Source organism: Sphingobium sp. 22B, assembly GCF_001580035.1.
GTDB lineage: Bacteria > Pseudomonadota > Alphaproteobacteria > Sphingomonadales > Sphingomonadaceae > Sphingobium > Sphingobium fuliginis.
Genome location: NZ_LTAB01000022.1, coordinates 1 through 53,616 on the forward strand (window position 1 = coordinate 1; position 53,616 = coordinate 53,616).

At 63.1% G+C, this 53,616-nt stretch carries 63 protein-coding genes, 1 tRNA gene and 1 pseudogene (1 of these 65 only partly in view); 32 read left to right on the forward strand and 33 right to left on the reverse strand.

All coding sequences use genetic code 11. The features are described 5' to 3' along the window. The 5 genes from A0J57_RS17935 to A0J57_RS17955 all read right to left on the reverse strand — a co-directional run. The coding region (locus A0J57_RS17935) for a transposase (RefSeq protein WP_153023174.1) at positions 1-206 on the reverse strand (206 nt) is incomplete at its 3' end. Between the two features lie 259 nt (positions 207-465). Continuing rightward, positions 466-1,131 carry a guanylate kinase gene (gmk, locus tag A0J57_RS17940; protein WP_025551753.1) on the reverse strand — a complete coding sequence of 222 codons (666 nt, stop codon included), beginning with the start codon at positions 1,129-1,131 and terminating at the stop codon, positions 466-468. A 51-nt stretch (positions 1,132-1,182) separates the two neighbouring features. Beyond that, positions 1,183-1,524 (reverse strand): hypothetical protein, encoded by a 342-nt coding sequence (locus A0J57_RS17945; protein ID WP_048575357.1) that lies wholly within the window; start codon positions 1,522-1,524, stop codon positions 1,183-1,185. Positions 1,525-1,573: 49 nt separating this feature from the next. Next, positions 1,574-2,959, reverse strand: coding sequence for a class II fumarate hydratase (fumC, locus tag A0J57_RS17950; protein ID WP_044663085.1), 1,386 nt, complete (start codon positions 2,957-2,959; stop codon positions 1,574-1,576). Positions 2,960-3,026: 67 nt separating this feature from the next. After that, positions 3,027-3,503, reverse strand: a complete 477-nt coding sequence (locus tag A0J57_RS17955) for an SspB family protein (protein WP_044661853.1) — start codon at positions 3,501-3,503, stop codon at positions 3,027-3,029. A 98-nt stretch (positions 3,504-3,601) separates the two neighbouring features. On the opposite strand from A0J57_RS17955, the gene hisB reads away from it, so the two are divergent. The 7 genes from hisB to A0J57_RS17990 all read left to right on the forward strand — a co-directional run bounded on the left by hisB (position 3,602) and on the right by A0J57_RS17990 (position 7,718). Continuing rightward, entirely contained in the window at positions 3,602-4,189 is a 588-nt protein-coding gene (gene hisB / locus A0J57_RS17960; RefSeq protein WP_025551758.1) for an imidazoleglycerol-phosphate dehydratase HisB, read from the forward strand. Then, positions 4,186-4,803 carry an imidazole glycerol phosphate synthase subunit HisH gene (gene hisH, locus A0J57_RS17965; RefSeq protein WP_025551759.1) on the forward strand — a complete coding sequence of 206 codons (618 nt, stop codon included), beginning with the start codon at positions 4,186-4,188 and terminating at the stop codon, positions 4,801-4,803. The genes hisB and hisH overlap by 4 nt, the downstream gene beginning before the upstream one ends. After that, the gene (gene hisA / locus A0J57_RS17970) at positions 4,800-5,537 is read left to right on the forward strand and encodes a 1-(5-phosphoribosyl)-5-[(5-phosphoribosylamino)methylideneamino]imidazole-4-carboxamide isomerase (protein ID WP_025551761.1); all 738 of its coding nucleotides are present in this window, start codon (positions 4,800-4,802) and stop codon (positions 5,535-5,537) included. The genes hisH and hisA overlap by 4 nt, the downstream gene beginning before the upstream one ends. After that, positions 5,534-6,298 carry an imidazole glycerol phosphate synthase subunit HisF gene (gene hisF, locus A0J57_RS17975; RefSeq protein WP_061940922.1) on the forward strand — a complete coding sequence of 255 codons (765 nt, stop codon included), beginning with the start codon at positions 5,534-5,536 and terminating at the stop codon, positions 6,296-6,298. The genes hisA and hisF overlap by 4 nt, the downstream gene beginning before the upstream one ends. A gap of 161 nt (positions 6,299-6,459) precedes the next feature. Continuing rightward, positions 6,460-6,696: a PEP-CTERM sorting domain-containing protein gene (locus tag A0J57_RS17980; RefSeq protein ID WP_025551763.1), complete on the forward strand. Its 237-nt coding sequence runs from the start codon at positions 6,460-6,462 to the stop codon at positions 6,694-6,696. A gap of 42 nt (positions 6,697-6,738) precedes the next feature. Further along, entirely contained in the window at positions 6,739-7,059 is a 321-nt protein-coding gene (locus A0J57_RS17985; RefSeq protein WP_061940924.1) for a phosphoribosyl-ATP diphosphatase, read from the forward strand. Between the two features lie 77 nt (positions 7,060-7,136). Further along, on the forward strand, positions 7,137-7,718 hold the full coding sequence (locus A0J57_RS17990) for a hypothetical protein (protein WP_048575361.1): 582 nt from the start codon (positions 7,137-7,139) through the stop codon (positions 7,716-7,718). A 95-nt stretch (positions 7,719-7,813) separates the two neighbouring features. Here the strand turns inward: A0J57_RS17990 and A0J57_RS17995 are convergent, their stop codons facing one another. Continuing rightward, positions 7,814-8,719: a histone deacetylase gene (locus A0J57_RS17995; RefSeq protein ID WP_061940928.1), complete on the reverse strand. Its 906-nt coding sequence runs from the start codon at positions 8,717-8,719 to the stop codon at positions 7,814-7,816. 73 nt (positions 8,720-8,792) lie between these two features. Between A0J57_RS17995 and A0J57_RS18000 the strand changes: the two genes are divergently transcribed. The 3 genes from A0J57_RS18000 to A0J57_RS18010 all read left to right on the forward strand — a co-directional run bounded on the left by A0J57_RS18000 (position 8,793) and on the right by A0J57_RS18010 (position 11,340). Further along, positions 8,793-10,247 (forward strand): L,D-transpeptidase family protein, encoded by a 1,455-nt coding sequence (locus A0J57_RS18000; RefSeq protein ID WP_025551770.1) that lies wholly within the window; start codon positions 8,793-8,795, stop codon positions 10,245-10,247. 5 nt (positions 10,248-10,252) lie between these two features. Next, entirely contained in the window at positions 10,253-10,549 is a 297-nt protein-coding gene (locus A0J57_RS18005; protein WP_025551772.1) for a hypothetical protein, read from the forward strand. 110 nt (positions 10,550-10,659) lie between these two features. Continuing rightward, complete coding sequence (locus tag A0J57_RS18010) at positions 10,660-11,340, forward strand: murein L,D-transpeptidase catalytic domain family protein (protein WP_044663083.1); 681 nt, start codon at positions 10,660-10,662, stop codon at positions 11,338-11,340. Positions 11,341-11,545: 205 nt separating this feature from the next. On the opposite strand, the gene A0J57_RS18015 is transcribed toward A0J57_RS18010, so the two are convergent. The 7 genes from A0J57_RS18015 to crcB form a co-directional block, all read right to left on the reverse strand. Next, positions 11,546-12,274: a hypothetical protein gene (locus tag A0J57_RS18015; RefSeq protein WP_061939817.1), complete on the reverse strand. Its 729-nt coding sequence runs from the start codon at positions 12,272-12,274 to the stop codon at positions 11,546-11,548. A gap of 92 nt (positions 12,275-12,366) precedes the next feature. Further along, positions 12,367-13,062, reverse strand: a complete 696-nt coding sequence (locus tag A0J57_RS18020; RefSeq protein WP_061939819.1) for an ATP12 family chaperone protein — start codon at positions 13,060-13,062, stop codon at positions 12,367-12,369. Beyond that, positions 13,059-13,316 carry a hypothetical protein gene (locus tag A0J57_RS18025; RefSeq protein ID WP_061939821.1) on the reverse strand — a complete coding sequence of 86 codons (258 nt, stop codon included), beginning with the start codon at positions 13,314-13,316 and terminating at the stop codon, positions 13,059-13,061. The genes A0J57_RS18020 and A0J57_RS18025 overlap by 4 nt, the downstream gene beginning before the upstream one ends. After that, positions 13,313-14,002, reverse strand: a complete 690-nt coding sequence (locus tag A0J57_RS18030) for an HAD-IA family hydrolase (protein WP_061939822.1) — start codon at positions 14,000-14,002, stop codon at positions 13,313-13,315. The genes A0J57_RS18025 and A0J57_RS18030 overlap by 4 nt, the downstream gene beginning before the upstream one ends. Further along, complete coding sequence (locus A0J57_RS18035; RefSeq protein WP_061939824.1) at positions 13,999-14,601, reverse strand: FMN-binding negative transcriptional regulator; 603 nt, start codon at positions 14,599-14,601, stop codon at positions 13,999-14,001. The genes A0J57_RS18030 and A0J57_RS18035 overlap by 4 nt, the downstream gene beginning before the upstream one ends. Then, the gene (locus A0J57_RS18040) at positions 14,598-15,917 is read right to left on the reverse strand and encodes an RluA family pseudouridine synthase (protein ID WP_061939826.1); all 1,320 of its coding nucleotides are present in this window, start codon (positions 15,915-15,917) and stop codon (positions 14,598-14,600) included. The genes A0J57_RS18035 and A0J57_RS18040 overlap by 4 nt, the downstream gene beginning before the upstream one ends. Then, complete coding sequence (gene crcB / locus A0J57_RS18045; RefSeq protein ID WP_044661843.1) at positions 15,914-16,297, reverse strand: fluoride efflux transporter CrcB; 384 nt, start codon at positions 16,295-16,297, stop codon at positions 15,914-15,916. The genes A0J57_RS18040 and crcB overlap by 4 nt, the downstream gene beginning before the upstream one ends. A gap of 292 nt (positions 16,298-16,589) precedes the next feature. On the opposite strand from crcB, the gene A0J57_RS18050 reads away from it, so the two are divergent. Both A0J57_RS18050 and A0J57_RS18055 read left to right on the forward strand, forming a co-directional pair. Beyond that, on the forward strand, positions 16,590-17,045 hold the full coding sequence (locus tag A0J57_RS18050) for a carboxymuconolactone decarboxylase family protein (RefSeq protein ID WP_025550171.1): 456 nt from the start codon (positions 16,590-16,592) through the stop codon (positions 17,043-17,045). Then, entirely contained in the window at positions 17,045-17,902 is an 858-nt protein-coding gene (locus tag A0J57_RS18055) for a sigma-70 family RNA polymerase sigma factor (RefSeq protein WP_061939828.1), read from the forward strand. The genes A0J57_RS18050 and A0J57_RS18055 overlap by 1 nt, the downstream gene beginning before the upstream one ends. Before the next feature lie 112 nt (positions 17,903-18,014). On the opposite strand, the gene A0J57_RS18060 is transcribed toward A0J57_RS18055, so the two are convergent. Beyond that, entirely contained in the window at positions 18,015-18,977 is a 963-nt protein-coding gene (locus A0J57_RS18060) for an acyltransferase family protein (RefSeq protein WP_061939830.1), read from the reverse strand. Between the two features lie 68 nt (positions 18,978-19,045). On the opposite strand from A0J57_RS18060, the gene A0J57_RS18065 reads away from it, so the two are divergent. The 4 genes from A0J57_RS18065 to A0J57_RS18080 all read left to right on the forward strand — a co-directional run bounded on the left by A0J57_RS18065 (position 19,046) and on the right by A0J57_RS18080 (position 21,658). After that, on the forward strand, positions 19,046-19,723 hold the full coding sequence (locus tag A0J57_RS18065) for an RluA family pseudouridine synthase (protein ID WP_061939832.1): 678 nt from the start codon (positions 19,046-19,048) through the stop codon (positions 19,721-19,723). Positions 19,724-19,728: 5 nt separating this feature from the next. Then, positions 19,729-20,154: an alternative ribosome rescue aminoacyl-tRNA hydrolase ArfB gene (gene arfB, locus A0J57_RS18070; protein ID WP_025550175.1), complete on the forward strand. Its 426-nt coding sequence runs from the start codon at positions 19,729-19,731 to the stop codon at positions 20,152-20,154. Between the two features lie 41 nt (positions 20,155-20,195). Continuing rightward, positions 20,196-20,681: a GAF domain-containing protein gene (locus A0J57_RS18075; protein WP_048575402.1), complete on the forward strand. Its 486-nt coding sequence runs from the start codon at positions 20,196-20,198 to the stop codon at positions 20,679-20,681. Between the two features lie 173 nt (positions 20,682-20,854). After that, positions 20,855-21,658 carry an RcnB family protein gene (locus tag A0J57_RS18080; protein ID WP_061939870.1) on the forward strand — a complete coding sequence of 268 codons (804 nt, stop codon included), beginning with the start codon at positions 20,855-20,857 and terminating at the stop codon, positions 21,656-21,658. A 246-nt stretch (positions 21,659-21,904) separates the two neighbouring features. On the opposite strand, the pseudogene A0J57_RS18085 reads toward A0J57_RS18080, so the two are convergent. From A0J57_RS18085 to A0J57_RS18130, 10 genes and pseudogenes are all read right to left on the reverse strand, one after another. Then, a pseudogene (locus A0J57_RS18085) lies at positions 21,905-24,427 on the reverse strand (EAL domain-containing protein). 180 nt (positions 24,428-24,607) lie between these two features. Further along, positions 24,608-25,426 carry an arginyltransferase gene (locus A0J57_RS18090; protein ID WP_025550179.1) on the reverse strand — a complete coding sequence of 273 codons (819 nt, stop codon included), beginning with the start codon at positions 25,424-25,426 and terminating at the stop codon, positions 24,608-24,610. Positions 25,427-25,618: 192 nt separating this feature from the next. Then, positions 25,619-26,581, reverse strand: a complete 963-nt coding sequence (gene trxB / locus A0J57_RS18095) for a thioredoxin-disulfide reductase (protein ID WP_061939834.1) — start codon at positions 26,579-26,581, stop codon at positions 25,619-25,621. Positions 26,582-26,701: 120 nt separating this feature from the next. Next, the gene (locus A0J57_RS18100) at positions 26,702-27,439 is read right to left on the reverse strand and encodes a peptidase (protein WP_061939836.1); all 738 of its coding nucleotides are present in this window, start codon (positions 27,437-27,439) and stop codon (positions 26,702-26,704) included. Positions 27,440-27,463: 24 nt separating this feature from the next. After that, complete coding sequence (locus A0J57_RS18105; protein ID WP_048575373.1) at positions 27,464-28,333, reverse strand: transglutaminase family protein; 870 nt, start codon at positions 28,331-28,333, stop codon at positions 27,464-27,466. Between the two features lie 13 nt (positions 28,334-28,346). After that, entirely contained in the window at positions 28,347-29,279 is a 933-nt protein-coding gene (locus A0J57_RS18110; protein WP_025550183.1) for an alpha-E domain-containing protein, read from the reverse strand. A 160-nt stretch (positions 29,280-29,439) separates the two neighbouring features. Next, complete coding sequence (locus tag A0J57_RS18115) at positions 29,440-30,849, reverse strand: circularly permuted type 2 ATP-grasp protein (RefSeq protein WP_025550184.1); 1,410 nt, start codon at positions 30,847-30,849, stop codon at positions 29,440-29,442. A 227-nt stretch (positions 30,850-31,076) separates the two neighbouring features. Beyond that, a complete protein-coding gene (locus A0J57_RS18120; RefSeq protein WP_153017871.1) occupies positions 31,077-31,355 on the reverse strand; it encodes a hypothetical protein in 279 nt (92 codons plus the stop codon). Next, a complete protein-coding gene (locus tag A0J57_RS18125) occupies positions 31,300-32,463 on the reverse strand; it encodes a site-specific integrase (RefSeq protein ID WP_061939838.1) in 1,164 nt (387 codons plus the stop codon). Before A0J57_RS18125 ends, A0J57_RS18120 begins: the two co-directional genes overlap by 56 nt. Further along, positions 32,456-33,091 carry a hypothetical protein gene (locus tag A0J57_RS18130; RefSeq protein ID WP_061939841.1) on the reverse strand — a complete coding sequence of 212 codons (636 nt, stop codon included), beginning with the start codon at positions 33,089-33,091 and terminating at the stop codon, positions 32,456-32,458. The genes A0J57_RS18125 and A0J57_RS18130 overlap by 8 nt, the downstream gene beginning before the upstream one ends. An 84-nt stretch (positions 33,092-33,175) precedes the next feature. Here A0J57_RS18130 and A0J57_RS18135 point away from each other — a divergent pair, with 84 nt between their 5' ends. From A0J57_RS18135 to A0J57_RS26085, 13 genes are all read left to right on the forward strand, one after another. Continuing rightward, positions 33,176-33,358: a helix-turn-helix domain-containing protein gene (locus A0J57_RS18135; RefSeq protein WP_061939872.1), complete on the forward strand. Its 183-nt coding sequence runs from the start codon at positions 33,176-33,178 to the stop codon at positions 33,356-33,358. Next, the gene (locus A0J57_RS18140; RefSeq protein ID WP_061939843.1) at positions 33,351-33,542 is read left to right on the forward strand and encodes a hypothetical protein; all 192 of its coding nucleotides are present in this window, start codon (positions 33,351-33,353) and stop codon (positions 33,540-33,542) included. Before A0J57_RS18135 ends, A0J57_RS18140 begins: the two co-directional genes overlap by 8 nt. A gap of 234 nt (positions 33,543-33,776) precedes the next feature. Further along, the gene (locus A0J57_RS18145; RefSeq protein WP_061939845.1) at positions 33,777-34,688 is read left to right on the forward strand and encodes a helix-turn-helix domain-containing protein; all 912 of its coding nucleotides are present in this window, start codon (positions 33,777-33,779) and stop codon (positions 34,686-34,688) included. Between the two features lie 60 nt (positions 34,689-34,748). Then, positions 34,749-35,270, forward strand: coding sequence for a hypothetical protein (locus A0J57_RS18150; protein ID WP_153017872.1), 522 nt, complete (start codon positions 34,749-34,751; stop codon positions 35,268-35,270). After that, a complete protein-coding gene (locus A0J57_RS18155) occupies positions 35,270-35,494 on the forward strand; it encodes a hypothetical protein (protein ID WP_061939849.1) in 225 nt (74 codons plus the stop codon). Before A0J57_RS18150 ends, A0J57_RS18155 begins: the two co-directional genes overlap by 1 nt. Next, positions 35,491-35,859: a hypothetical protein gene (locus tag A0J57_RS18160; RefSeq protein WP_061939851.1), complete on the forward strand. Its 369-nt coding sequence runs from the start codon at positions 35,491-35,493 to the stop codon at positions 35,857-35,859. Before A0J57_RS18155 ends, A0J57_RS18160 begins: the two co-directional genes overlap by 4 nt. 33 nt (positions 35,860-35,892) lie before the next feature. Then, positions 35,893-36,144, forward strand: a complete 252-nt coding sequence (locus A0J57_RS18165; protein ID WP_061939854.1) for a hypothetical protein — start codon at positions 35,893-35,895, stop codon at positions 36,142-36,144. Positions 36,145-36,300: 156 nt separating this feature from the next. Next, positions 36,301-36,978, forward strand: a complete 678-nt coding sequence (locus A0J57_RS18170; RefSeq protein ID WP_153017873.1) for a hypothetical protein — start codon at positions 36,301-36,303, stop codon at positions 36,976-36,978. Between the two features lie 78 nt (positions 36,979-37,056). Next, positions 37,057-37,341 (forward strand): hypothetical protein, encoded by a 285-nt coding sequence (locus A0J57_RS18175; RefSeq protein WP_061939858.1) that lies wholly within the window; start codon positions 37,057-37,059, stop codon positions 37,339-37,341. Continuing rightward, the gene (locus A0J57_RS18180) at positions 37,341-37,796 is read left to right on the forward strand and encodes a hypothetical protein (RefSeq protein ID WP_061939860.1); all 456 of its coding nucleotides are present in this window, start codon (positions 37,341-37,343) and stop codon (positions 37,794-37,796) included. Before A0J57_RS18175 ends, A0J57_RS18180 begins: the two co-directional genes overlap by 1 nt. 11 nt (positions 37,797-37,807) lie before the next feature. Next, complete coding sequence (locus tag A0J57_RS18185; RefSeq protein ID WP_061939862.1) at positions 37,808-38,464, forward strand: hypothetical protein; 657 nt, start codon at positions 37,808-37,810, stop codon at positions 38,462-38,464. 544 nt (positions 38,465-39,008) lie between these two features. Then, positions 39,009-39,389 carry a hypothetical protein gene (locus A0J57_RS26080; protein ID WP_153017874.1) on the forward strand — a complete coding sequence of 127 codons (381 nt, stop codon included), beginning with the start codon at positions 39,009-39,011 and terminating at the stop codon, positions 39,387-39,389. An 83-nt stretch (positions 39,390-39,472) separates the two neighbouring features. After that, complete coding sequence (locus tag A0J57_RS26085) at positions 39,473-39,709, forward strand: hypothetical protein (RefSeq protein WP_153017875.1); 237 nt, start codon at positions 39,473-39,475, stop codon at positions 39,707-39,709. Between the two features lie 6 nt (positions 39,710-39,715). Here the strand turns inward: A0J57_RS26085 and A0J57_RS18195 are convergent, their stop codons facing one another. Further along, positions 39,716-44,413 (reverse strand): hypothetical protein, encoded by a 4,698-nt coding sequence (locus A0J57_RS18195; RefSeq protein ID WP_153017876.1) that lies wholly within the window; start codon positions 44,411-44,413, stop codon positions 39,716-39,718. An 8-nt stretch (positions 44,414-44,421) separates the two neighbouring features. Beyond that, positions 44,422-45,144: a hypothetical protein gene (locus A0J57_RS18200; RefSeq protein ID WP_062017312.1), complete on the reverse strand. Its 723-nt coding sequence runs from the start codon at positions 45,142-45,144 to the stop codon at positions 44,422-44,424. A gap of 120 nt (positions 45,145-45,264) precedes the next feature. Between A0J57_RS18200 and A0J57_RS18205 the strand changes: the two genes are divergently transcribed. After that, a complete protein-coding gene (locus tag A0J57_RS18205; RefSeq protein ID WP_061940905.1) occupies positions 45,265-46,149 on the forward strand; it encodes a DUF3800 domain-containing protein in 885 nt (294 codons plus the stop codon). A 261-nt stretch (positions 46,150-46,410) separates the two neighbouring features. On the opposite strand, the gene A0J57_RS18210 is transcribed toward A0J57_RS18205, so the two are convergent. Then, on the reverse strand, positions 46,411-46,647 hold the full coding sequence (locus A0J57_RS18210; protein ID WP_061940902.1) for a DUF5818 domain-containing protein: 237 nt from the start codon (positions 46,645-46,647) through the stop codon (positions 46,411-46,413). Positions 46,648-47,423: 776 nt separating this feature from the next. Here A0J57_RS18210 and A0J57_RS18215 point away from each other — a divergent pair. Beyond that, positions 47,424-47,738, forward strand: a complete 315-nt coding sequence (locus tag A0J57_RS18215; protein WP_061940899.1) for a hypothetical protein — start codon at positions 47,424-47,426, stop codon at positions 47,736-47,738. Positions 47,739-48,110: 372 nt separating this feature from the next. Here the strand turns inward: A0J57_RS18215 and A0J57_RS18220 are convergent, their stop codons facing one another. The 4 genes from A0J57_RS18220 to A0J57_RS26090 form a co-directional block, all read right to left on the reverse strand. Beyond that, positions 48,111-48,848 (reverse strand): hypothetical protein, encoded by a 738-nt coding sequence (locus tag A0J57_RS18220; protein ID WP_062017315.1) that lies wholly within the window; start codon positions 48,846-48,848, stop codon positions 48,111-48,113. Between the two features lie 360 nt (positions 48,849-49,208). Continuing rightward, positions 49,209-49,784, reverse strand: coding sequence for a hypothetical protein (locus A0J57_RS18225; RefSeq protein ID WP_153017900.1), 576 nt, complete (start codon positions 49,782-49,784; stop codon positions 49,209-49,211). Then, positions 49,784-50,113 (reverse strand): hypothetical protein, encoded by a 330-nt coding sequence (locus A0J57_RS18230; protein WP_061940889.1) that lies wholly within the window; start codon positions 50,111-50,113, stop codon positions 49,784-49,786. Before A0J57_RS18230 ends, A0J57_RS18225 begins: the two co-directional genes overlap by 1 nt. Then, a complete protein-coding gene (locus A0J57_RS26090; protein WP_153017899.1) occupies positions 50,100-51,392 on the reverse strand; it encodes a hypothetical protein in 1,293 nt (430 codons plus the stop codon). Before A0J57_RS26090 ends, A0J57_RS18230 begins: the two co-directional genes overlap by 14 nt. A 481-nt stretch (positions 51,393-51,873) precedes the next feature. Between A0J57_RS26090 and A0J57_RS18240 the strand changes: the two genes are divergently transcribed. Further along, positions 51,874-53,106, forward strand: coding sequence for a hypothetical protein (locus tag A0J57_RS18240; RefSeq protein WP_235600900.1), 1,233 nt, complete (start codon positions 51,874-51,876; stop codon positions 53,104-53,106). Between the two features lie 247 nt (positions 53,107-53,353). On the opposite strand, the gene A0J57_RS18245 is transcribed toward A0J57_RS18240, so the two are convergent. Further along, a tRNA-Met gene (locus A0J57_RS18245) sits at positions 53,354-53,430 on the reverse strand. Positions 53,431-53,537: 107 nt separating this feature from the next. Then, on the reverse strand, positions 53,538-53,616 hold the 3' portion of the coding sequence (locus A0J57_RS18250) for an A24 family peptidase (RefSeq protein ID WP_062017318.1). The gene runs 683 nt beyond the window's last position; the window shows 79 of its 762 coding nt (coding positions 684-762); the start codon falls outside the window, past its right edge; its stop codon occupies positions 53,538-53,540.

The following is a 53,616-nucleotide window of genomic DNA, read 5'->3' on the forward strand; positions in this document are numbered from 1 at the left end:
CAGCGATAATAACGCCGCTTGGCGGTCTGATAGGGACCGAACTTCTCSGGTAGATCGCGCCAGCGTCCCCCTGAACGCGCCAGCCAGAGCAAGGCGTCRAGAAACAACCGTCCGTCACTGCGRGGACCRCGCTTGCCCTTGCGCCCTCCCGGAACGAACTCCCGCAGCCGCTCCCACTGATCATCCCGCAGCACTTCGCCTTCCACGCCAGCCTCCAAAAGCCAGCCTTGAAKCACAAATCCAAACCGTCGTGAATCCCTAAAATGTCACTACGGCCTAGAGCCCGCTGCGTTAAATCGTACGCAGGCCGCGCGCTCCTAAGCTTTTGTCGTCGCATCGTTTTAAACGCAAAACCGGTTCCCACTTTTGCGCACGATGCTCTGGCGATCATCCCCGGGCATGACCCGGCAGTATTGAAACCTGCCATGTTCCTGCCTTCGCAGGCGCATGGTACGTCCAAATCCCTCAATCTTCCTGATGATAGCGGCTGAGCCTGCGGATGAAGCCGATCAGACCCGTCTGGCGGCTGCGCTTCATGCGTTCGGCGTGCAGGATCGTCTGGACGCGCCGGAAGCAATCCTCCGCATCGACATTGCACAGGACATAATCATAGCCGTCCCAGTGCGCGATCTCTCCCGCCGCGCGGGCCATGCGGCCTTCGATCACCTCATTGCTGTCCGTCGCCCGTCCGCGCAGGCGACGCTCCAGCTCCTCCATCGACGGCGGCAGGATGAACACCCGCACCACGTCACCGCCCGCAATCTGGTGGAGTTGCTGCGCGCCCTGCCAATCGATGTCGAACAGAACGTCGCGGCCGGACTTCAGCATCGCCTCCACCGGAGCGCGGGGCGTGCCGTAGCGCTGCCCGAAGACATGCGCCCATTCCAGGAATTCGTGATCGGCGGTCATCCGCCGGAATTCCTCCAGATCGACGAAATGATAATCCTTGCCGTCGACCTCCCCCGGCCGCATCGGCCGCGTGGTCGCGGAAACCGACATGGCAAGATCCGGCTCCGCAGCCAGCAGCTTGCGCGCGATGGTGGATTTACCGGCGCCAGAGGGCGAGGAAAGAACGAACAGGACGCCGCGGCGCTTGAAATCGGGCGTCTCTATGGAGATGCTGTCGGCCATGGCCGCTCTTGGCGTCATGGACGGGATTTGGCAAGGGGGACTGTCGCGCCGTCAGCCCTTGCGGGCCTTGCGCGCTTCCTCGATCAGGATCGGCGGCGGACTGCCGTCCGGCAGGGCCTTGACCTTGCGCTTGCGATCCGCCTCGCGCTTCGCCTCATAGACCTTTCCGGCCATATAGGCGCCCGTCACGAACAGCGTGCCCATGGGATGACGCATGATGAGCCGCTTGGCCCCCATGCCGGCCAGCAGGCCGATCACGCCCTTCTTGCCGGTATCGGCGGCCACCCGCGCCGCGACGACGGTCGCACCGACGCGGGCCGCCTTTCGGAGCAGCCCGTCCTTGCGGGGCGGGCGGACGGCGATCAGCGGCTGGTCGGGCGATTTTTTCCTCATGGGACATCAATGTACCGCAGCGCGACCGGTTCCACCATGCCGATGTGGATCAGACCATATTTTCGGGCCGGACAAGCCGGTCGAAGCTTTCCCCATCGACCAACCCCAATTGCAGGCCCGCCTCCTTCAGCGTCAGCCCTTCGGCATGGGCGTGTTTCGCGATCCTGGCGGCATTGTCATAGCCGATTTCGGGCGCGAGCGCGGTGACCAGCATCAGCGACCGGTCGACCAGCTCGGCAATCCGCCTCTCATTCGCCTCCAGCCCGTCGACGCAGCGTTCTGCGAAACTGTCCATGCCGACGCTGAGCAGATGGATAGACCGCAGCACCGCCGCGCCGATCATCGGCTTGAAGACATTGAGTTCCAGATGCCCCTGAAGGCCGCCGACCGTCGCCGCCTGATGATTGCCGATGACCTGCGCGGCGACCATGGTCAGCATCTCGCACTGGGTGGGATTGACCTTGCCGGGCATGATCGAACTGCCCGGTTCATTGGCCGGCAGGTCGAGTTCGCCAAGGCCCGAGCGCGGGCCGCTGCCCAGCAGGCGGATGTCGTTGGCGATCTTGGTCAGCGCCACTGCCAGCGTCGCCAGGGTGGAGGACAGGTGCACCAGCGGATCGTTGGAGGCGAGCGCCTCGAACTTGTTGTCGGCGGTCCGGAACGGCAGGCCGGTCAGGGCCGCGATTTCCTTCGCCACCGCCACGTCGAAGCCCGCGGGCGCGTTGAGGCCGGTGCCGACCGCCGTGCCGCCCTGCGCCAGCGCCATCATGCCGTGCATGACCGCCGGCTCGATCCGCTTGCGGCTGCGGTAGAGTTGATGGGCATAGCCGGAAAATTCCTGGCCCAGCGTCAGCGGCGTCGCGTCCTGCAGATGGGTGCGGCCGATCTTCACGATGCCCTCCCACGCCTTCGCCCTGGCGTCTAGGGCGGCGTGGAGCCGGTCGAGCGCCGGGAACAGGGCCGCCGTGGCGGCCCGCGCCGCCGCAATGTGCAGGGCGGTCGGGAAGCTGTCATTGGACGACTGGCCCATATTCACATGGTCGTTGGGGTGGACCGGGCTCTTGCCGCCGCGCTTGCCGGTCAGGGCCTCATTGGCGATGCCCGCGATCACCTCATTGACGTTCATGTTGGATTGGGTGCCGCTGCCGGTCTGCCAGATGACGAGCGGGAACTGGTCGTCATGGTTGCCCGCGACGACCTGCGCCGCCGCCGCCTCGATTGCATCCGCCAGGTCCGAATCGAGTCCGTGTCCTCGATTGACCCGCGCCGCTGCCTGTTTCACGATGGCCAGCGCGTGGACGATGCCGATCGGCATGCGTTCTCCGGGGCCGAAGGGGAAATTCTCGATGCTCCGCTGGGTCTGCGCGCCCCAATAGGCGCTGGCGGGTACTTCGATGGCGCCGATGCTGTCGGTTTCGGTGCGGCTGTCGTTCAAGTCGGGCACTCCCATGATGTCGCCGGAGTGCCGTCAATCTGGGGAGCCCCCGCCCCTGTTTCCAGCCTTATTTCTTCTTGCCGAAGTCCACGGTCACGACATTGGAGCCGTCCTCCGTCGTCACCTGCGGCGCGTCATTTTCCGCCTCTTCATGCGGTTCGGGCGCAATGTCGGCCTGCGCCTGGAACTGGAGCGCGAAATTCACCGCCGGATCGACGAAGGCCGTGATCGCGGCGAAGGGAATATGCAGATGCGCCGCCACCTGGTTGAAGGTCAGGCTGACCCCGAAGGCGTCGTCGCTGACCTTCAGGTCCCAGAATTTGTTCTGGAGAACGATGGTCATTTCGTCGGGGAAGCGTTCGACCAGATGGCGCGGAATATCGACCCCGGCCGCCTGCGTCTTGAACGTGATGTAGAAATGATGCGCGCCGGGAAGGCCGCCCGTCCGTTCGATTTCCCCCAGCACGCGGCCGACGACGGCGCGCAGGGCCTCCTGCACGATTTCGTCATAGGGAATCAGGCTGTCGGGCAGGTCGTCGCTCATGCGCCAATGTCCTAACGGCGCGGCGGCGCGGGTCAAGTGCGCGCTATAGGTGCAACGCCACATTGCAACGGCCGTCCACTTCGTTATAGGGCGCTGCCATGCGCACGGCCGACATTCACCGCAACACTGCGGAAACGCAGATCGACGTGACCGTCAACCTGGACGGCACCGGCATCTACACCGTTTCGACGGGCATCGGTTTCCTGGATCACATGATCGAGCAACTGTCGCGTCACTCGCTGATCGACATGGACGTGAAGACCGTCGGCGACCTGCATGTGGACCAGCATCACACGACCGAGGACACGGCCATCGCCATTGGCGAGGCGGTGGCGAAGGCGCTGGGCGACAAGCGCGGCATTTCCCGCTACGGCAGCGTCTATTCCCCGATGGACGAGACGCTGACCCGCGTGTCGCTGGACATTTCGGGACGCCCCTGGCTGGTGTTCAAGGTGGACTTCACCGTGCAGCGCATCGGGGAATGGGACAGCGAGATGGTGGAGCATTTCTTCCACAGCTTCGCCCAGGCCGCCGGGATCACGCTGCACATCGAAAATCTCTACGGCAGCAACAACCATCATATCGTCGAAAGCTGCTTCAAGGGCCTTGCCCGCGCGTTGCGGCAGGCGGTGGAGATCGACCCGCGCAAGGCCGACGCCATTCCTTCGACCAAGGGAATGTTGTGACCGCGCTTGCCCTGATCGACTATGGCGCGGGCAACCTTCATTCGGTGCACAACGCCCTGCGCAAGGCGGGGGCGGACGACGCCGTCATCACCGCCGATCCGGATGTCGTGGCAGGGGCGGACCGCATCGTCCTGCCGGGCGTCGGCGCCTTCCGCGCCTGCCGCGATGCGCTGGTCGCGATTCCCGGCATGGTGGAGGCGATGAACGAGGCCGTCCGCCAGCGCGGCGTCCCCTTTCTGGGCGTGTGCGTGGGCATGCAGTTGCTGGCCGATGCGGGGGAAGAGTTCGGCCGGCACGAGGGGCTGGGCTGGATAGGCGGCACCGTCCGGCTGATCGAGCCGCGCGATCCGGCGATCAAGGTGCCGCACATGGGCTGGAACGACGTGGCCCTGCGCGGCACGCCTCCGCTGCTGGAAGCGGGCGAGGCCTATTTCCTGCACAGCTATCATTTCGAAGCCGCCGACCCGGCGCATGTCGCCGCCGTCACCGATCATGGCGGGCCGCTGGTCGCGGCGGTGGCGCGCGACACCATCATCGGCTGTCAGTTTCACCCGGAAAAGAGCCAGAGCTACGGCCTTTCCTTCCTCTCCCGTTTTCTGGATTGGCGTCCATGAGCCTGATCGTTTTTCCCGCCATCGACCTCAAGGGCGGCCAGGTCGTGCGCCTGGCCGAAGGCGACATGAACCGCGCCACCGTCTATGGCGACAATCCCGCCGCCCAGGCGATATTGTTCGCGGAAGCGGGCGCGCAGCATCTGCATGTGGTCGATCTGGACGGCAGCTTCGCGGGCCATGCGGTCAATGCCGAAGCGGTCGAGGCCATCGTGGCGGCCTTTCCCGGCCATGTGCAGCTGGGCGGGGGCATCCGCAACCGGGAGGCGGTGGAGCGCTGGTTCGACCTGGGCGTGTCGCGCATCGTCATCGGCACGGCGGCCCTGAAGGACCCGGGCTTCGTCAAGGCGGCGGCACAGGACTTCCCCGGCGGGATCGTGGTGGCGGTGGATGCGCGGGACGGCTTCGTCGCGACGGACGGCTGGGCGGAGAAGTCCGACATGCCGGTGGTCGACCTTGCCCGCCGGTTCGAGGATGCGGGCGTCGCCAGCCTGCTGTTCACCGATGTCGGCCGCGACGGCCTGCTCAAGGGCTGCAACATCGATGCGACCGTCGATCTGGCCCGCGCCACGGACATTCCGGTGATCGCCAGCGGCGGCGTCGCGGGGATCGCGGACATCCGGGTGCTGAGCCTGCATGCCGACGAGGGCATTGAAGGCGTGATCACGGGCCGCGCGCTCTATGACGGGCGGCTGGACCTGAAGGCGGCGCTGGCGGTGGCGCAGGCGGCCGCATGACCGTCCGCACCCGCGTCATCCCCTGCCTGGACGTCGCCAATGGCCGCGTGGTCAAGGGCGTGAACTTCATCGATCTGCGCGACGCGGGCGATCCGGTCGAGCAGGCGAAGATTTACGACGCGGCGGGCGCGGATGAACTCTGCTTCCTGGACATCACCGCCACGCATGAGGCGCGCGGCACGATCATCGACGTGGTTCGGCGCACGGCGGAGGTCTGCTTCATGCCGGTGACGGTGGGCGGGGGCGTGCGCAGTCCGGAGGATGCCCGCGCCCTGCTGCTCGCGGGTGCGGACAAGGTCGCGGTGAACAGCGCGGCCGTCACCCGGCCCGAGGTGGTGGCGGACATCGCCGACCGCTTCGGCAGCCAGTGCGTCGTCGGCTCGGTCGATGCGCGGCGGGTGGGCGATGGCCGCTGGGAAATCTTCACCCATGGCGGCCGCAAGCCGACCGGCATCGATGCGCTGGAGCATGCGGTGCGGCTTGCCCAACTGGGCGCGGGCGAACTGCTGGTCACGTCCATGGACGGCGACGGGACCAAGGCGGGCTATGACCTTGCCCTTACCCGCGCCATTGCCGATGCGGTTTCGATTCCGGTCATCGCCAGCGGCGGCGTCGGGACGCTCGATCATCTGGTCGAAGGCGTGGTGGAAGGCCATGCCAGCGCGGTGCTCGCGGCGTCCATATTTCATTTCGGTCAACATAGCATTGCTGAAGCGCATCAGGCGCTGGCGGCCGCCGGCATTGCCGTCCGGACCGCCTGACCGACCCGATACCGCCGAAAAGCGTCGGTTGCCTTTACATTAACCCAGATCGGCAGGTCCATGTTAACCATGATAGCCCCGTTCCGCCTCCAATTAATGGAACTGGCACGGTGCCTGCACCTCTTCCCGCACCTGACTCAATCAACAGCGGGGTGAAGATGATGAATGTGAACAAGCTGTTTCTGGCCGCTGGCGTGGCCGCTCTGATGGGCGCGGCGGCTCCGGCGGAAGCGACCTGGTGCTGGGGCAAGAAGTGCGGCGGCTCCAGCAGCTCGGGCGGTTCCTCGTCCGGCGGCACGCCGACGCCGGTGCCCGAACCGGAGCAGATGGCGCTGTTCGGCCTTGGCGCCGCGGTGCTGGGCGCGCGGGTTTTCGTCGCCCGCCGCAAGCGCAAGTAAGTTTTCGTTTGACGGTTTGCGCGCGTGGCGCTTGATGGCGCCATGCGCGCGACCCTATTTAATCTTGAACGGACCATCCGCCAGCGGCGGCAGGCCGATCCCGATCAGTCCTATGTGGCCAAGCTGACCGCCAGGGGGCGCGGCAAGATCGCCCAGAAGCTGGGCGAAGAGGCCGTGGAGACGGTGATCGCCGCCATGGCGGCGGACCGCGAAGGCGCGATCGGCGAAAGCGCAGACCTGCTGTTCCATCTGCTGGTGCTGCTGGCCGACCTCGACATCGCGCTGGACGAAGTGCTGGACGAACTCGACCGGCGCGAGGGCGTGTCGGGGATCGCGGAAAAGGCGTCGCGCAAGGGCGATTGAGCGCCCTTCCCGGAAAGATATTGCCGTTCCGGCGTTTGTCCGTCAGCCTCTCGATCTTTGAGAGGACAGGAGGGCATATGTTCAAGACCCTGTTGGGCGGCCTGATCGGCGGCGTCGCCATGTATCTCGTCGGCTTCCTCTTCTGGGGGACGCCGCTGAGCGCGCTCGCCTTTCATCGCGCGGAGTCCGCCGCCGGCAGCAATTTGCAGGCGGCCCTGGCGCAGGCGCTGACGCCGTCGGGCACCGGCGTCTATGTGATTCCCGACCCGGCGACCGCGCAGGGCACCATCCTCTATGGCAAGGGGCCGGTCGCCACGGTCTTCTACAACAACAGCGGATTTCCGGTGACCGATGCCGGGGCGCTGATCGGCGGCCTGATCCTGGCGCTGGTCGTCGGCATCGTCATTGCGCTGATGCTGCGGATCGTGAGCGGCGATCTGGCTGGACGGGCGAGAGCGACGGTCCTGTTCGCGCTGGCGGCCGTGCTGTGGCTGCATATCGGGCAAGCGGTGTTCAACCATGCGCCCTGGGGCTATATACTTTATCTGGCCTTCAGCGATTTCGCGGCGCTGGTCGCGGCAGGACTGGTCGCGGCAAAAATCATGGAGAGCAGGCAGGCCGCCGGTTCCGACGCCACGGGGGAGGCAACGCTGCATTAAGCGCGGAAGGAGGCTTGCCGACTTTCCGCTTGCCTTGCTGAACAGGCAAATGGCTCGTGAGAGCCTTCGCAGGAACATGGCGCGCTCAGCGGCAGCTATCGGCCATCACCCGCCTCTTCCGCCAGGCGGATCATGCAATCGGCGTGGCGCCGGGCGATGGCCATGCGGTCTTCGCCATAGCCGCCGCCCATGGTGCTGGCGAGCGGGATGCCGCGGCGGCGCGCGGCGCGCATCACGGCGCGGTCGCGGCGGTCCAGCCCGGCATCGCTCAGCGCCAGGCGGCCGAGGCGATCGTCTTCATGCGGGTCGACCCCGGCCTGGTAGAGGATCAGATCAGGCCGGAAATCGTCGAGCACGGGCGGGAGGGCCCTTATCAGCGCCTCCATATAAGCCTCATCGCCCGTGCCGTCGGGCAGGCCGATGTCGAGTGTCGAGCGGGCCTTGCGCACGGGGAAGTTGCGGTCCGCATGGATGGACAGGGTGAATATGTCCCCTCGCCCGCCGGTCAGCACGGCCGTGCCGTCGCCCTGATGCACGTCGAGGTCGAGGATCAATATCCGGTGCGCATCCCCCTCCGCGATCAGCCGGTTGGCAGCGATGGCAAGGTCGTTGAACACGCAATATCCCGCGCCGCTGCCGGGCAGTGCATGATGGCTGCCGCCCGCAGCATTGGCCGCATAGCCATGGCGCATGGCGAGCCGCGCCGCCAGCCATGTGCCGCCGGGCGACAGCATCGAACGGCGCGCCACCCGCTCCGTCACCGGAAAACCGATCCGTCTTTCCTTTTCGCGCGGCACGGTCTGCGTCGCGACCTGCTCGACATAATCGGGGTCGTGGACCGCCTCTATCCAGACGCGCGGCATGGGGGCGGGTTCATGCACGGTAAAGGGTGCGGCCGCCATGGTCAGCGCCTCCATCACCAGCCCATATTTGTCGAAGCGAAAGGAACTGCCCGCTGTTGCCGGAGAGACATAGGCCGGATGGTGAACGACGTGCAGCATCATCTTTTCCGCTATCTTCGAGTTTGAACGATGCGGGCTTTGCGCTATCTGGTCCAGCATGAACCGTCCTGAAATGATCCGTTTTTCCGTAATTTCCCTGCTGGGCGCCGTCGCGGTGCCGGCGGTGGCGCAACCGCCGGCCGTCGCACCGACCATGCCCGCCCCGTCGGCGCAGCCCCCCGCCCCGCAGGTCATCCTGCCTCCGGCCATGGTGACGCCACCGCCCGTGCCGCTGCCGCAACCCTCGGCAGCGCAGGAAAAATGGCTGAACGAGTGGCTGAAGGGCGGCGCGGTCCAAGGGTTGATGGCGCGCGCCAGAGCGACCGGAGAACTGAAGGGAGAGGCGCTTCTGTCCGCCGTGCTGGACCGGGCGAAGGCGCTCAGCACCGGGCGCGTGGATACCGCCGACTTCCTGGAGATCTGGGCGTTGCGCCCGGCGCGGTTCGATCCCCGGCCCGGCCTTGCCAAGGCGATCAGCGAGGACAGGCTGCCGCAATGGGCGCTCAGCCTGACGCCGCCCTATGCCGGCTATGACGGGCTGCGCAAGGGGCTCGCCAATTACGAACGCATTCGCGATGCGGGCGGCTGGCCCACCCTCACCGCGCAATCCTCCCCCGATGCCGTGCGGGCGCGCATCGCCATAGAGGACAAGAGCGTCACGCCCGGCGAAAAGCTGGTCGATGTGCTGCAACGGGCGCAGCGGCGCTATGGCCTCAACCCCACCGGCCTGCTGGACGCCCGGACGCTCAGGGAGCTGAACGTGCCGGTGGATGATCGCATCGCCGCGATCATGGCGAATATGGAACGCTGGCGCTGGATGCCGCGCGAATTGCCGGTCAACCGGGTGCAGGTGAATATCGCCGCCGCCGTGCTGACGGTGTTCGAGGGCGACCAGCCGGTGACGTCGATGCGCGCGGTGACGGGCTCGCCGGACAATGCGACACCGATGCTGTCGTCCAGCATCCATTCGATCGTGGTCAACCCGCCGTGGAACGTCCCCTCCTCCATCGCGAAGCGCGAATTGTGGCCAAAGGGGCGCGCGACACTGATCCGGCAGGGGTACAAGATCGTCGGCACGCCGGAAACCGGAGAGCGGATCGTGCAGCCCGCCGGCCCGAACAGCGCGCTCGGCCGGTTGAAGTTCGACTTCAACAATCCCTTCGCCGTCTACCTGCACGACACGCCGTCGCGGGCAAAGTTTTCAAGCTATGACCGGCTGGCCAGCCATGGCTGCATCCGCCTGGAAAAGCCCGTCCCGCTGGCGGAGCTGATGGTGGCGGGCAATCCCGACCTTGCCGGCAAGATCCAGTCGCTGATCGACGCGGGCAAGACCCAGCGGGTGTCGCTGCCCAAGGAAGTGGCGGTGTACCTGCTTTACTGGACCGCCTTCGCCAGCAATAACGGGACGATGAGCTTCCGTTCCGATCCCTATGGCTGGGACAAGCTGCTGGCGGCGAAGATCGAGGCGTCCAGCCGCCGGGTCGACCCGACCGCCGCGCCCGCCACCTCCATCGCATCCAAGGACTGATCTTCATGCGCAAATTCGCCCTTATCGCCCTTGCCGGGACGCTTGCCCTCGCCGCCTGCGGCAAGAAGGAGGAAGAGGCGCCCGCGACCAACAATCTGGTCGAGCCGCCGGTCGAAAATGTGATTGAGGAGGAACCGGTGGCCCCCGCTCCCGAGCCGGGCAACAATGCGGCCGCGCCGGAACCTGCGCCGCCGCCGAGCATTTCCGAACAGCAGCAGATCGAGGACGACGCCGCCGCGACAGGCATGACGGCGCGCCTTGGCCAGGACGGCGCAGACGAAGGCGCGAACGCCACCGAATAGGGGCCCGCGCCATCGGCCGGAGTCTTCCCGCCCCGGAAAGGAGGCGGGACGGCGGCGGCGATCCTGCGCCGCCCTTGGACTGGCGCTGCTCCTTTGCTATATTGCGATTCATGGATCGTCGTAGTTTTACCAAGCTCGCTTTGAGCGGGCTGGCATTTTCGTTTCTTGCCGACAGTGCCGGGCGGGCCGCTCCGCTGGGCGAAACGCAGCCACAGCCGGCAGTTCCTCCCGCACCGCGTCCGGCTTCGCCGGGGCCGCTCGCGACCCAGCCCTATGCGAAACTGCTGGAGCGGGCAAAGGCCGCGCTGGACCAGCATGGGCATATGTTCACCCTGCGGGACCGGGTGGCGCTGGCCGATTTCAATGCGCCGTCGCGCGAATTGCGCTTCCATGTGGTCGACCTGATCGGCGGGCAGGCAAGTTCCTATCTGGTTGCCCATGGCCGCGGTTCCGACCCCGAGCATTCGGGATGGCTCCACAGCTTTTCCAATGAACCCAATTCACTGGCGAGCAGTTCGGGCGCTTTCAAGACCGGCGAAATCTATGAGGGCCAGCATGGCCGGGCGATGCGCCTGGCCGGGCTCGATCCACAGAACAACAATGCGGAGATGCGCGCCATCGTCGTGCATGGCGCGGACTATGTCAGCGAGAACCATATCGCGACCTGGGGCAAGATCGGCCGCAGCGAGGGCTGTTTCGCGCTTGCCCGCCATATGCTGCCGCAATTCATCGGCCTGATGGGGCCGGGGCGGCTGCTCTATGCCGACAAGATCATGGGCCTGACGGCTTAGGCGCAGAGCGTTACCTGTCCCGTTCGCACAGGGTCGGACAGGTTGAAATGGCCTGCTCCCTCGCGGGGGCAGGTTCACCGTTGGACAAATAGGGCGTCGTGCGCAAAAGTGGGAACCGGTTTTGCGTTTTAAAAGCATGCGACAACAAAAGCTTGGAGCGCACGGCCTGCGTCCGATTTAACGCAGCGCGCTCTAAATAGCGGCGTCAGCCGGCCTTGGCGCCCGTCATCGCCTCGATAGACGGTTTGTTCATCGCGTCGATGGTGCCGTCGCTCAGCATCGCCTTGCCCATTTTCAGCGCTTCGGCGGACAGGGCCGGGTCGTTGCCGGTCTGGCTGACCCCGATCAGTGCGGATAGCAGGATGTTGCGGGACACCGCGTCCCCGGCCTTTTCCGCGACGGACCTGCGCGCGAGGGTCAGCGCCTCCTGATAGAGGGGATCGGCCCCGGTCCTGTCATTGCCGGCCAGCTTCTGATTGCCCATCTGGATCAAGATGCCGGCGAAGATATTGCGGCTGGCGGCATCGGCGGGCTTTGCCTCCACCAGCTTGCGCCAATGGGGCGCGGATTCGGTATAGAGCGCGATCACCCTGTCCATCCTGCCCAGCGCGCCCTGCGCCGCCGCATCAGCGTAAAGCGCGTTGGCGAGGAAATTCACATTTTCGATCCTGGCGGGGTCGAGTTCCACGGCCGTGCGGATAGCGGGCAGTGCGGCTTCATATTTCGCGGCGGCGCCGGCATTGTCGCCGGCCTGCTGCGCGGTCTGTCCCGCGGTGAAATCAGTGACCGCCCGGTTGAAGGCCGCGATCTGTTCCGAACTCATCCGACCGGCGGCGGGAGCCGCCTGCCCCGCCTGCTGGGCAAGCGCCGGGGCCGCCAGCGCCAGCGGCGCGGACAGGGCGATCAGGACGAAAAGAGAAAAACGGGGCGGCAAAATGGAGCACTCCTCGGTCTTGCGAAAAAAGCGGGCTTCGGGGCCGCCCGCCTGTCGATATTGAACGAAGACGCTGCGTCATTCCCACCCGGTCAGGCGCGGACCATCTCGCAAAAGGCTCGGGCCATGGCAAATTCGTTCCTGCGCTGCGCCGACTGGGCGGCGGCTTCCTTGTCCTCACCCCATTGTTCGACTTCCCAGGCTTCGTCGATTTCGGACGCCGTCCAGATCAGGTCGGCGTCATGGCCCCCCTCCACCACCGCCAGACCGCAGACGAGCGAGCCGGACAGCGTCACCAGCGTCGACAGCCCCGCCAGGGTGAAAGGGTCGAGAACCGCCACGGCAGCCGCCAGCCGCTCCAGCGTTTCGGTCGGCTGGGCCACCGGAACGATGCCCTGCGTCACCCGGAACGCGACGTCGTAGCGGGTCGTCGCCCATTCCAGCAGCGGGTCCCAGGCCGCGGCCTCTCGAGCGATCAGTTCGGCCGGCCCCTCCGCACGATAGCAGAGCAGATCGCTTTCGGCATAGCGGGCGATGCCTGCGGCAAAACTCCCGCTATTGGGCGCGATCTGGTCTATGGCGCCGTTGGCGAGCCCGGTGAACGGCATGGATCGGGGGTCGACCGTGTCGCCCTGCGCGCGCCATTCTTCGGCGATCGCCTCTGCAAGCCCCTGGGTGGGCAGCGCCAGCGGCGCGCGGCCGGGCGTGCGGACCGGGCGGCCGTCGAGGCGGATTTCGAAACCGGATTCAACCGCGACGACGGCGGCATCCTGGTAGAAGCGTTTCATGATTGCGGCGGTTTCCTGAACAGCGCGAGCAGCAGGCGCGGGACGATGACGAACTGGAACAGGCCGACGATGACGAAGATCGCGCCCATCGCCTTCGCCTTGTTCCCCTGCACCCAATGGAAGCGCTGCATCAGCACCAGGAAGCCGAACATCACCAGCAGCGCGCCCGACAGGCGGAACAGGCCGAGCGCGAAGAAACGCTGGCGAGCGACCTTTCCCGGGTCGGCGGGAGGAACGGGCGGCATGTCGGTCATCGGGAGCGGCTGTCGGGCGAAGGGCCATGGGGGGCGTGGATATGGCCGCGCAGCTCCGCGCTGTCCATGGCGACGCTGTGCGCGCCGGCGTCCATCAGATCCTGCGGCGTGTGATAGCCCCAGCCCACGCCCAGCGCCCGTGTGCCGGCGGACAGCGCCATGTCGATGTCGAAGCTGGTGTCGCCGATCATCACCGTGCTTTCCGGTGCCACTCCTGCTTCGGCCATGGCGGTCAGCAGCATGGAGGGATGCGGCTTCGACGGATGGCGGTCGGCGGTCTGCAACGTCACGAAATGGGCGTGGATGCCATGATGGGTGAGGCAGAGTTGCAGGCCGCGGTCCGATTTGCCGGTGGCGACGCCCAGCAACCAGCCATCGGCATCCAGTTCGCGGATCAGTTCGGCAATGCCGGGATAGAGCGGTTCCGACACCGCATTTTCGCGGCGAAGCTGCTGGAAGGCCAGCTTGTAGCTTTCCGACAGATGATCGTGATAATCGGCATCCGCATCCGGCAGGAGCCGCGCCATGGCGAGCGGGAGCGACAGGCCGACGACCGACAGGATCGTCGCGCGGTCCGGCGCCACCAGCTTCTCGCCCTCGAACGCGCGGACCATGGCCGTGCAGATGCTGTGCTGGCTGTCGACCAGCGTGCCGTCGCAATCGAATACGGCAAGGCGATTGCTCATGGCCGCGTCGCCCGCATGAGGGCGGACATGGCGGCATCGCCTCTGGCCGCGAGAGCGTCCGCCACGGCGATGCGCGCGGATTCCGGCTTGTCCTGTCCCAGCTTCATCGTGCCTTCCATCGCATGCACGGCCATCTCAAAGCCGATCAGGCCCGTCATCACACGCTCGAACAGCCCCTCGCTCATCTTCTCGCGGGTCCAGACCGGTTTCGGCAGGAGGCGGCTTTCCTGATCGTTCGACAGCGCGTCGAGATGGGCGACGGTCTGCTCATGGTCCAGCCTGCGCATGACGCCGCGCAATTCCGCCGACTGGTAGTTCCAGGTCGGCACCTTGTCAGGCATGCCGTACCAGTCGGGGCTGATATAATGATGGGCGCCGGTCACGACGATCAGCGCTTCCTGACCGTCCAGGTGGCGGACGATGGGATTGGCGCGGTGGAGGTGAAGGCCGACATGCCCCTCATCCCTCCAGACAAGCGGCAGATGGACGACATGCTGGCGGTCCGGTGCGGCCACGCAGAGCAGGCCGAAGCCCACCTCCGCCACGAATGCGCGGATCGCGGCTTCGTCCCGCCAGCGATAAGGCGCGCCGGGCGTCATTTCCTGCGCGGCCCTCCACCTGAACCGCGGGCGCGCCGTTCGCCCTTGCGGCCCTTGCGGATCTGCTTGGCATGAGCGCGGGCGGCCTTCTTCTCATCCTCCCGCGTGGGCGCGCGGGCGACCTCCTCGTCCAGCGGCAGGTCGCCGGCGGAGAGGTCGAAGCCCAGCGAGGCAAGGCTGGCGGCGAAATGCTCGGGCAGTTCGGCCCGCACGTCGACCCGGCCGCCATCGGGATGATCGACCCGGATGCGGCGGGCGTGAAGATGCATCTTGCGGCTGATCGTGCCGCTCAGAAAGGCGTCCTTGCCGCCATATTTGCCGTCCCCGACGATGGGATGGCCGATTGCCGCCATATGGACGCGCAACTGATGGGTCCGGCCGGTATAGGGTTGCAGTTCGACCCAGGCGGCGCGATTGCCCGCGCGTTCGATCACGCGATAGCGCGAGCGGGAAGGAAGCCCCTCTTCCTCATCGACATGCATTTTCTCGCCGCCGGTGCCGGGCTGCTTGGCGATGGGCAGTTCGATCATGCCATCCTCAATGGAGGGCACGCCCATCACGATGGCCCAATAGACCTTGCGCGCCGTGCGGCTGGAGAAGGCCTTGGCGAAGAAGGCGGCCGACCGCGCGGTGCGCGCGACGAGCAGCGCGCCGGACGTGTCCTTGTCCAGCCGGTGGACGAGCTTGGGCCGCTGGTCGAGGTCGAACTCCAGCGCATCGAGCAGGCCGTCGACATGATCGTCCGTCTTGGTGCCGCCCTGCGTGGCGAGGCCGGGCGGTTTGTTGATGACGATGGCCTGCGCGTCGCGATGGATGACGAGCCCCTGGGCGAAGGCCGCCTGATCGTCCGTCAGTTGCGGACGGATGCGTTTGGGCTTCGCGGTTTCGGGGGCCTTGGGCTCGGCGGGGGGCACGCGGATGGTCTGGCCCTCCGCGATGCGGTCGCCCGGCGCGGCGCGGGCGCCATCCACGCGCAACTGGCCGGTGCGCGCCCAGCGCGAGACGGTGTTGAAGCCGATGTCGGGCAGATGCCGCTGGAACCAGCGGTCGAGCCGGATGCCGTCGTCATCCGCCGCCACGCGGAATTGCCGCACGTCGAGCGACACGCCCTTCGCCGGAGAGGAGGAGGCGGACCGGGCAGCAGTCTTTGCCGCAGGCGTTTTGGCGGCGGGCGTTTTGACAGGAGGCCGGGCAGCGGGCTTAGGCGCATCCGGCTTGCGGGCGCGAGCCGCCTTGGCCGCGCCGCGCGCCCGCCCCTGGGGCGCTGCGCCGGGCTTGCGGGGACCGGTGGGTTTGCCGGGAGGACGGCCCTTCATGCGACGCTCCTCATGACGGCCAGGCCGCCGGCCAGCGCGCCCACGGCGCCGATGACGGAAAGGACCGCATAGCCCAGCGCCATGCCCGGCTGCCCCCGCTCCATCATCAGCACGGTTTCCAGGCTGAAGGAGGAGAAGGTCGTGAAGCCGCCCAGCAGACCGACGGCAAGCAGCAGCCGGATCGGTTCGCCCCCCGTCATATTGAAGCGGGCCAGCCATCCGGCGAACAGGCCCATGGCGAAACCGCCGATGATATTCGCGCCGAATGTTCCCCAGGGCCACAGGGCGCCAGGGAATATCTGGGCAGCGAGACGCCCGAGCAGGTAGCGCAAGGCCGATCCGACGGCGCCTCCTGCCATGACGAGAAGAATATTGGTCATGCCGCCCGCCCTAGAGCATTTTTGCAAGGCTTGGGAAGCGGTCATTGGCCGGGGGATGAAGGTCGCGCTGATGAAGTGGACGGCCGCCGAGGGGCTATTGGGCGGTTAGGGGACATCAAGCCCCTTCCCTTCAGGTCCAGACGAGGCAAGTGGCTGGTTTGAAGGGTCGGAGTGGAGAAGTGCCGCTGTTCCCCCCTTCCAATCGCCGATATGGCATTTTTTTCGCGACCCATGTCACGCCAGCCGATCCTGTCTCGTCATGTCGGCATAACTCAGGAAGAAAGGTGCTGACATGACTGCCAAGCTCGACCCCTTTGCCGCCGCGCCCCAGCTTATGAAAAGCTGGTTCGCCACCTCCGCCGCCATCAATGCCAGCCTTGAGCCGAGCCTTATCGAGCTGGTGAAGATCCGCGCGTCGCAGATCAACCAGTGCGCCAACTGCATCAACATGCACACCGTCGAGGCCCGCGCGCAGGGTGAAAGCGAACAGCGCATCTACCTGCTTTCCGCCTGGCGGGAGGCGCCCTGCTATACGGCCCGGGAGCGGGCCGCGCTGGAATGGACGGAGGCCTTGACGCGCCTTTCCGAAGGGCACAGCCATGAAGCGGCCCACAAGGCGCTGGCAGCCGAGTTTTCGGAGGAGGAGCAGGTGAAGCTGACCCTGATGATCAACGTCATCAACGGCTGGAACCGCATCGCGGTGGGCTTCGGCCTCTGGTACGACACGCCGGCCAGGGCGGCTGCGTGATGGCGCAGGGGGCGCATGGGGGCGCGGCGGAGAGCTTCGATCCGCTGCGTCCCAGGCTCATCCGCGTCGCCTATCGCATGCTGGGTTCCGTCGCGGACGCCGAGGATGTGGTGCAGGAAGCCTTTATCCGATGGATGGGCGCCGACCGCGGCGCGGTGCGCGAGCCGGAAGCGTTCCTGCGCCGCACCGTGACGCGGCTGTGCCTCGACCAGCTCAAGTCGGCGCGGCGCAACCGCGAAACCTATATCGGCCCCTGGCTGCCCGATCCGGTGGTGGACGACGCCGGGGAAGAAGAGGATACGCTGCCGCTGATGCTGGCGCTGGAACGGCTGTCGCCGCTGGAGCGGGCGGCTTTCCTGCTGCATGACGTCTTCGGCGTCGGCTTCGAGGAAATCGCCGCCACGGTCGAACGCGATCCGGCGGCCTGCCGTCAACTGGCGGCGCGGGCGCGGGCCCATGTGCGGGAGGCGAGACCCCGCTACCGGGTGGAAAGACAGCACGGGCTGGAGATTGCCGGCGCCTTCTTCGCCGCCTCGCGGAGCGGCGACATGGCGGCGCTGGGCGCGATGCTGGCACGGGATGTCAGCCTGCACAGCGATGGCGGCGGCAAGCGCCCTGCCGCGATCGTTCCCGTGCTGGGCTTCGGCCCGGTCATGCAGATGCACAAGGCGCTGGCCGTGCTGTTCGGCAAATATGGGTCGACGCTGGTGCGCGTGGGATTGATCAACGGCCTTCCCGGCTTCGTCACCCGCGAGGCGGACGGCGAACTCCAGACCACGGCGCTCGACATCGAGGATGGGCGCGTCACCGGCATCTATGTGATGCGCAACCCGGACAAGCTGCGGCATCTGCATTGACGGGGCCGGAAAGCCTGCGCTGGGCCTGTCGAAGGTCGGGAACCGGTCTTCCGATCAAACGACGCCCTAACAAAAGCCTGGAGCGCGCGTCCCGTGTAACGCAGCGCGCTTTTTAGAGGAAAATCCTTTGCGCGCCGGGGACGGCCCGGATCAGATAATAAGCGGCGAGCGGTATCAGAAGCGCCTGCACCAGCAGCCACGGCTTGGCCATATAGGGCGAAAGATAGTGAATGACCGCGACGTGGAGATACATGACGACCAGCGATGCGCGCCCGATGGCGGCGATCCATCCGCCAAAGGGCGCGATCCGCACCGAAAGGCGGAAAAGCAGGAAGCTGGTGGCCATGGCCGAGGCGATGGACAATAAGGGCCAGCCATAGTCGGCCGCCTTCATGTTGAGCGTCGGCAGCAGCGCCGTCAGCCCGGCCAGCGACAGCGGGACCAGCGGCGCCAGCATCCAGCTTCGCCAGTCCACGCGCTGCCATGCCGCCCCCACCCAGAGCAGGACCAGGGCCATGGGTAGGGTGAGCAGCCCCAGCGGCGACAGGCTGGTGCATTGTCCCGCGCCATAGGCGATCAGCAGCACCGGCAGCATCAGCAACGCCCAGCGCCGGTCGAGCGGGTCGGGCCAGCGGGCCAGCGCCATGTTGAACAGGATGCGCGCCATCATCAGGCAGGGCACGAACCAGAATATGGTGAACGGCCCGCGCAACCAGGAGCCGCCGAGCGCTATCGGCGCCAGATCCCCCGGCCAGTCATGGAAGATCGGCCTGCCGCCCTTCATCGTCTCGACGACCTGATCCGTCAGGATCAGCAGGATCAGGAAAGCCGCATAGGGCCGCATCTGGGACGCGAGCTGGCGGCGGGTGAAGCGTCCGGCCGGCTGCGGACGGGACAGGAGGCCCGACAGCAGGAAGAACAGCGGCATGTGGAAACTGTACATCGCGTCGCGCAGTCCCCCGCGCGTCCACACATGGCCGGCGACCACGGCGACGATCCCGATGCCGCGCGCGACATCGATCCATTCCAGCCGCCCTCCACCCGGCGGATGCGCCTCATGCCCCCTGTTCTCCATGCCCTCCACGCCCTATAGGAAGCGGCACCCGCGTCAATCGCTGCCCTGCATTTACGGAAAAACGCCTCTTGTCCCTGCTTCATGACCGAGTTCTGTTCATCGATGGCGAGGCCATCATCCTCGACAAGCCGGCGGGCCTGCCCGTCGACGCGCCGCGTGACGGGTCGCTTTCGCTGGAAAACCACCTGTCCTCGCTGACCTTCGGCTTCCAGCGCTGGCCGCTGCCGGTGCACCGGCTGGACCGCGACACCAGCGGCTGCCTGCTGCTCGCCCGCAATCCCAAGGCGCACAAGCGCTTCGCCGCGGCCTTTGAGGCCGGAACGGTCGCGAAACGCTATGTCGCGGTGGTGGACGGCGTTCCGGCGGAGGACAGCGGCACCATCGGCCTGTCGCTCAAGAAGATCAGCACGCCCGCCCAGGGGTGGCGGATGATCCCGGCGAAGGCAGGGAAGGCCGCGTTCACCGACTGGCGCAAGATCGCGGAGAAGGACGGACGCTCGCTGATCGTCTTCACCCCCCGCACCGGACGCACCCATCAGATCCGGACCCATGCGCTGCATGGCCTGGGCTTCGGCATTGCGGGCGATCCGGTCTATGGATCGGGCGAAGGGCCGATGCTGCTGCACAGCCGCTTCCTCAGCATCCCGCGCGGGGAGAAGCCGCCGGCGGAAGCGATCGCCCCCCTGCCCGCGACCTTCGCGGCAGCGGGCTTCGGGCAGGAACTGCTCGAACAGGCCGGGCTTTAGCGCCCTTGCCACGCATCCCCGTCACCCGGTCGATCTCCATCGACAGCGACGAGCTGTCGGAGAGCTTCGTCCGCTCGACCGGGGCTGGCGGCCAGCATGTGAACACCACGGACAGCGCGGTGCAGTTGCGCTTCGACGTGGCGAACAGCCCGTCGCTGCCCGAGGCGGTCAAGCACCGGCTGGCGGCGATCGCCGGACGGCGGATGACGGCGGAGGGCGTGCTGATCCTCCGTTCCGAAGGCTCGCGATCGCAGCTCTTGAACCGGCAGGAGGTGCTGGCCCGGCTGGTGGAATTGATCCGGGACGCCACGGTCGTGCCGAAGGCGCGCAAGGCGACCAAGCCGGGCAAGGCCGCCAAGGCGCGGCGCGTCGACGCGAAGAAGGCGCGCAGTTCGGTCAAGGCGGGGCGTGGCAAGGTGAGGCTGGATTAACCGGTCTGGCCTGCGCCCGCGCCACATCCTATATGCCGGCCATGTTCGATTTTTCTCCCCCGGCCGGTGCCGACAAAGCCACGCTCCATGACGACCTGCTCTCCGCCGCCGATGCGCTGACGGCGGGCGAGCCCGATGCCATCGCCAACATGGCCAATGTCTCCGCGCTGATCTGGCAGTTCCTGCCCGACCTCAATTGGGCGGGCTTTTACCGGATGGTCGGCGGCGAACTGGTCCTTGGCCCCTTTCAGGGCAAGGCCGCCTGCATCCGCATCCCGCTGGGCAAGGGCGTCTGCGGCGCCGCGGCGGCCAGCGGCCAGACGCAACTGGTGGAGGACGTCCACGCCTTTCCCGGCCATATCGCCTGCGACGCCGCCAGCGCTTCGGAGATCGTCGTGCCGGTGATCGTCGAAGGCCGGGTCGTCGCCGTGCTGGACCTAGACAGCCCGATTCCGGCGCGCTTCGACAGCGTGGACCGGACCGGGCTGGAGGCGCTGGTCGGGCGGATCGCGTCGCGCCTGGCTTAGGTGGTAAACCCATGAATGGCACCTTCAGGGAACCAAAATAGCGAACATATCGGGCCGCAATGCGCGCCGTTGCCTCTTTTCGGGACAGGCATGGAAATGCCGGCGCTTGGATGGCGGCGGCCGATCATGCTAAACAAGCCGTTAACATATCAGCCGAAAACGGGGATTCGAGCATGCATATCCGGAGCTTCATCCTGGCCGGCGTAGGTCTGGCGATCGGGTTGACGGCGCCGGTTTCCGCAAAGGGGCCGGTCGGGGGTGGAGGAATGGCCGCCCGGCCGGCAGTGCATGCGGGAACCACGGTGCACCGCTGGGGTCCGCGCCATCAGGGTCGTTGGCATGCGGGCTGGTACGCGCCGGGCGGATGGGCGGCCTATCGCAGGCCCGTGGTCGGCTATGTCCTGCCACGCTATTGGGTCAACCCCGCCTATCATATCCGCAACTATGGCGCTTACGGGCTGCCGGCGCCCGTCAGCGGCTATGGCTGGTCGCGCTATTATGACGATGCGGTGATGACCGACCGGGATGGCCGCGTGCGCGATTATCGCAGCGGCGTCGCATGGGAGGAAGCAGGCGACACGGCACCGCGGCCGGGCATCGGCTATGATGACGAAGTCACCGCGCGGGATGGCCCGCCGCCGCCGCCGCTGGGCTATGAAGGGCGCTGGAGCGGCACATGGCGCGACAAGGACGGCAAGACCTTCAGCGGCGATTATGAAGGCCGTTTCGAGGGGCAGGTCCGGGGTGGACCCGGCGTCGATTTCGACCCGCCGCCCTATGCCGCCGGGCCGAACCGGCCGGAGCGGCGCGCCGGTCCGGGAGAACCCGTCGTCACGACGACGCAAGCGCCGGGCTTCATATCGGGCGGCTATTATTATCCCGGCGCCACCACCACGACGGTCGTGGTCCAGCCCGCCGTCACCACCACCCGGACCTATGTGACGGAAGTTCCGGTCCGCAGGCGCAGGGTGCGGTAGCATCGACAGAGCTGTCCGGTGCGCGCGGGAAGGATTGGAGCGGGAAAACCGGCGTTCGCTCCGATGAATCAGATCGCCGCTCCAGCTTCCTTGTCTTCCGCGATTTCTTGACCAGCGACGGTTACGATCGCTTGGAAATCGCTCTGGAGCAGATTCCGATCCGATTGCATCGGCTCGACTGATCTAAGTTTTTGTTTTATCGCGTTTTCCGGGTCAGCAGACGATTCCATCTGCCTGGAAATCGCTCTAGGCGGCGCGGGACCGTACCGCCGCCCAAGGCCGGGGGCGCCCCATCAGATAACCCTGGCCGATGGTGCAGCCGCGAGCGATCAGCATCTCGACCTGTCCCACCGTTTCGACGCCTTCGGCCACCACCTCCATGCCCAGGCTGCTGCCCAGCTTGACGATGGCGTCGACAATGACGGCGTCGCCCGCATCCTGTTAGATATTGCTGATGAAACTGCGGTCGATCTTCAGCACGTCGACCGGATATTGCTTCAAATGGCTGAGGGATGCGTAGCCGGTGCCGAAATCGTCCAGCGCGATCCGTACACCCGCCGACGACAGGCGGTGCAACGCCCGCTCCACCTGTTCGGCGCCCCGGCCCAGGAAAACGGTCTCCGTCACCTCGATCTCGAACTGCTGCGGCGGGATGGTGCAGCGCGCGAGATGGGCGAGGACATAGTCGGCAAAATCATGCTGCATGAAATCGGCGGCGGAGGCGTTGATGGCGACCCGGCCCGGATCATGGCCGGCGCGCAGCCATCGGTCGACGTCGCGGACGACCTTCGCCAGCATCTTTTCGGTAAGTTCGACCGCCAGTTCCGCATTGTCGAAAGCCGCCGCGATCGTGTCGGGAGCGTGGACGCCGGTGCGGGGATGCTGCCAACGCAGCAGCGCCTCATAGCCCAATATCCGTCCGGTCCTCATGTCCGCCTTGGGCTGGTAATAGGGGACGACCAGATCGTCCACGATCGCCTGCCGCGCCATGTGGATCATCGAACTGCGCTGTTGCGCGTCGGCGCGCAATTGCGACTGGAACAGCGTCAGCCGGCCCCGCCCGGTGGACTTGGACGCATAAAGCGCCAGGTCCGCCGCCTTCAGCAATTCCGCCGCATCCTCGCCATGTTCGCCAAAGACCGCGCCGCCCATGCTGATCCCATAATCGAGCGACCGGCCATTATGGACATAGGGCGCGCGCACACCGCCCAGCAATTCGGCGCTCCAGGCCGAAAGCGCCGCGCTGCTGGCGAGCGAAGGCGCGATCATGCCGAACTCGTCGCCGCCCAATCGCCCGATCATGGCATCGGCCGGCGCGCAGGAGGCGAAACGCTGCGCAAAACCGCAGAGCAGCGCATCGCCCGCATCATGGCCCAGCGTGTCGTTGGTCCGCTTCAGGTCGTCGATGTCGACCAGGATCAGGCCGAAACTTTCCCCCGTCCGGCGCGCCTGCTCGGTCATTTCCTCCAATGTCGTCTGCCACAGCGCGCGATTGGGCATATGCGTCATGGGATCGTGCGTGGCGGCCCAGCGTATCCGTTCCTCGCTGTTCCTTTCTTCCGTCACATCCTGGAAGGTCACAATGACGCGCAGTGGCTTGCCGGAATCGGAGAAGCTGCTCCAGCCGACGCTCTTGATCCAGCGCAGGGCGCCGGTGTCGGCCCTGTGCACCCTCAGCGTGGCTTCGAAATGCGGCGGCATGCGCCCGTTCGCGACGGCGTCCAGCATTCCGGCGAGACGCGACCGATCATCCGGGTGCACCAGCCGCAATGCCAGTTCGCTCGTCGCCGGTTCGGTATCCGACAGGCCCAGCATCGTCCGGAATTCCCGCGACCATGTCCGTGTGCCGGCGACCGCGTCGAAATCCCATATGCCCAGCCGCGCCGACTGCACCGCCAGGCGGAAGCGTTCCTCGCTGTCAGCCAGTTCGCGCTGCGCCAGTTTCTGCGCGTGAACATCCTCCAGCGTTCCGTACCAGCGCACGATCCGGCCCTTCGCGTCGCGGCGCGCCGAGGCGCGCGACCGCATCCAGCGATAGCCGCCGTCGGAGAGGCGCAGCCGGTAGTCGACGTCGACAGGATCGCCTGAATGGAGCTTTTCCGTCCAGATGGCCAGCGTGCGATCGACATCGTCGGGATGCAGCGAATCGATCCACCCCCTGCCCCGCGCACGCGCCGGGGCCATGCCGGTCAGTTCCTGCCAGCGGGGTCCCACCTCCTCGATTTCGCCGCTGACCGATGCCGTCCAGGGGACCTGCGGACTGAGTTCGACCGACCAGCGATAATGCTGCCGGCTTTCCGCCAGGGCATCGGCCAGTGCGCGGCGGTCGCAGTCGTACCGCTCATCGATGTCCTCGATCGTTCCGTACCAGAGCGGCGCCTCGTCGGGCTCCACGACCAGCGACATGCGCACGATCCCCGACCTCGTTTCACCGGCAAGGGTGTGCATGCGCACGGGAACGGGATCGGGCCGGGGGGAACGTTTGGCGGCGTCGGCCAGCGCTTTCCAGTCATGCCTGTCCAGCATCGACCGCCAGCCATTTCCGATGATGTCGCAGGAAAAATGACGGGCAAAAAGGTCCGACATGATCTCCCGCGACAATATGCGGCCGCGATAATCAGCGATCCAGCGAATCAGCGGCGGCGAAACGCGCTGGAAGACCGGAGAGAATAATAGTTCGTTGCGATAGTGAAACGCATCCCATTCCAGCCCGTCCCGAGCCAGTTCGGAGGCAAATTCCCCAAATCTGCGATCAGCAAAACGGTCCATCTGCCGGTCCTGATCCAACGCCATTTCTGCAATCCATGGGAAAGCAGTAACGGAAAAAGTTAAATAAGATTTCCAATGCCGTAGTACGTAATCAATCCATAACGGCGTTAAGCCGTTCCATGCCGATCGCGCGAAAGCGCCATCGGTCGTCCTTTGTACGGGCTGGATTTTTCGCCGGCTTTATTTGCGGAAGATCGCCGCCAGTTCGCGCGGCAGCGCCGGCTCGTCACGGCTTTCCGCCTGCTGCACGGCCTGCGCCTGCTCCTGCGGGTCGAAGCGGGTCCAGCCGTTGCGGCTCAGTCGTTCGAGCGGCCGGTAGCGTATCTTGTACTGCATCCGCTGCGATCCCTCGACCCAATAGCCGAGATAGACATAGGGCAACCCCGCCTTCGCCGCGCGCAGGATATGGTCCATGATGATGAAATTGCCCAACCCCTTGCGATGCTCCAGCTCCGTATCGAAGAAGCTGTAGATCATCGACAGGCCATCGCCCTGCCGGTCGGTAAGGCAGGCGCCGATCAGCCTGCCGGGACGGCCATCTTCGCCTGGTTCGCGATATTCGACGACATGGCTTTCCACCGGGGTCTGTTCGACCATGTCGGCAAAGTCCATCTCATCCATTTCGGTCATGCCGCCGCCGGGATGCCGGGCGCGCAGATAGCGCTGGAGCAGTTCGAACTGTTCCTCCGTCGACCAGGGCTTGCAGGCGGTGATGACCAGGTCTTCGTTCCGGCGCAGCAATTTGCGCTGGGTGGCGTTCGGCTCGAACTCCCCCGCGACGACGCGCACGGACACGCAGGCGGAGCAATCCGCGCAACTGGGGCGATAGGCGACATTCTGGCTGCGGCGGAAGCCGATGCGACCGAGCGCGTCATTCAGTTCCGACGCATTGTCCCCGCTCAGTTCGGTGAACACCTTCCGCTCGCTTTTGCCGGGCAGATAGGGACAGGGACTGGGATTGGTGACGAAAAAGCGCGGAAAGCGGAACGGTGCACTCACAACCGCATCTCCCCCACAGCGCTGCCCGACCCCTGATTCATGAGTCGACTATGCCGTTCGCGGGCCGCTGTGAAAAGTTTATTTACCACGAAAATTGGTTAAGCGGCAGAGAAGAGGCGGGGACGTTATGAGATAGGCCGGGGATGGCCAGTTGCGGACATTGACGCTACGCAATCCGACCGCTTGACCATTTCATTCCGCCGCGACAGCCTCGAAATCGGCTTCGGCCAGGAACTTCTCCACATCCAGAGCGGCCATGCAGCCCATGCCGGCGGCGGTAACGGCCTGACGATAGACCTTGTCGCTGACGTCGCCCGCCGCGAAAACGCCAGGGATGGCGGTCCGGGTCGTGCCCTTTTCCACCAGCAGATAGCCCTCGTCCATCGGCAGCTTGTCGACGAACAGCTCCGTAGCGGGCTGGTGGCCGATGGCGACGAACGCGCCGTCCGTCTCTATATGCGATTTGTGGCCGGTCACCGTGTCGACCAGGTCGACGCCGACCAGCCCCTCGGGATCGCCGCCGCCCACGAAGCGATCGACCGCCTGGTTCCACAGCACCTTGATGTGCGGATGCGCGAACAGGCGCTGCTGGAGGATCTTCTCCGCCCGGAGCGAGTCGCGGCGGTGGATCAGGGTGACGTCATGGCTGTGGTTGGTGAGGTACAGCGCCTCCTCCACCGCGGTATTGCCGCCGCCGATCACCACCACCTTCTTGCCGCGATAGAAGAAGCCGTCGCAGGTCGCGCAGGCCGAGACGCCCTTGCCCTGCAAAAGCTGTTCGCCCTCCGCGCCCAGCCATTTGGCCTGGGCGCCGGTCGCGATCACCAGGCTGTCCGCATAATAGAGCGTGCCGCTGTCGCCCTTCAGGCGGAAGGGCCGTTCCGACAGGTCGACGTCGATGATCTGGTCGTACATCATCTGCGCGCCGACATGCTCCGCCTGCGCCTGCATTTGTTCCATCAGCCAGGGCCCCTGGATCACGTCGCGGAAACCCGGATAATTTTCGACGTCGGTCGTGATCGTCAACTGGCCGCCCGGCTGCATGCCCTGCACCACGATCGGCGCCAGGCCCGCGCGCGCGCCATAAATGGCGGCGGACAGGCCGGCCGGGCCGGAACCGAGGATCAGCATGCGGGTCGAATGGGTGGCGGTCATGAAAGTCTTTCCGGCTGCGATTCGTCTGTCGGGATGAGATAGGCGAAGCAGGCGGACGCGCAAGCGATGGATTTGCTTGAAGGGTGAGAAGCTGAGCCTTGGGCGGCCGCCTTCGTCCCGTCAATCGAGGACGTTGGGCAAATCCTCGAACCCCTTGCGCAGCGCGGCGGACCAGCTGTGCGAGAGAAGCTGGAACTCCTCATTGTCCGCCTCGATCCGGGTGCGCACGCGGAAGTCGAAGGCATCCCGCTCTATCACGGTCAGGTCCAGCGGCATCCCCACCGACAGGTTGGACCGCAGCGTCGAATCCATCGACACCAACACTGCCTTGGTCGCATCTTCCAGACTGGTTTCGCGCTTGATGATGCGGTCCAGGATCGGCTTGCCATATTTATGCTCGCCGATCTGGAAGAAGGGCGTGTCCTCCGTCGCCTCGATGAAATTGCCGGCCGAATAGATGAGGTAGAGCCGCGGCTTGCCGCCCCTGCGCTGCCCGGCGATCAGGATGGAGGCGTCCGCCGCCGCGCCCTGCATCTCTATGGTGCTGCGATAGCGGCCCTGCATGGTGCACATCGCCTCCCCCACGATCTGTGCGACGCGGTGCATGGTGGGGCAGTTGAGGATCGTCTCCACATTCGGATCGAGCGCCGAATCCTTGATCGCGCGGCCCAGCATCGCCTTCACCCCCTGGGTGATCGACAGATTGCCGGAGCACATCAGGGTGATCGCGCGTTCGCCCGGCACGCTGTAGGTGAAGCTTTTCCGGAAGCGCGCGATATTGTCCATTCCCGCATTGGTGCGGGTGTCGGACAGCATGACCAGCCCCTGGTCGACGCGCACCGCCACACAATAAGTCATGGCCCCAAGGGCTCCTATCGTCGTTCAACCCTGCGTGGTGGTCTGCGCGCCCTGTTGTTGCTGCCGCTGGAGCTGCCGCTCCTCCACCCCATCCTCCGCCTGCGCGATCCGGACGTCCGCGTCAATCCAGATATCGCCCGCCACGGTCACGGAGCCGCGTATCGGCGCGGCCTCATCCGCATCCAGCCCGCAGGCGAGGCGCAGATAGCGCTCCGTCACGCAGACCCGGTTGGAGGGGTCGAATCCCACCCAGCCCAGTTCGGGCACCAGCGCCTCCGCCCAGCCATGAGTTTCATGCAGCACGTCGCCCTCATCGGCCAGCAGATAGCCGGACACATAGCGCGCGGGGATGCCCATGGACCGCGCGCCGGCGATGAACACCTGCGCATGGTCCTGACAGACCCCGGCGCCCAGCGCGAAAGCCTCCGCCGCCGTGGTGTTCGTGGTCGTCACGCCTGCGCGATAGGCCACGGCATCGCTGACGGCGGCCGACAGCGCATGAAGCCGGGCCAGCGGCCCGTCTTCGTCGGGGAGGGACAGCGCCATCGCCCGGATTTCCGGCGATGCCCCGGTCAGCCGCGTTTCCCGCAGAAAATAGCGCGGATTCACCGGGCAGCCGAGCCAGCCCACCACGCCATGGCCTTCGCATGTTTCGACCAGTCCTTCCGCGACGATGACGGCATTGTCCAACCGGTCGTGCCGGACCCAGATCGCCTCCATCTCTCCATAGCTGTTGCGGCGAAAGCCGGTCAGCGGATCGCCATTGACGCTGACCTGCCAGTCCAGCACCTTCTGCGTCGGCGTGTCGACGGGCATCAGCTTCAGCCGCATCGCCACCCGCCCGGCCGCAGCCTCATAGCGATAGATGGTCTGGTGGCGAACGAGCAGTTTCATGCGCGTCCTCCCATCAGCCGAAATGATAGGCCTGGGCGATCTCGACGCCCAAGCGGTTGGTGCTCATCAGGCCGTTCTGCACCGTTTCATGCAGGCCGGCCCGGAAGATTTCGCCGCTGTCCAGCTTCTCCAGATCGGTCACCATCTGCCGCACGGTGTCATGGCAGGCCGAACGCGCATCATGCCATCCGGCCAGACGGTTCAGCCGATAAGCAAGCTGGTCGTAGCAATAGGCGACGCTGCGCGGGAACAGGCGGTTCAGCATCAGGAAATCGGTGATCTGCCAGGGCGTGTAAGTGCCGCCATAGACATGGTGGAACGCCCGCGCGCCAGACAGCGCATACAACACCGACGTCCATTGATAATGGTCGCGATTGCCGCCGACCACTTCCGTTTCCGGCAGCAGCACATAATATTTGACGTCCAGCAGGCGCAGCGTCATCTGCGCCCGCTCCAGCGCGGAGCCGGTGCGCAGGAAATCATGCCCCTCATTGCGGAGTTGCCCCGAATGGGCGGCGCCGCGGAAGGTCATCACCCGCGTCTTCACCCAGTCGATCAGCGCGGGAAGCTGCTGCCGCGCCTCCGCCACGTCATAGCTGTCGAGCTTGCGCCAGCCTTCGTTCAGCGCTTCCCACATGTCCTGCGTCAACATCGTGCGGGCCGATTTGGCGTTGGCGCGGGCTTTCAGCAGGCAGGACCGGATGGAGGAGGGATTGTCGAGGTCCAGCATCAGGAAGGCGATGGCGTCGCTCTCCGTCACCTGCGCGCCTTCGGGGAAATGGTTGAGCGCGCCTGTGGCCCGCACCACCGATCGCCACTCGTCGCGATGATGCGCGCCGGGCAGGATCGCCATGCGCTGGCCCATGGTCAGCAAGCGGGCGGTGGCCTCGGCGCGCTCCATGTAGCGGGCCATCCAGAAGAGATTTTCGGCGGTCCGGCTCAGCATGGGGCCCGCTCCCACTCTTCCGTCATTCCCGCGAAGGCGGGAAACGCCAGTACGGCGAAGCCAATCCATCTCCCAAGCGTGCCGCCAGGGGTGAGGTTAGGAGATGTATTCCCGCCTTCGCGGGAATGATGAAGAAGGGTGATGAAGGTTCTAAACATCATCAATCCTGCAATACCCAGGTGTCCTTCACCCCGCCCCCCTGGCTGGAGTTCACCACCAGCGATCCTTCGGTCAGCGCCACCCGCGTCAGCCCGCCGGGCACCAGCCTGATCTGCTTGCCTACCAGGCAATAGGGGCGGAAATCCGCATGGCGCCCCACCACAGCCGCCGGTCCCAGCGTGGGCACGGTCGACAGGTCCAGCGTCGGCTGGGCGATGAACTCGCCCGGATTGGCGCGGATGCGGTCGGCATAGGCCGCGATCTCGTCCTTGGTCGATTTCGGCCCGATCAGCATGCCGTAGCCGCCCGATCCATGGACTTCCTTCGCGACCAGTTCGTGCAGATTTTCCAGCACATAGGCGCATTCGTCCGGCTTCCCGCATTGCCAGGTCTGGATATTGTCCAGGATCGGCTGCTCGCCCAGATAGAAGCGGATCATTTCCGGCACATAGATGTACACGGCCTTGTCGTCCGCGATCCCCGATCCCGGTGCGGACGCCAGCGTCACCCCGCCATTGCGATAGACGTTGAAGATGCCGGGCACGCCCAGCAGGCTGTCCGGCCGGAAGACCAGCGGGTCGATATATTCATCGTCGATGCGCCGGTAGATGACGTCGACCGCCTTCGGCCCCAGCGTGGTCTTCATCCACACCCGGTCGTCGTCGACGAACAGGTCCGCCGGCTCCACCAGTTCCACGCCCATCAGGTCGGCAAGGAAGCTGTGCTCATAATAGGCGCTGTTGAGCGAACCGGGCGTCAGCACCACCACCACCGGATCGCCCTTGCAGGCGGGCGGCGCGACTTCCTTCAGGCTTTTCAGCAATTCCGCGGGATAATCGTCGACCGGCGCGACCACGCCCTGCGCGAACAGTTCCGGGAACATGCGGGTCATGATCTCACGATTTTCCAGCATGTAGGACACGCCGGAGGGGGTGCGGCAATTATCCTCCAGCACCTCGAACCGGGTTGGCCCGGTGCGGACGATGTCGATGCCGACGATATGGCTGTACACTTTCCCCGGCGGGGTGAAGTCGGCCATTTCCGCCAGATAGGCGCTGTTCTGATAGATGATGTCCGCGGGCATGACCCCCGCCTTCACAATTTCTCCGCGATGATAGACGTCGTGGAGGAAGGCGTTGAGCGCCCGCGCCCGTTGCCGGATGCCCTTGTCCAGCACGCGCCATTCCTGGGCCATGAAGATGCGGGGCAGCAGGTCGAAGGGGATCAGTCGTTCCGGATCGCCCCCCTCCCCATAGACGGCGAAGGTGATGCCGATGCGCCGGAAGATCGCCTCCGCCTCATCCATTCGACGATTGAGCCCGGCAATGCCGGTCCGATCCACCCAATTCTGCACTTCCGCGTAGCAGGGGCGTATCGAACCATCCGGCTCAAACATTTCGTGGAAGGGCAAAGTATCGATCCTCCCTCAGCCGGCCATCGGCTGGTTGTGCATTGCAACATTAGTGCAACAGGAAAGGACGAATGCAAGCGGAAAATCCGCCTGGGCCTGACTGTCTGTAAAGGTGGTAGCGGAGGAGGGACTTGAACCCCCGACACGCGGATTATGATTCAGCCTTCAATATGTAGTTTTCTGCGGAATTAAGGTACCCGTGTTGCATCTGTGTTGCATGTCCAATGCTAAGTCAAGATGACAAACAGGCCGGTATCGATGAACTGATCTGCCAATTCCTTGGTGCGGAAACTGATCTTTGAGCCATATTTTAACGGCTTCCAATGCCAGTCGCCTGGCCGCAATTCTGGCATATGCTGCCTAATTGTGGGAACGAAGTTCATGTCAGGATCCCACGGGCCGGTGGCAGTCCAATAGCCGTTCTCTAGGCGGAAAAGCTTATTCATCGCATCAACCCAGAACGTCCGCCCCGGCAGCGGCGATAAGTTCAGCGTCACCGCCTGCATCAGTGATCAAATGGCCATACGTGTCGATCGTCAGCTGGATGTTCTCATGCCCTATCCAGACCTGCAATCGCTTCAGGTCGATTCGCTGAGCGATCCAACCCGACGCCGCGGCATGGCGGAGGGCGTGGAAGCCATAGCGGCCGGTCAGCACTGCCCTGCCCTCCTTATCCTTCATCGGCTTGCCCTGTTTATCCAGCTTAGGCTCAGAAACGCCGGCGCGCACCTGCAACGGAATGAACATGCGGCGAAGCATGTTCTGATGCCATTGCGTTCCGCCTTTCGCATTGGGAAACACCAGATCGAGGTCCGATTTGACCGCTTTGAGCTTCCACGCCTTCAGCACCGTGACAAGCGCGGGCGAAATGGGGATGCTACGGAACCCTGCCGCACTTTTGGGAAGTCCGATGGCTCCCCACTGATCGGCGCGCTGATTAACACTGATTGTCGCCTTTTTAAAATCGACGTCCTGCCAACGCAACCCGCGCAGTTCTGATGACCGCAAGCCGGTCAGGATGGCGGTCATGATGATGGGCTTTTCGGTTTCAGTCGTGGCAGCAAGCAGCGCCTTCAGCTCCTGCTTGGTCGGAATCTCGATCTTCGCCTTGTCGCGGCCCTGGCGAACGACCTTCACGCCCTTCGCGACGTTTTGCGCTACCAAGCCGCGGCGCTGGGCTTCTGCCAGCACCATCGACAACGCTCGCACCGCCTTCCCTGCCATCGCCCGCGATCGGCTCGCCACCAGATCATCCCGATATTTTTCGACCATCGGCATGGTCAGACGGGATAGCTTCACATTGCCGATGAGCGGGCTGATATGGAGGCGTTCCAACTCGCGATATTGCTTGATAGTCGACCGCTCCAGATCTTCGGCTTCGGCCTTCTCGATCCATAATTGGGCCGCCTTCGTCACTGTGACAGACGCGCTGTCCGCCGTATGCACGCCTTGGCTCACCTGCCAGGCCGCGCTGACCAGCCACGCTTCCGCATCCTTCTTTTTGGCGAACTGCTTGGCCCGGCGCTTCCCTCCGCTGTCGACATAATCGACCAGCCAGGCGGTTTTCGCCTCACCCTTGGGGGAGGTCCAGGCCCGGCGGCGGATGCTAGTCAAATTTCACCTCTCTCGCCCAAGGTCCGACCCATTGCTTCACGGCTTTGGAGAATGAAGCAGTGTCAATATCGGCCTCGTGATAGAGCGCTGCCGCTGTGCGTTCGAAGACCAGAGTAAAATTCACAACCGCCAAATGGCTTGTATCGCTCATCAAATATCGTTGGAGTTCTTTTCCGTAACAGCTTGTAACGTGCATAATAGAAGCAAAATCTTGATCAGTTTCGCCATTTTGGTTGAGCGCCATAGGGTCAACTAGAATGAAGTAGTCTTTTAGAAAATCTCTACTCTGTTGGTCGCAATCTCCAGAAAGCAGTGTCTCCACCGCGAGATCCGCAGCAAGCAGCAAGTTTAGGTCTACCATTTTCCCTACTTTGATCGCGCGTTCAGGTGGAAGCCCAATTTGCAGGAATTCGAAGACAACGACCAAGCGGATCAGGGCACCAATGTCATAGGCCGCCGCTCTCCCGCGGCCAGTGTTGGTGCCCGTTGGATAACCAAGCCTCTGCAAATTCTTAATGCGGTTCGCGAATGCGCTCCGGCGGTCCCCCGCGACATGATGGAGAGACGCGAGAACGCGTTCCACTGTTCCAAAACTGAAGTGCACCGTCTCGGCGGATGAATCGCTCATAGTGCGATCTTGCATTTTCGATTGCGCGGCGCAAACGGAGATGATAGCGCAATGTTGCATTAGCAGTTTCAGATGGAGGAAATCATGCTGAGCGAAGACCTTCTGAAAGGTGCAAAGGCTGCAGCCGCTCACTGCGGTTTGACCGAGCGCCAAATCTGGCATCTCACCGAACAGGGCCATCTCCCTTGCGTCCGTCTGGGCCGCAGTCTGTTTTTCAAGAAATCGGACATCGAAGCCGCCTTCACCAAGGCGGCTTCCAATGGGTGAGCCCGAGCGGCTCATCGTCATCATGTCGGCGCCGCCCGGCTTTCGTGTCCAGGTCCAGCCGCCGGTCGAAGGCGAGGATCTGGATGCGGACCTGCCAGATTATCGCAGGGCGCGCGGCTGGGCCGGGGGGCTGCGCATGAGTCGTGGATGGCGCGTGATTGATCGAACAGGGGAACGGGCCTGATGCCCGGTTGTGCCGACGAGGCGGATGGACGCCACCCCGCCGGCAATGCTCAAAGATTGGAACCTCAATGAACGACAGCACCCTACCGGGCGCGGCGCCCCGCGTCACCCCGAAACTTCAGCGGTTTCTCGATCGGCAGATGTCTCAACGATCCGCAGCCTCGCGGCCTGTTAGACTGGCGGCAGCCCCGGCATCCCATCGTCCCCACTCCTGACATCGAAACCGGAGGGGGAGATGGCGAACGATAAGCGCACCTTCGGCTGCCTGCCGCGCCGCATCTTCAGCGACCCGGCACCATCCGCACTGGATATCCGCTTCTGTGGTGCAATCGCATTGCACGACGGCATGTCACTGGTGAAAGGCAAGGGAGGCGGCTGCTTCGCTAGCATGAAAACCCTCTCCGAAGAGGTTGGCTGCGATTACACCAGCGGGAGCCGGTCGTTATCGCGTTTGCTCCGGTGGGGCTACGTCGTGCGCGAGCCCCAGCTTTATGACAAACGGAAGTTCACCCTGCGGGTGGTGTATGACGGCGCAGATAGTTTGCAGGATCGCCAACCATCTGACGAGCAAGAAGTTGGCGAGGTTGCCAACGATGACCCCGCGATAGTTAGCGAACCCGCCAACAATCCTGCCGAGATAGTTGGCCGCGATTTTGCTGAAACCCGCGGAAATCTGCCGAAAACGCCTCAACACTATATTTCGTTAAACGAGGAAATAGATTTCGAAGAATCGAATGAACTAAATTCCGCTAAGCGGCGCGGCGGCGATTTCGAAGATTTTTCCGTCGACGCCTTTTCCGATCAGTCGACGCACCTAGACGATAGCTCAGATGGGGCTTGGCAGGGGGCCGAAGAGTCCGACGATAACGCGCCTTCGGCAAAGGAGCTTCTGGAGGTTGCCGGCTGGGGAATGGACCTTGGCCAATCCCTGGCTCGGTACGAGCGGCTGCTGAAATCGAACCCCCAATGCATCGACCTGATCGAATGTCAGGGCCAGCTCTCAAAGCTGTTGGACGAGTTCGGCAGCGACAATGAGGTTCGGGGCCAGATTGAACGGCTCTGGGAAGCAACCTGGGAAAAACACGCGGAATTGCAGCGTTCCGATGAGCGCGGCGGCAAGTCGGCTGGCAATCGTGCCAGGCGATGAAAACGGCCGAGGCGATGGCTGCAACCACGCCCCGGCCTTCACACGAAGGAGGGAACCTACATGCGAAGTGAAACAATACCACCGCCGGGCCAACCAGTCGACCCTGGCGCCCAATGGGTCAGGGGCGTCGTTCGGGAACGCCGAGCATTTCGGGATTTCTGCAAAGCGGCTGGCGATGATGAACGGCTGGAGGCACACAAAGTTTGGGTCGATGCTCATCGGCAGATGATGGGCCAGCCGGCGCCCAACGAGGTTGCGCTCTTCCACAAGATCAGCGCTCTTCTGCGATTGGCTCACCTGCAATTGGGTCAAGGCGCTCACGACCTGTCGGCTGTTTGCAGCGACATTTTTCGCTTGGCCGATTTGGAATTGCGCCCGGCAACTGCTTCGGACTGGTTAGACGCATTCGAAGCTTGCGGCGGCCGCTGGACGGTCGGACCCGAGGGAATTGCCTTCGTCGTCCAGCTTGCGGGATGCATCGACGCGGATGCGATGATGGCCTGCCGCCTCGAACGACAGCTTCACAGTAACCCCGACCTAGAGGCGGCGGTGACAGCATTGATTTTAGAGGGGAGCGAGTAATGGAGATGCGCAACCTTACATGCCGCCTCACCCGCTTGGCAGCGCTCGCTCATGCGACGCTGGAGCAGATGTTTGTCGCCACCGAAGACGAAGCTATCTCGTCGAATTCATCGATCGCGTTCGGCATAGAACTTGGGCGGGCGTTGAATGAGGAGATTGCTGAACTGCGCCGACAGGTCGCCGCTGAAGAGACCGCCCGCTTGGTCGGGAGGATCAAGGCATGACTGACCAAAATCACGCCGGCCCCTTTCCGGCGATCGGGGCTGTCCTCGCCCGATATGACCGGGACACGCTAGCCGCCTTCATCAGTGTCGCCATCGATTTGCTCGACGCCGCTGATGGTGATCTCGATGTTGAGCTAAACGGCGACGAGGCCGATGACCCCGGGGACCTCCACGATTCTTCCTGGCCCGAATGGCACACCCGCGGGAAGTCGAAGGAGGCCTTCATGTCGGCATCGCGACAATGTTTTCTTGGGGCAGATGGTCGGACCATTCGTGCGGATTTGCACGAGGACACTGAGATTGATGATCCGCCTGAAGACGATGATCCAGCGGAAGATGGTGATGAGGACCGATGTGATGCCTAAGAGGATGGCGTGTTCAGCGGTTCAGCCCTTCCGTTGACGTATTCTCGGAAGCTGGATGGCCCTGGCGACGAAGACGATGCGGAACGCTGGGAGGCCACCGACAACGTGCCGACGCCGCTGGTTTTCACGCTAGATTATGACATCTTCCGTGACCAGCGGATGGTGGTCGGGGTTTCGAACCTGTTGACCAGCTATCGGGCAAATGGGCAGGAGGTCCGGTCAGCCGACACGGGGAACGTCCATCGCTGCACCGGGCATGACCGGCGCCCTGGCATTCCGGTCTGATAGATTTGCCGAATATGGCCAGCCTGGCGACGGGCTGGCCGCTCCACGGACGGAGGGAACCGCATGTCAGAAAGCGAATGGTTGCCAATCGGACAGGCGGTCCAACTTCTCACCCAGCCATGCGGTCCCTTTGCCACACCGGGAGCTAGACAGTGGTTGAGCAACCAGATGCGCGATGGTGTGCTTACCGCCCGCTGCTCGACATGGTGGGCGCAGAGTAACTGGGCGCTCATCGACTGCCCGACAGACGCCGCAGATTTCCTGCTTCCGGCCTGGTTTTGGAACACCGACCGAACTGCTGAGGGCGCCCAGGTCATTGATGCATCCAAGGGGACCTCTCTCGATCGAACCGAACTGCAATCCGGATGGGGGACCGGTCGCTTCTCTCAGGTCGGGACATATGGCGGCGCGACGATGGCCAGGAACCTGACCATCATAGTCAGCGGCGTGTCTGTCGACCGGCCAGCCTTTGATCGTCTCACCAAAGGCATGGCGCTCGACCCCGCCGCAAAGCTGCCCCCTGATGAGCTTATGCAGTCGGTTTCGCCGCCGGGTGCCGGAAAGCGCATGAGAGGGAACGGACCAGCGCAAACATTTGATCGTGAGCGCGCCTTGGCTGCTTTGGGCGCCCGCGCAAATGACGGTGGCCTGGGCATCAATCCCCTTTTCGGCAAGAGGGGCGATCAGGCCATCATCGAGCGGATGGTGGCCGAACATTTTGCGGATCTGGGGCATGAACCTGCGGTGTCGACAATACGGCCCATCGCACAGATCGCCATTGACGCCGTTGAACATCACCGCCGGCGAAGGCTGATGGACGATAACTCTGACTGACCCTGACCGACTCCGGCCGACCGGATGCGAATCACATGTCATTATCCTGCCATATCAACCGAACTGGCAGGTGAAAGCATGGCCAACATTGCCGACAAGATTGATGAGGGGCGGACACTCGCGCTCCGGGTCAGCCAGTATCCTACCGCGGCTGCCCAAGAAATCGCCAAGCTCAGCGATGCGCAACTGAGTTCGCTGGAGGCGTATCGGGCGCATGAAATGAACAAGCTCATCGCTCAGGTCGAAAATTCGCCGCTCGGGGAGAACATGCGTTGGGCTGCCGCCAAAGCAGCCTATCGCGGCACTCTCGCCCAGCACCTGGAAATTTCGCCAGAGGACATCCTTCGCGAGGAGCTTCAATAATGAATTTCCCATATCCCAAAGTGGGCCACTCGCCCTACGCAGCCATCGTCAGCGTCGCGCGTGCCTCGCTGTCTACACCCCCGCAGGTGGTGACGGCGGCGCGCCCTTCGGCTGCACCGACCGTGCCGGCGGCCTCTGTGAAGCCCAAACCAGCCGCCTCGGTTGCAGCGAAAGCTGTCACCCCGCCACCGCTCTCGGCAGCCCAGCGGACCGCCCTCGATGCACAGCGCCAGCAGCAGGTTGAAGCGGAAGCCAAGCGGCGCAAGGCTGCTGAGCAGCAGGCGGCCGTACGTCGGCAGGCGGAAATCGCGGAGTCATGGCGGGAGGCCCATGCGCGTGTTCGCGACCCCTACGGCCATCATGCAGCCAAGGAGAACTCGGAAGAAGTCAGCAAGGACGACCCGCACGGATGGGATGCCATTAGCGCAGCCATCCACGCTTCGCGGCGCTATTGAGGGGACGACGCATGGATTTGAAATCACTCGCGCGGAAGCTGTCAGCCGTCGACCTTGCAGACATTGAAAAGGAACAGGCTGAGGTCAATGAGCGGATCGCCGCCATTGATGCAGCTGTCGAGCGCGGGCGCGCGAAGTCGATGCAGTTGACCCGGCAGCTGGCCGACGTCAAGGACCGCACCCACACCGGACGTAGCCAGGCTGATGCCCTGCTGAACGGCGACGACATGGCAAATGTGGTCATCAGCGAGGAAAAGGTTCGCACCGAGAAGGAGGCGATCGCCGCAGGCATGAAGGCGCTTGCCGCTGACGCGGAACAACTCCGTTATCGGCGCAGCGAACTGCAGCAGCGGGCGCGCGAGCGTTTGAGCCTGGCGCTGGAGAGTATTGTCGATGAGGTCCGCGCAGAGGCGGAAGAACTCGCGGGTCGGCTCGCACGCATTTACGTTGACGTGCAAACGCTGGGATATGCCACAAAATCGGCCAAGGCCACTCAGCTCGGAACAGCGCTGGATCATGGGCTGAACGGGCTGGCTGCGGGCCGTTTGATCCCACGCAATTACCTGATCGCAGCTCCCGAGCTGGTCGCAATTCTCGAGAAGAATATCCCCGCGTTGAAGATCGCCGGCACCGCAATCCACGCCCGGCACCGGTCGAGCATGATGTAATGGGAGTTGGTGGAGTTTTCTGTTCCTCCACCGTGCGCGGCAACCGCGCACCGTTGGCCGCCGGGGACATGGGCGTCGACCCGGCGGCTGGCGAACAACAGCATACCATCGGGTCATTGAGTTCACTGCCGGTTCGACATCCGGCGGGCGCGCGTCCCACGGCGTTGCGCGGGCAGGCGGCGATATCCGTATTGGTCGCCGCCTGCCTTGAACATGTCCATTCAGAGGTTGGCGAAGGGCAGCGACTTCGCCGCGCGCGGCAACGCAGCGCCGCCGGCGCCAAGGTTTTTCGTCCCTTGGCGCCGGTGAACAGGACATCGGCATTTCAGTTCGCCGCCGCAGCCATAGGCGGGCGCACGTCGCGAATGGACGTTGCGAGGGCGGGCAGAGATTTTTCGGACTTGGTCTCTGCCCGCCTCGAAGACCATCAATTCAGCTTCGCCGCCGGATGGTTGCCCGGCGGGCGCGCGCCGAAGCGCAGCGCGGGCGGTGACAGGTTTTCTCGGGGCTTGTCACCGCCTCGGACCCAACATTGGAGGTCGCCATGAGCAACGAAGTTGAAGATCGGAGGCCGCCATATGTGCGTGCCACTATGCCCGACGCATCCAGCATCGCCGTGGGTCATATGCTGCTTATGGACGAGCAGCCGTTCCTAGTTCTCCGCATCGATCGCTTCATTCGCCGTGACGGAACTGAAGGAGCCATGATCACCTACTCGGCGCCCTGTGCTGAGTGCGGGGAGACGTTTTGGGGCATCTCAGTTTGCGGCGGCGGCTTCCCTTCGCGGCGCTGCAAATCGCATCGCGCCGGCGGCCGCCCAGTACGGGGCCTTGGCAAGCGCCAGCGCGTCCGCTTCGAATGGGTTCCACCGATAGAAAAAGCCAGCGCGGCATCCACCACCGCGACTGGCTCATACGGCGCTTGACCGCGCCAACTTTTCCCGCCGCCCATTATGGCCACAACACCCGCGGGCGGCGGGAACCTTTCCCCCCTTATGAAAGCATGGTCATGATTAGCCGCGAAGCCCTGGAAGCCCAGATTGCCGAACTGAAACGCCAGGAAATCGAGTGCATCAAGGGCCTCATGGCGCGGTTTCGCACCACCGGCATGGATGCCACAGACCGCGCCGCCGCTGCCCAAGCCCGCATCAGCGTGGACGACGCTCGCCTTCTCCGCATCCACCGCGAGACGGCCCAAATCGCCGCCCGCATTGCCGAGCTTCGCGCTGCGATCGAATTGCTCTGACCAGCATCAGGCATTCCGCAACCCCAATATCGTGCCGGTGCGCTGCGTTGCCCCAACGGGAGCCTGGAGGATAGGCTTCGCGCTGGACAAGCTGCCACCACCCGTCGTTACGGTAATCAGGGTGTCCAACCGCTCGGTCAGGGCCCTGGTTTGGACTTGCAGCCCATTCACCACATCGGGCGCGGTCAGGATGCTGTTTTGGCGCGCCGATGATTGGCCAGACGGAGCGGAAATGCCCAAGGATTCCTGCATCGCTGATACGAAGTCCGTCCGCGTGAACCAGGCGAGGCGATCAGCAGGAATGGCGATGGCCTGGGTCTGCTGCTTGAACTGCTCAACGATGGTTTCAGCCAGCTTCGCATTGTCGTTCGCGATCTGCCGGGCGACGTCATAAGTGGCGCCGGTGATGCCCGTGGTAGTGCCCGTGACCGAAGCGGTAACAGCACTGCCCGACGCGCTGGAGGTGGTGCCGGTCGCCGCCGCAATAGCTGAAGCCGTCGACGCTGCGGTGATGGGTGTGACGGTGCCCCCAGCGTTCGTGATGGCCTTCGTGGTCAGGTTCGTCACCTGGGCCAGCAGGTCAAAATATCGCTGGGTCGAGCCGTACAGTTCGCGGGCGATGTCCAGATAGGACTGCGCCGTGCTGGTGAACTTGTCCTGGTCGACACGTTGGCCGCCCATGATCTGCGCTGCCAGAGGATCGAACTCCGCCTTGGCATTGGACTGGCGGGTACGCAGCGACAGACCGCTGTCACCACTGTAGCGCAGGCTGCTCAGGAAGGACTGAAGCGTGCCGCTGATGCTCTCCGCAGCCTGCTTGACCGCTTCCGACCGTTCAATCCCGTATAGCTGCTCCATCTTCGAATATTCTTCAACTGAGGCGCCTGCCTCTGCGAAGATGCTGCGTAGATTTGCGAATTTCTTGTCGACGCCATCGATAGCTGCCCCGACGGGATCGAGATAGGATTTGAGGTCAGTGAACACACCTTCAAACGTGGTAGCCTTTTGCAGCGCCTTGTCGAAATCGCCACCAGCGGTCAGCAGCCGTTTGGTGCTGTCGCGCATACCTGTGATGACGTCCTTGCTGATGGCGTTGACCAGCGCGGCCTTCACGGCTTCCTCAGCGGTCGCGAAGGATACGCGCCCCAACGGGCCGCTGCCATCCGGGTCAAACGTGTATTTCTTCTTCCGCGAGCCGATGGAGCCAAGGTCCATGTTGCTTGCAAGGCCAGTTCCGAACGCGCTGGCCAGTTGGTCAAGGGCGCCGAAAACGGAGTCCGCAGACTGGAATGCCGCATCGAGCCGGGCACCTTTACCCTTGCCCTTCGCTGTCAGCTTCTCCGCATCTGTGTTGCCGTAAGCATCCGTGGACAGCGAAACATAGGCGCGGGGAGTCTTCTTGAACAAGCCGCCGACGACAGAGCCCAGGGCGCCGCCAATGAAGCCGCCGATGCCGGGCAGCAGTGCATTGCCTATCGCGCCACCGATCGCGCCACCGGTGGTTGAGCCCTTGATGCCCAGCATCTTGACCAGGCTGCTTGCGAACATGCCAGAACCTATGCCAGCGATGCCGTTGCCGACCGTCTGGCCGATTCCCGCTGCCGCAAAGGTGCCGCCGCCAAGCTTTAAGATGCCACTGGCTGCCAGTTGCCCCATCTGATTGAATGCCGCGGCATTCAACAGCCCGTTGATGAGGCCGCCCGCCTTGCCGCCGACTGCGCTGCTGGCGAAACTCAACAGGGTGGTCAACCCATTCACGCCGCCAACCGCAGTCCCGAAGCCGCCACCCGAAGCAGTTCGTTGGGCGCTGGCCGGAATATAGCGCTGCGCGGTCACTACGATATCGGCAAGTTCCTGGGCTGGTTGCGCATTGCTCCAGATGTCTTGGATCGGCTGCAGGCCCTTTGCAAAACTGGTCAGGAACGGCTCCAGCCCGGTTTGACTGCCAAAAGCGGTTGGAGTGGTGGTCAGCTGTCCGATGGAAGGCATATTGTCATTCGAAGCCAGGAAGTTTGCCGCGGCATTGCTAATGGCAGTCGCGGAATCCGTGAGGGCCTTCGCTGCAGCTTGATGCGCCTCCAACGCCTTCCCCGCCGAATCACTGATGGTTGTGGCTGAAGCGTTGAGCGTGTCCCCGGCAATGGTCACCACTTCCCCAGCATTACGCAGCTTGTCCTCAACGGTCGAACCCATGTCACCGAACAGTTTGACGCTGATCTCCCGCGCAATGGCTTGTCGGCGCGACTGGGTGATGCTGTCCGTGAGCGACTTCAGGCTGCCCTTGGCGAACGGCTCAGTCAGGAAATTCTCAAACGCGCTCTGCAGGTCGCGCGCCTGCTGTACCTGGATCGCAATCAGCTGGTTGCGGCGTTCGTTCTCCTGCGTAAGGGCCTTGTTGAGTTCGATCTGCTTTTCAAGGTTGGCCAGCTGCTCATCACCGATCTGCGCAGTGCCCTGCTCGATCTGGAACCGGCGCGAGAGCAGTTCAGCCAGGCGCTCGTTACCGGACAGCTGCGCCTGAAGAATCTGGTTTGCCTCTTCCAATTGCCGCGTGGCGCTGGTCGCCTGTGCATCGACGGTCAATTGCGCCAGGCGCTTTCGTTGCTCCTCATATTCCGCCAGCGCCTTGCTGACTGCCTCCGGCTCTTTGTCCAGTTCGACGCCAATCTGCCGGATGATGGCCAGCTTTGCCTGAAGCGCTTCGGCCTCCGCCGGGCGGCCCTGCGCCAGCAATTCCTGCACCCGCGCCTGATCCGCCAGCGCATCGGTCTGCTGCTTGATCGCCATCACCGGCGCGTTGCCGATCACTGCGGCGGCTTCCTTCGCGGCGGTCAGGGTTTTCTCATATCCGGGCAACGCCTTGCCAGTCGCCTTGACATAGGCGTCATTCTTCCGAGTCAGGTCATCGGTGATATCCGCCAGTTCGGCCATCGCCTTGGCTGTCTGCTGAACAAGTTTAGGCTGATCCCCAAAGGGTGCCGCAATGTTCTTGATGCGGTCAAAGATATCCCGGCCGGATTCCTCCAGTCCCGCAATCCTGTCGGCGGTGCCGCTCCCCGTTTTCTTGGCAGGATTGCGGAGGCCTTTGGCGAGGGTGCCACTATCGAGCGATTCATCGATGAGTTTGGCAATCTGGGTATTGATACCGCTGGTGGACCGGTCGATGAGCGCCTGCCGGTATTCCTCGCCGGTGATTTTTAGGCCGGAAAAATCGAGCTTTTCGGACCGTTGCAGGACTGCATCGATGGCTTTCGCGCGGGCGTCGGCATTCTTGATCTGCTCGGCTTTGGCGCGCTCCTGCTCCAGCCGCTGGAGAGCCTGCTGATTTTCGCGGGCCCTGAAATAATCGCCGCCAACCACGTTGCCGAGGCCCAAGGGCAGGTAGGCGCTTGCCCCGGCGCGGAGTTTGGTGGTGGTCGATAGCCCGTCCTGCCCAAACACCTTTGCGGACGAGGCCTGTTTGGCGGCCGCATCGGCGCGGAGATTGATGGCGGTCAACCGGGCATTGAGGCGGAGAAGTTCATTCTGCTTTTCCAGCTTTCCGGAGGTCAGGTCAAACATGGTGCCCAGTACACCCTGGGCGTCTGTCAGGGCGTTCGCGCCCACCTTGGCCAGATGGCTGGCGGTATCGGCTTCACCCAACTTGGTGACGTAGCTGCCTAGCACTGCGGCGGCCGTCGTTGCGGCGACAACCCAAGGATTGGAGAGGAAGCGGCCGAGCGCAGCCAGCTTGCCGCCCGTCTGAGCCAGGGCGAACGATGCCTGGCTTCCCTGCTGCAACAGGATGACAAAGGCGTTCGTACCGAGTTGGGCCTGGACCGCTACGTCCGCAATCTGATTCGAGAGGTTCGCATAAGCCGCCCGCTGTGCGCCGGCCGACACCGCTGCCGCTGCACTGGTGCGAGCAAGGGAACCACCCGATGCCACCAATGCGCTGGCCACTTTGCTGTGGGTCGCTGCCACCAGTTCGAGCCGCTGGGCCTCCACCTCCGCCGCTGCCGCAGCCTGGCGCGCCGTGGTCGCATAGGCCCTATCTTCTGCAGTGGCGGTGCCAACGGCACGAGCGGCGACGGTGGCGGCCTCCGCAATCTCGCGTTGGGCATTGGCAAATGCGCGAGCCGATGTTGCGGACCGCAGCGTCGCGGCAGGATCAAGGGTCACGCCGCCAAGGTTTTGTGGCCCCGCGATCCTCGCCGCGCTCTCGGTGATACGCTGGCGCTCAAGAGCTATGCGCCGTTCCGCTTCGGTTGTCGCTTGGCGGAAGGCCGCGTTTTCGGCCGCTTGGCGCTCGCGAATGCCTCCCAGCGTCAAGGCTATCTCCCGCTGGACAGCAGCCATCCGTTCGGCATGATTCCGACGGCGCGTGGCCTCCAAGGTTTCCTCTGCGGCGGCCTGTGCATTTATTTGGCGGATCGCGCCGCCGGTATCGAAACCAGACAAAGCGCTGGCTGCAAGATTCTGAACCCGTCCCTTAGTCGCCAGCTTTTGGTAGAGAGCCTCGATCTCTCGACCGAACTGCTTTACCTCCCGGCTCGCGCCGTTGAAGGAGAATGCCTTGTCGGCACGCTGTCCCGCCTTCTCCCACGCGGTGCTAGCCCGGTCGGCGCTGCTGCGCAGGTTGGCTTCGAACTCGCGCATCCTTGCAACGGCGCCATCTTCGGCTTTTATCGAAAGAACCAGCGGGAATGAGTTAAGATTGCCCATGTCGAGCCTCAGAACTTGATGGCGGAGCCGGAAAGCTCCTGGTTGAGTAGAGCAGGCAGACGGCGCGCCCATTTTTCAGCGATTTGGCGAGGGTCAGCGCGGCGCGATCGGCGCGTCACGCGGATCAGAATGAAAGCGATGATCGAAACATGTGCCCGCCCCTTGCTGGCAACACCGCGTTTCGGAAGCCGCCTGGCCTTGCCATTCTTGCCGTCGGTGCGGACGGTGACGTCATTGACCACGAGATAGGCTATCCCCGGCTTGCCGCTGCGCACGAATTGCAACGGTCCGATTTTCTCCTCCAGCCCTGATGAGCGGTAGAGGTCAGGTGTGATTCTGCGCCTCGCCACCTTTTTGGGGATTTCTCCGGTCGGGATCGCCAGCCATCGCCCGCGCACTGGCGCGATCTGCGTCGTGTCCTGGTCGATGTAGCTTTTCAGCGCGCCGGCTGTGCGCGGTGATTTCACGCCACGGACAGAGACGAAGCCGCCGACGTCCAACGACGAAATATCCCCGATATTGATACGGCCCTTTTCGGCGTCGGAGGTTGACGCAATCGTGCGGGACAGTCCGCCCAACCGCTGGGTGCGCATCGTGGCGCGGATCTCATCGCGGGCAGAGCGTGCGGCTTTGTCGGTGGCTCTACCAGCCGCGATGGTGACGCGCTTCGATAGCTCACGGCGGAACGGGCCGAGCGTGTCGCCGCTGGGCTGCTTAATCTTCCAGTCCATCGATCAGTTCGACCGGTGGGCGATTGCTGGTTCTGAAAGCACGGGTCGCGGTCCCTTCAATATGGGTGCCACAACGTCATCCTTATGAATCAACCGGCATGTGAGTGCAAGAGCAGCCAAATGGTGCAGGCAAAAGACTCGACTCGTTACGCGACAAGCAACTATATTCGCGCGATGCCAAAATTTCAGGTTTTTATAGACGAGGCTGGCGATCCAGGCGTCAAGCCGAAGGACGACGATGAGCGACATTGGACCGACTGGTTCACCGTTTCAGCCGTAGTAGTCAGCAACAGCCGAAAACTTGATATAATCGATTGGGTGAAGGACATGAATGAGGCGGTTCGCAATGTAAATGCGAACGCCTTGCACTACCGGAACCTCTCTGCGCCAAATCAAGCGCGCGTATGTCGAATGCTCGGTAGGAAGCCGCTGAGGCTATTTGTCGTTGCCTCACATAAGGATTCCATGCGCGATCACTACAACCCCAAATTGGGCCGTGCAAATGACAAGGAGTTCTATAATTGGTGCCTACGCTTGTTACTCGAAAGGGTGACCGAGTGGTGCTATCGTCGCGGCCGGAAAGATGAGGACAAGGATTGCTCGGCCGAAGTGATCTTTTCGCGGAGGGGCGGCCACAAATACCCAGAACTGCGCACTTATTTGAAGAAGCTGGAAGCTCAGACGCTTACGCAAACACTAGTTCTGAACGCGAAGGGTATCGCACCCGGTGTGCTTTCGCATGATCGCTTGAGGGTTGAGCAGGACAGCGAAATAGCCGGTCTGCAACTCGCGGATATCACCGCCAGTTCAGTTTTCAACGCTGTGAACACCCTTGCATCACGGCACGATTTGGAACCGGCGAGATCGTTGAAGCCCCGGCTAACGAATGCGCATAGGTCCCGCTTCCCTGCGGGCGCTGGCCTGCTGATGCTGCCATTCAAACATCAGGGGATGATCCCTGCCGATGACCAGCCGTTTTTTGAGGAATGCGGCTATCGTTTTTGAGGTGGCAGGCCCCAGCCTCCGTTTCCAAGCAAGTGATAGGTCACCATCCAGCGGGCAACCATCTTGAAAGGCGCCTTCACGGTCGAAGCGATCAGGCTGAAGTTTGACCTGGCGTATCCTGCCGATCTTCAATTTAGGGAAAAACAGTAAAGAATCAATGAATTATAATGAATCGTTTTCAGCGGGTTAGCCCTGCTGGTGGGCGGACTAACGTCCGACGCGCTGTCGAACCAGGGGGCGGATAGCTTCCGGGCGCGTGGGCTACATTCCAACCGGGTTAAGCGTCCTTCGAATCGGCTCACACGCCTCAATCCAGTTCACCGCTATGGCTTCGGCTCCGGTGCGGATGCCTTCCACGATGACGTTCGTTTGCAGAAGATGACCGACGTTCTTCATCAGGCCGATTTCCCAAAGCGCGCCGTTTCGCGCCTGCACATAGAGGCTGACCGCTCCAGCAACCAAGACGCCCTCAAGGCGGAAGTATGAACCAATATTCATGTGGGCCAGATAAGCGGATTCCGATGACAGCGCTATGACCGGTCCCCGGCGCGTGCAAATAAGCGGATAGAGCGAACCGCATTTTCGAGCTCATAGATCAGGAAGCCGTCTGGCTCTAGTGCGCGGGCATACGGTTGACGGCCTGCCAACTGGATTCTCCGAAACGCTCGCATGTCTGCCCTAATACGGTCGCGTTGGGCGCACCGCACATTCCGCGGATATGCTTCACTATAAGGGCACATTCGTTGACAGTGTTGCATGGCGGGCGCGTTGCTGAGCTTACCCATCGGCAATATCGTACCAGCGCCAGAGCGCGCTGCTTGCCTATCGCATGGCCACAGTCCTGCTCTGCATCGCCTACGGCCACCGCTGCTGAGAATGCCCGTTCCGTCTTCGCTCTGATGGATGAACTTTTCTCCGCCGCCGACGCGGCAGAACTCAAAAGCGCAACGGCGATCAGCAACAGCCTCATGCTCTTCTCCCGCTGGTCCAAATATCGCCTGTCGATGTCAGCATCATCTACCCCCCGGCGGGCGCCGGCAACCCGCCCGCTCTGACCCCGCTCTTTGGCCAGAGGTCGCATAGTCCATTGGTTTTCAATGGCTTGAAGCGTGGATGAGGCCGAACCGGTAACTTACGCAAAAGATTTTTGGGCACACCCGCTCTTTTTTTGGGGCTCCCCACCGCTTAGGATTGCCGATCCCCTGGGTAGGACCCGCGATTTTCCCCGCCCATGCTGTGTGGTAAGGTGCCCGCAGATTTCCGGGGAGTCGACCATGCCATTCGAGCCACTGCCGCAGACGCCGCGCGTCCCGACGAACTGGGACCTCATCACGCACATCAAGCTGGTGAAAGGAATGAAGCCCGATACGGGGCTGGCCACGAAGCGCTGGGAGGAACTGAGAAGGGTGGCCGACGATGACGGGGTGATTTCCCTATTGAGGGCCTTTGCTGTGCTGGATCCAGTGCGACCCAAAGGAAACCAGCGGGAGGCGTCAATCAGGAAGGATCTGCGCAACTGGTCCAACCCGCGCGATCACGGCAACAACAGCCAGGACAAGGGATGGCTGGAACTCGGGCGCCTCACATAGGCAGAGAGAAGTGGCGATGCGCGCTGCGGAACATGCCGATGAACCTGGACACGAGACTTATGGCCGTGATGTGAGGCGAAAAATCTTGGCTAGCAATGCCCCGACACCGCCAGCCAGAAAAGCGAAATAGATCAACGCTGCGCGTATGCCTTTCCTGTCGTGCACATTGGTTGCAACCCAACTCCAGTAACAAAACGATAGCACGAGCAAAACAGCCCAAGCTGCAGCCATTCGTGCGCGTCTCACTTCCGCTTCTCCCGCATTTCCTCAGTTACACCCTGCCGGCTACACCACCGCTGTTCCGGAAGGTGGCCGTCATCCTGTGGACTGCGGGCGGTATCTTAACGCCCGCAACAATCGACAGGGTCTTCCTTACTGACAGGTCTGGCAGCTGATCCTTCCGCTGGCCGGCGGGTGGAATGTACTGGAGGAAGGGGAGGTCACTCCGGCGGGCGCTGCAACAGGCGGAGGCGAGGCCACGGTCATGACGGCAGGTTGAACAGCCATCGGCTGCACCATCACCGGCGCCGTCTGCGTGGTCATCGGCCCAGCGAACGCGACCGGCAAATCCTCCTTGGTGTGAGCCGTCAGCTCCCGGCCTGCCGGAATCGTGCCGCTCTTGCCGGTTACGAACCCCGCAAAGACGCCTGCGGCGATGACAGTCCCGACAGTGGCGACGGTGTTACCTTCACCCTCCTGCCGATAATGGCCCGACAGCGGAATGCGGCGGCCACCAACCTCCACATACTCCAGGTCGATCTCCATCTTACCGGACTTGCCGAAGGCGCCCTTGTTGGTGAGCCAGGAAATGCGGCCCACGCCGCGGCTGCCCTTCGGGATGATGACATAGTTTCCCAGCATGACGTTGTGCGTGACGGTCAGGTCGAAATTGTCGCCTTCGGTCCAGCGCTTGCCTTTGGTCGAGATGGTGTCGTTCAGCGCCAGCGTGATTTCAGTGTTGGCCGGCAGAACGGCGGTGGCCTGCTGGACCTGTGGCGGCGCGATCAGCATGGGCGCTGCTGTGGCGGCGACCGGCGCAGCAACGGGCTGCTGTGCAAGTGCTGGCACCGCGGCACTGAGCGCAAGCGCGCTCACGAATAGGCTCTTCATGATTTCCCCCTTCCAACGCGGCCATTCCCCATTACGGCCGCGAATCGGCCGGCAGTATCTGCCGGGCCCGCTGGAAAGGATAGGAGAAAGGAGCCTTCGATAGTCTCTCTTCAAGACAGCATTGGATCAAACCGCCGTCAGCGAGCGGAGTGACGCAATTCCGGCGCCAACCTCACGCAATTCCTGATTGCGTAAGGTTCCGATAGAGCTGAAACCCTTGGTTTCCGGGCCTTTCGATGAGGGGTGACGAAAACGGTTACGCAAAAATTACGGCAGCCGTTGCTTTCCAAATTGCGATGTTTCGGCTGGGACACCGACTATTCGCCTTGTAACGCATCAGCGGAGCCTGTCGGTGGATCATCAAATTTTGTTGGGGTCGTGCGCCGCATTTTCGATAGCGATCTGATCACTTATCCCCTTGCCAATGCTACGGATAAGGGGATGGATGCCCTTCAGCATCGCTCGGCATTCCTCCGCCGTGGGTTTTGTCACAGCGTCCGTAATAATGGTAATAATTCGATCCCAATCGGTCTCGGTGCCAATTAACAGACCGTTCGCCAACGGAAGCCAGCTATCCTGAGGTACTTCTGTGGAGCGCAGGCGATTGAGGTCTTCTTCCAAAGCCAGATGGGCCGTGGTCAGGGCATATCCGATGTTGTGGATTTTGCCTGTGAGTCCGGGGAGATCGTCTGTCCCAACCGTGAGAGCCTGTAGTTCATGGCCTTTAGCCGCGAATTCGCGCAATCTGGCGAGAACCGGATCACGCAAATCCTTCCACGCTGCATAAGCGAAAGTGGCGGTTCGCACTTCTTCCGCTTTCCGATTGGTATAACGACGATTGTGAACGTTCCAAACGACCGTAACGCCAAGGGCCAAAATGGAAAGGCCCCAGCTACCATACTCCTTCAGTCCGATTGCCGCACTAGGATCAGCCACTACAGCAACCGCAGATCTCGCTGCGTGGTAATAGCGGCCAAACCACGCTCGAGTTGCTGCATCACGATGCTAGGCGCCTTGAAGCGAAAATGCGATTTGAAGCGCTCTGTATCATAACCGAAAGCTTTTACACTGGCACCGAAGAAGCCCTGAACGAATGAGGGTGTCAGCGAATAAACATAGTCCGGAACAAGCACGTCTACCGGCTGCGCGTCTGCATCCAGCTGATCAAGTTTGAACAGCTCACGAGCAGCGAGGCCACGCTCACGACCGCTCAGGTTATGCACCTTCCCTGCGCCAGTGAGTTCCTCCAGATCAATCGCTGTCATTCTCGGCCTCCGATTCGTCCGCGAAGTAAACTGGATCGAGGGTGAATGCTACACTAACAAGCGTCCCGGCAAAATGCTCCTCCAGATCGAACACCACGCCATCGTCTGGCGGATATTCAGGAGAATTCTCAGCATTGCACCAGAGCACGCGTGGTGCCGTCGGCCCTTCTCTCCTGTCCCCTGTTATATAGGGCGCCCTCAGCTTAATACACGAGTTCCCTGAAACAATTGTGACCCTCGCCTCTTTTCCTGGCTCTTCGGTAGGCCCTAACAAGCTCACAAGATCCAAAACATCCATCAGACCTGTCCCTCCCGATCCCATAGAGCGTGCCTTTGGATCTCTGGTCACAGTATCCTGAAGTGCCACCAACGTGGCCAAGGTTGCGGGAGATTGACGGCTTCGCCAATGCCCAGCAATGTAATTATCGACGAAGGTTCGAACGTCCGGCGCTGCGTCGGATAGCCCCTCTGCAAATGAGCGACCTACGCTAAGAAAAGCCATGTAGCAGCGGAAAACATCTGTCCCATTTTCGCTACGCTTAACCATAAACGCGGTGACGGACCAATCTCCATCTACACTCCCTGCTTGGCTATGCCGCTCCGCATTACAAAGGAGCTCACCAATTATACCGGCTATCCAGCCCTTTCCTTCCTGCGTAAGTTCACGTTCAATTTCAGGAATTCCCAACCAGTCATTGACCGTTTCGCAGAACCGATCTGTTGCCCGCTCCCGGGTCTGCGGTTCAATATGAACTCCAGAAGACGTAGACGTGCCAGCCGGCCTACGACGTTGCAAGGGAAACGCCCAAACATCCGTGTGCTTCCCATTCATCAGGAACTCTGGATCCTCAGCTACCGCCGGCAACGTCATTTTGTTGTGGCGGCCAACGCCAATCGCGCTGAGAACCTTCTGAACTGGCCTGGTCATCCGACCGCCGGAGAAAATTCTGGCCATTTGGGGCCATATCTCTGCCAACACAAGGTAAGCCCCCGCATCAAGGCAGAAATCATCATCAAAATGGAGGGCAGCTTCAGTAGCTTCACCTTCGAGTTGACCAACTTTGCGTAAGCTGGCCAGCGCGCCCGCCGGGTCGTCCAAGAAAGAAAAATTCTTCAATGTCACCGAAGGCATATTTTTCAAACGCCTCCGCTTCAAAATCGGCAACCAGTGCTTTTCGCGCTCAGGCAGGAGCCGATCCAACACAGGGGACTTCCGAAACTTAGCCGCCATCAGGTTCTTCGACATAACTGGACGGTCAAGCTGGCGGATGGCTTTCATCACCTTCCGCGAATGTGCCCTCGCAAATCGATCTCTTACGCGCTGCTGGTACGACAGCTTCGGGAAATCTTTTGGAACTCCCCTGAGGCGCTCCCGCATTCGCGACATCTCTGCCCGCAAAATGCGTTCAGCAATACCGTGCTGAATTGGCCCGGATAGCCCACCGCCCCCTCGACCAAATAATTTAGCGAGCAGCGAGAGCTGCCTCGGCAACTTACCCCTACCCAATCAAGCCCCCAGCTCACACGGCTCCATACATCTGCCCCGTTTCAGTCGCTTACAGATGTTTTTGGTCGAGTCGAGTGATTTCAAGGATGCCAGATGGGCGTAGCCTGGTGGCTGTCGCGGTCATTCCGCCATCCATGTGCCCCGTGGCCGCCGGAGAGCCGCGCCTTCGGATGTAGGCCACAGCCCAAGCTAAGCGATTCTGCAACTGGGATAGAGTAAAAAGGGCCAGCTACCGAGTCGCCGCGGAGAGATCATGGCGCGCACCTTCACCCGCGAAGAATTCTACGATCTGGTCTGGTCGAAGCCGTTGACGCAGCTCGCCAAGGAATTGGCGCTGTCGGAAGCAGCAATCTTGAAGATCTGCAAGAAACACGATGTTCCCAGTCCGCCTGTGGATTGGTGGGCACAAAATTCAACAGGGATACCGGTTGAGCGAATTCACCTGCCGCCGCTAAGCGACACGCCGCTTTGCCAGATTACGATCGCCGGCGGCGAGCTGCGGGCTGAATCTGATCTTATCATGGCCGTGCGCGAGAGCGCCCGTGTTGCTGTGTCGACAATCGCAGCGGGAGATGAGCCGCTGCCCCATAATCAGATTGTTGAGCGCACAATTGCGCAGCTGCGTAGAGCGAAGCCATCTGAAAAAGGCGTGGTTTCGATCCACCAACCTGGACTGATAAAGGTCGAGGTCTCGCCAGCGTCCGCTGACCGATTGAGTGTCGCGCTTAACCGTATCGCAGCGGCGGTCGAGCCAATGGGAATCACTATCGCGCGGACTGACAAGTCGGCCGGCTTCCAATGCGATGGTGCGATCATCGGGTTTTCCATCACTGAAAACGTGAAGACGATGAAGCACGTCCTCACCGAGGCGGAGCAAGTGCAGCAAACCGCTTGGCAAAAAGAGAGGGACAGATTGTTCAAGCTGGACAGTAGGCGCGCGCTCGACTTCCTGTTCACCCGACCCGATTTTCCCCAAGTGGATTATCATCCCACTGGCCAGCTCTCATTCGAATTGGAGCATTTCTATGTGTCGGGCGGGACACCGCGGCGATTGTTCCGTGACGGCAAAGTCCAAAGACTCGAAAACATAGCTGCCGATATAGCCGTCGGAATATCGGTGCTGGCGGCGGCGGTTAAGGAAGAGCGCATACGCTGTGAGGCACAGATGCGGCGCGAAGAGGAGGAGCGAAGCCGTCGCGAACGGGCATGGCGCGCCAAACACATTGAGGAACGTCGCGGCGCTGAGCTCGACAAATTACTGGAGGAGGTGGGCTCGCTCGATCGGCTGCGGCGGCTGGTGGAGGCTTTGCGCGCTAGGCATGGGACAGTAGCGACTGGGCGCGTCGGAGCGTTCGTCGCTTTTGCCGACGCTCAACTTACTGCACGGGAGGAGGCGCTAACCGCAGACGCCCTTGAACAGCGACTGGCTCATTCTAAGCTTTTTGGTGAAGATGACGATTTCAATTTCGATCCACCGCGCCGTTAGCTAGCTGCGCCTGAGATGACGGCACGGTCATGCGTGTAGACGAATCGGCAGGAAAATCGCTCCTTCCGACGTCAAACCGATGCTCCAACGCAACGCCCGCCATGTTGCATCCATGTTGCGCGGGGCCGCCGAAGGCCAAAGAAATGCACGTGATTCCGCGAATTTATCGAACTGAGAGCAACAGCCAAAAGCGTCCCATTTGAGAGGCCATTGCCATCAAAAAGCTAGTATTTCGGGGGCTTTTGTATGGTAGCGGAGGAGGGACTTGAACCCCCGACACGCGGATTATGATTCCGCTGCTCTAACCAGCTGAGCTACTCCGCCCCATGGGCCGTCCGCCGGGCCATGCCCTGCGGTGAGGCGGCGCTATAAGCAGAGCGGGCTTATGGGTCAACGGGGTTTCACGGCATCGTGAAATTTCTCTGGCCGGGTCATCCGCCTGCACTGGCAAGGACGGTTGCAAGCCACCATCCCGGCACCGCGGCCAGGGCGAGGAAAGTCCCCAGCGGC

What these genes read in the sequence shown, in the direction of transcription:
- gmk (WP_025551753.1), bottom strand. Translation starts at nt 1,131, where the DNA reads ATGGCCGACAGCATCTCCATAGAGACGCCCGATTTCAAGCGCCGCGGC.
- A0J57_RS17945 (WP_048575357.1), bottom strand. Translation starts at nt 1,524, where the DNA reads ATGAGGAAAAAATCGCCCGACCAGCCGCTGATCGCCGTCCGCCCGCCC.
- A0J57_RS17955 (WP_044661853.1), bottom strand. Translation starts at nt 3,503, where the DNA reads ATGAGCGACGACCTGCCCGACAGCCTGATTCCCTATGACGAAATCGTG.
- hisB (WP_025551758.1), top strand. Translation starts at nt 3,602, where the DNA reads ATGCGCACGGCCGACATTCACCGCAACACTGCGGAAACGCAGATCGAC.
- hisA (WP_025551761.1), top strand. Translation starts at nt 4,800, where the DNA reads ATGAGCCTGATCGTTTTTCCCGCCATCGACCTCAAGGGCGGCCAGGTC.
- hisF (WP_061940922.1), top strand. Translation starts at nt 5,534, where the DNA reads ATGACCGTCCGCACCCGCGTCATCCCCTGCCTGGACGTCGCCAATGGC.
- A0J57_RS17980 (WP_025551763.1), top strand. Translation starts at nt 6,460, where the DNA reads ATGAATGTGAACAAGCTGTTTCTGGCCGCTGGCGTGGCCGCTCTGATG.
- A0J57_RS17985 (WP_061940924.1), top strand. Translation starts at nt 6,739, where the DNA reads ATGCGCGCGACCCTATTTAATCTTGAACGGACCATCCGCCAGCGGCGG.
- A0J57_RS17990 (WP_048575361.1), top strand. Translation starts at nt 7,137, where the DNA reads ATGTTCAAGACCCTGTTGGGCGGCCTGATCGGCGGCGTCGCCATGTAT.
- A0J57_RS17995 (WP_061940928.1), bottom strand. Translation starts at nt 8,719, where the DNA reads ATGCTGCACGTCGTTCACCATCCGGCCTATGTCTCTCCGGCAACAGCG.
- A0J57_RS18000 (WP_025551770.1), top strand. Translation starts at nt 8,793, where the DNA reads ATGATCCGTTTTTCCGTAATTTCCCTGCTGGGCGCCGTCGCGGTGCCG.
- A0J57_RS18005 (WP_025551772.1), top strand. Translation starts at nt 10,253, where the DNA reads ATGCGCAAATTCGCCCTTATCGCCCTTGCCGGGACGCTTGCCCTCGCC.
- A0J57_RS18010 (WP_044663083.1), top strand. Translation starts at nt 10,660, where the DNA reads ATGGATCGTCGTAGTTTTACCAAGCTCGCTTTGAGCGGGCTGGCATTT.
- A0J57_RS18020 (WP_061939819.1), bottom strand. Translation starts at nt 13,062, where the DNA reads ATGAAACGCTTCTACCAGGATGCCGCCGTCGTCGCGGTTGAATCCGGT.
- A0J57_RS18025 (WP_061939821.1), bottom strand. Translation starts at nt 13,316, where the DNA reads ATGACCGACATGCCGCCCGTTCCTCCCGCCGACCCGGGAAAGGTCGCT.
- A0J57_RS18030 (WP_061939822.1), bottom strand. Translation starts at nt 14,002, where the DNA reads ATGAGCAATCGCCTTGCCGTATTCGATTGCGACGGCACGCTGGTCGAC.
- A0J57_RS18035 (WP_061939824.1), bottom strand. Translation starts at nt 14,601, where the DNA reads ATGACGCCCGGCGCGCCTTATCGCTGGCGGGACGAAGCCGCGATCCGC.
- A0J57_RS18040 (WP_061939826.1), bottom strand. Translation starts at nt 15,917, where the DNA reads ATGAAGGGCCGTCCTCCCGGCAAACCCACCGGTCCCCGCAAGCCCGGC.
- crcB (WP_044661843.1), bottom strand. Translation starts at nt 16,297, where the DNA reads ATGACCAATATTCTTCTCGTCATGGCAGGAGGCGCCGTCGGATCGGCC.
- A0J57_RS18050 (WP_025550171.1), top strand. Translation starts at nt 16,590, where the DNA reads ATGACTGCCAAGCTCGACCCCTTTGCCGCCGCGCCCCAGCTTATGAAA.
- A0J57_RS18055 (WP_061939828.1), top strand. Translation starts at nt 17,045, where the DNA reads ATGGCGCAGGGGGCGCATGGGGGCGCGGCGGAGAGCTTCGATCCGCTG.
- A0J57_RS18060 (WP_061939830.1), bottom strand. Translation starts at nt 18,977, where the DNA reads ATGGAGAACAGGGGGCATGAGGCGCATCCGCCGGGTGGAGGGCGGCTG.
- A0J57_RS18075 (WP_048575402.1), top strand. Translation starts at nt 20,196, where the DNA reads ATGTTCGATTTTTCTCCCCCGGCCGGTGCCGACAAAGCCACGCTCCAT.
- A0J57_RS18080 (WP_061939870.1), top strand. Translation starts at nt 20,855, where the DNA reads ATGCATATCCGGAGCTTCATCCTGGCCGGCGTAGGTCTGGCGATCGGG.
- trxB (WP_061939834.1), bottom strand. Translation starts at nt 26,581, where the DNA reads ATGACCGCCACCCATTCGACCCGCATGCTGATCCTCGGTTCCGGCCCG.
- A0J57_RS18100 (WP_061939836.1), bottom strand. Translation starts at nt 27,439, where the DNA reads ATGACTTATTGTGTGGCGGTGCGCGTCGACCAGGGGCTGGTCATGCTG.
- A0J57_RS18105 (WP_048575373.1), bottom strand. Translation starts at nt 28,333, where the DNA reads ATGAAACTGCTCGTTCGCCACCAGACCATCTATCGCTATGAGGCTGCG.
- A0J57_RS18110 (WP_025550183.1), bottom strand. Translation starts at nt 29,279, where the DNA reads ATGCTGAGCCGGACCGCCGAAAATCTCTTCTGGATGGCCCGCTACATG.
- A0J57_RS18120 (WP_153017871.1), bottom strand. Translation starts at nt 31,355, where the DNA reads ATGCAGGCGGTGACGCTGAACTTATCGCCGCTGCCGGGGCGGACGTTC.
- A0J57_RS18130 (WP_061939841.1), bottom strand. Translation starts at nt 33,091, where the DNA reads ATGAGCGATTCATCCGCCGAGACGGTGCACTTCAGTTTTGGAACAGTG.
- A0J57_RS18135 (WP_061939872.1), top strand. Translation starts at nt 33,176, where the DNA reads ATGCTGAGCGAAGACCTTCTGAAAGGTGCAAAGGCTGCAGCCGCTCAC.
- A0J57_RS18140 (WP_061939843.1), top strand. Translation starts at nt 33,351, where the DNA reads ATGGGTGAGCCCGAGCGGCTCATCGTCATCATGTCGGCGCCGCCCGGC.
- A0J57_RS18145 (WP_061939845.1), top strand. Translation starts at nt 33,777, where the DNA reads ATGGCGAACGATAAGCGCACCTTCGGCTGCCTGCCGCGCCGCATCTTC.
- A0J57_RS18150 (WP_153017872.1), top strand. Translation starts at nt 34,749, where the DNA reads ATGCGAAGTGAAACAATACCACCGCCGGGCCAACCAGTCGACCCTGGC.
- A0J57_RS18155 (WP_061939849.1), top strand. Translation starts at nt 35,270, where the DNA reads ATGGAGATGCGCAACCTTACATGCCGCCTCACCCGCTTGGCAGCGCTC.
- A0J57_RS18160 (WP_061939851.1), top strand. Translation starts at nt 35,491, where the DNA reads ATGACTGACCAAAATCACGCCGGCCCCTTTCCGGCGATCGGGGCTGTC.
- A0J57_RS18175 (WP_061939858.1), top strand. Translation starts at nt 37,057, where the DNA reads ATGGCCAACATTGCCGACAAGATTGATGAGGGGCGGACACTCGCGCTC.
- A0J57_RS18180 (WP_061939860.1), top strand. Translation starts at nt 37,341, where the DNA reads ATGAATTTCCCATATCCCAAAGTGGGCCACTCGCCCTACGCAGCCATC.
- A0J57_RS18185 (WP_061939862.1), top strand. Translation starts at nt 37,808, where the DNA reads ATGGATTTGAAATCACTCGCGCGGAAGCTGTCAGCCGTCGACCTTGCA.
- A0J57_RS26080 (WP_153017874.1), top strand. Translation starts at nt 39,009, where the DNA reads ATGAGCAACGAAGTTGAAGATCGGAGGCCGCCATATGTGCGTGCCACT.
- A0J57_RS26085 (WP_153017875.1), top strand. Translation starts at nt 39,473, where the DNA reads ATGATTAGCCGCGAAGCCCTGGAAGCCCAGATTGCCGAACTGAAACGC.
- A0J57_RS18195 (WP_153017876.1), bottom strand. Translation starts at nt 44,413, where the DNA reads ATGGGCAATCTTAACTCATTCCCGCTGGTTCTTTCGATAAAAGCCGAA.
- A0J57_RS18200 (WP_062017312.1), bottom strand. Translation starts at nt 45,144, where the DNA reads ATGGACTGGAAGATTAAGCAGCCCAGCGGCGACACGCTCGGCCCGTTC.
- A0J57_RS18205 (WP_061940905.1), top strand. Translation starts at nt 45,265, where the DNA reads ATGGTGCAGGCAAAAGACTCGACTCGTTACGCGACAAGCAACTATATT.
- A0J57_RS18210 (WP_061940902.1), bottom strand. Translation starts at nt 46,647, where the DNA reads ATGAATATTGGTTCATACTTCCGCCTTGAGGGCGTCTTGGTTGCTGGA.
- A0J57_RS18215 (WP_061940899.1), top strand. Translation starts at nt 47,424, where the DNA reads ATGCCATTCGAGCCACTGCCGCAGACGCCGCGCGTCCCGACGAACTGG.
- A0J57_RS18220 (WP_062017315.1), bottom strand. Translation starts at nt 48,848, where the DNA reads ATGAAGAGCCTATTCGTGAGCGCGCTTGCGCTCAGTGCCGCGGTGCCA.
- A0J57_RS18230 (WP_061940889.1), bottom strand. Translation starts at nt 50,113, where the DNA reads ATGACAGCGATTGATCTGGAGGAACTCACTGGCGCAGGGAAGGTGCAT.
- A0J57_RS26090 (WP_153017899.1), bottom strand. Translation starts at nt 51,392, where the DNA reads ATGAAAGCCATCCGCCAGCTTGACCGTCCAGTTATGTCGAAGAACCTG.
- A0J57_RS18240 (WP_235600900.1), top strand. Translation starts at nt 51,874, where the DNA reads ATGGCGCGCACCTTCACCCGCGAAGAATTCTACGATCTGGTCTGGTCG.